General features: G+C 55.4%; 55 protein-coding genes and 1 pseudogene (1 of these 56 cut by a window edge). 39 read left to right on the forward strand and 17 right to left on the reverse strand.

The genetic code is table 11. From position 1 onward, the window contains the following. The 5 genes from EKH79_RS13895 to EKH79_RS13915 form a co-directional block, all read left to right on the forward strand. The coding region (locus EKH79_RS13895) for a GTP cyclohydrolase, FolE2/MptA family (RefSeq protein WP_199754333.1) at positions 1 to 365 on the forward strand (365 nt) is incomplete at its 5' end. Between the two features lie 385 nt (positions 366 to 750). Continuing rightward, positions 751 to 1,557, forward strand: a complete 807-nt coding sequence (locus EKH79_RS13900; protein ID WP_126674449.1) for a hypothetical protein — start codon at positions 751 to 753, stop codon at positions 1,555 to 1,557. 47 nt (positions 1,558 to 1,604) lie between these two features. Then, positions 1,605 to 1,874: a hypothetical protein gene (locus tag EKH79_RS13905; RefSeq protein ID WP_126674450.1), complete on the forward strand. Its 270-nt coding sequence runs from the start codon at positions 1,605 to 1,607 to the stop codon at positions 1,872 to 1,874. A gap of 59 nt (positions 1,875 to 1,933) precedes the next feature. Further along, the gene (locus EKH79_RS13910) at positions 1,934 to 2,146 is read left to right on the forward strand and encodes a hypothetical protein (RefSeq protein WP_126674451.1); all 213 of its coding nucleotides are present in this window, start codon (positions 1,934 to 1,936) and stop codon (positions 2,144 to 2,146) included. A gap of 151 nt (positions 2,147 to 2,297) precedes the next feature. Further along, positions 2,298 to 3,575: an NRAMP family divalent metal transporter gene (locus EKH79_RS13915; protein ID WP_126674452.1), complete on the forward strand. Its 1,278-nt coding sequence runs from the start codon at positions 2,298 to 2,300 to the stop codon at positions 3,573 to 3,575. 132 nt (positions 3,576 to 3,707) lie between these two features. Here EKH79_RS13915 and arsH read toward each other — a convergent pair whose 3' ends face one another. Beyond that, positions 3,708 to 4,520: an arsenical resistance protein ArsH gene (arsH, locus tag EKH79_RS13920; protein WP_126674453.1), complete on the reverse strand. Its 813-nt coding sequence runs from the start codon at positions 4,518 to 4,520 to the stop codon at positions 3,708 to 3,710. A gap of 97 nt (positions 4,521 to 4,617) precedes the next feature. On the opposite strand from arsH, the gene EKH79_RS13925 reads away from it, so the two are divergent. The 4 genes from EKH79_RS13925 to EKH79_RS13940 all read left to right on the forward strand — a co-directional run bounded on the left by EKH79_RS13925 (position 4,618) and on the right by EKH79_RS13940 (position 7,177). Next, positions 4,618 to 5,130 carry an arsenate reductase ArsC gene (locus EKH79_RS13925; RefSeq protein WP_126674454.1) on the forward strand — a complete coding sequence of 171 codons (513 nt, stop codon included), beginning with the start codon at positions 4,618 to 4,620 and terminating at the stop codon, positions 5,128 to 5,130. Beyond that, positions 5,127 to 6,209 carry an ACR3 family arsenite efflux transporter gene (gene arsB / locus EKH79_RS13930; protein ID WP_126674455.1) on the forward strand — a complete coding sequence of 361 codons (1,083 nt, stop codon included), beginning with the start codon at positions 5,127 to 5,129 and terminating at the stop codon, positions 6,207 to 6,209. The genes EKH79_RS13925 and arsB overlap by 4 nt, the downstream gene beginning before the upstream one ends. Before the next feature lie 12 nt (positions 6,210 to 6,221). Further along, a complete protein-coding gene (locus tag EKH79_RS13935) occupies positions 6,222 to 6,734 on the forward strand; it encodes an arsenate reductase ArsC (RefSeq protein ID WP_126674456.1) in 513 nt (170 codons plus the stop codon). Positions 6,735 to 6,808: 74 nt separating this feature from the next. Next, positions 6,809 to 7,177 (forward strand): ArsR/SmtB family transcription factor, encoded by a 369-nt coding sequence (locus tag EKH79_RS13940; RefSeq protein ID WP_126674457.1) that lies wholly within the window; start codon positions 6,809 to 6,811, stop codon positions 7,175 to 7,177. A gap of 87 nt (positions 7,178 to 7,264) precedes the next feature. Here the strand turns inward: EKH79_RS13940 and EKH79_RS13945 are convergent, their stop codons facing one another. From EKH79_RS13945 to EKH79_RS13960, 4 genes are all read right to left on the reverse strand, one after another. Continuing rightward, entirely contained in the window at positions 7,265 to 7,798 is a 534-nt protein-coding gene (locus tag EKH79_RS13945; RefSeq protein ID WP_126674458.1) for a dihydrofolate reductase family protein, read from the reverse strand. A 106-nt stretch (positions 7,799 to 7,904) separates the two neighbouring features. Beyond that, positions 7,905 to 8,234 (reverse strand): hypothetical protein, encoded by a 330-nt coding sequence (locus EKH79_RS13950; protein WP_126674459.1) that lies wholly within the window; start codon positions 8,232 to 8,234, stop codon positions 7,905 to 7,907. A 178-nt stretch (positions 8,235 to 8,412) separates the two neighbouring features. Continuing rightward, positions 8,413 to 9,132 (reverse strand): NADPH-dependent F420 reductase, encoded by a 720-nt coding sequence (locus tag EKH79_RS13955; RefSeq protein WP_325050614.1) that lies wholly within the window; start codon positions 9,130 to 9,132, stop codon positions 8,413 to 8,415. After that, positions 9,071 to 9,805 (reverse strand): SDR family NAD(P)-dependent oxidoreductase, encoded by a 735-nt coding sequence (locus EKH79_RS13960; RefSeq protein WP_126674461.1) that lies wholly within the window; start codon positions 9,803 to 9,805, stop codon positions 9,071 to 9,073. The genes EKH79_RS13955 and EKH79_RS13960 overlap by 62 nt, the downstream gene beginning before the upstream one ends. Positions 9,806 to 9,957: 152 nt before the next feature. On the opposite strand from EKH79_RS13960, the gene EKH79_RS13965 reads away from it, so the two are divergent. Continuing rightward, on the forward strand, positions 9,958 to 10,533 hold the full coding sequence (locus EKH79_RS13965) for a TetR/AcrR family transcriptional regulator (protein ID WP_126674462.1): 576 nt from the start codon (positions 9,958 to 9,960) through the stop codon (positions 10,531 to 10,533). Positions 10,534 to 10,550: 17 nt separating this feature from the next. Here EKH79_RS13965 and EKH79_RS13970 read toward each other — a convergent pair whose 3' ends face one another. Beyond that, positions 10,551 to 11,465, reverse strand: coding sequence for a LysR family transcriptional regulator (locus EKH79_RS13970; RefSeq protein ID WP_199754334.1), 915 nt, complete (start codon positions 11,463 to 11,465; stop codon positions 10,551 to 10,553). Positions 11,466 to 11,594: 129 nt separating this feature from the next. On the opposite strand from EKH79_RS13970, the gene EKH79_RS13975 reads away from it, so the two are divergent. The 6 genes from EKH79_RS13975 (at position 11,595) to EKH79_RS14000 (ending at position 16,091) form a co-directional block, all read left to right on the forward strand. Next, positions 11,595 to 12,467, forward strand: a complete 873-nt coding sequence (locus EKH79_RS13975) for an NmrA family NAD(P)-binding protein (RefSeq protein WP_126674463.1) — start codon at positions 11,595 to 11,597, stop codon at positions 12,465 to 12,467. 90 nt (positions 12,468 to 12,557) lie between these two features. Continuing rightward, entirely contained in the window at positions 12,558 to 12,947 is a 390-nt protein-coding gene (locus tag EKH79_RS13980) for a DoxX family protein (protein WP_126674464.1), read from the forward strand. A 206-nt stretch (positions 12,948 to 13,153) separates the two neighbouring features. After that, positions 13,154 to 14,398, forward strand: coding sequence for a hypothetical protein (locus EKH79_RS13985; RefSeq protein WP_126674465.1), 1,245 nt, complete (start codon positions 13,154 to 13,156; stop codon positions 14,396 to 14,398). A 26-nt stretch (positions 14,399 to 14,424) separates the two neighbouring features. Then, a complete protein-coding gene (locus tag EKH79_RS19205; protein WP_126674466.1) occupies positions 14,425 to 14,646 on the forward strand; it encodes a M61 family metallopeptidase in 222 nt (73 codons plus the stop codon). Positions 14,647 to 14,722: 76 nt separating this feature from the next. Further along, positions 14,723 to 15,277, forward strand: coding sequence for a M61 metallopeptidase family protein (locus tag EKH79_RS13995; protein WP_126674467.1), 555 nt, complete (start codon positions 14,723 to 14,725; stop codon positions 15,275 to 15,277). Positions 15,278 to 15,332: 55 nt separating this feature from the next. Further along, positions 15,333 to 16,091, forward strand: coding sequence for a nuclear transport factor 2 family protein (locus EKH79_RS14000; protein WP_158621252.1), 759 nt, complete (start codon positions 15,333 to 15,335; stop codon positions 16,089 to 16,091). 214 nt (positions 16,092 to 16,305) lie between these two features. On the opposite strand, the gene EKH79_RS14005 is transcribed toward EKH79_RS14000, so the two are convergent. Continuing rightward, positions 16,306 to 16,749, reverse strand: a complete 444-nt coding sequence (locus EKH79_RS14005; protein WP_199754335.1) for a winged helix-turn-helix transcriptional regulator — start codon at positions 16,747 to 16,749, stop codon at positions 16,306 to 16,308. Positions 16,750 to 16,911: 162 nt separating this feature from the next. Here EKH79_RS14005 and EKH79_RS14010 point away from each other — a divergent pair, with 162 nt between their 5' ends. Beyond that, the gene (locus EKH79_RS14010) at positions 16,912 to 18,231 is read left to right on the forward strand and encodes a hypothetical protein (protein WP_126674469.1); all 1,320 of its coding nucleotides are present in this window, start codon (positions 16,912 to 16,914) and stop codon (positions 18,229 to 18,231) included. Between the two features lie 399 nt (positions 18,232 to 18,630). Here EKH79_RS14010 and EKH79_RS14015 read toward each other — a convergent pair whose 3' ends face one another. Then, the gene (locus EKH79_RS14015; protein ID WP_126675022.1) at positions 18,631 to 19,572 is read right to left on the reverse strand and encodes an integron integrase; all 942 of its coding nucleotides are present in this window, start codon (positions 19,570 to 19,572) and stop codon (positions 18,631 to 18,633) included. A 242-nt stretch (positions 19,573 to 19,814) separates the two neighbouring features. Here EKH79_RS14015 and EKH79_RS19210 point away from each other — a divergent pair, with 242 nt between their 5' ends. The 13 genes from EKH79_RS19210 (at position 19,815) to EKH79_RS14075 (ending at position 36,435) form a co-directional block, all read left to right on the forward strand. Continuing rightward, the gene (locus tag EKH79_RS19210; protein WP_425478506.1) at positions 19,815 to 20,159 is read left to right on the forward strand and encodes a DUF6970 domain-containing protein; all 345 of its coding nucleotides are present in this window, start codon (positions 19,815 to 19,817) and stop codon (positions 20,157 to 20,159) included. Positions 20,160 to 20,249: 90 nt separating this feature from the next. After that, entirely contained in the window at positions 20,250 to 20,648 is a 399-nt protein-coding gene (locus EKH79_RS14020) for a hypothetical protein (protein WP_126674470.1), read from the forward strand. A gap of 70 nt (positions 20,649 to 20,718) precedes the next feature. Further along, positions 20,719 to 21,174, forward strand: coding sequence for a hypothetical protein (locus EKH79_RS14025; protein ID WP_126674471.1), 456 nt, complete (start codon positions 20,719 to 20,721; stop codon positions 21,172 to 21,174). Between the two features lie 795 nt (positions 21,175 to 21,969). After that, positions 21,970 to 22,212 carry a hypothetical protein gene (locus EKH79_RS14030; RefSeq protein WP_126674472.1) on the forward strand — a complete coding sequence of 81 codons (243 nt, stop codon included), beginning with the start codon at positions 21,970 to 21,972 and terminating at the stop codon, positions 22,210 to 22,212. A 355-nt stretch (positions 22,213 to 22,567) separates the two neighbouring features. Continuing rightward, positions 22,568 to 22,915, forward strand: a complete 348-nt coding sequence (locus tag EKH79_RS14035; protein WP_126674473.1) for a DUF6966 domain-containing protein — start codon at positions 22,568 to 22,570, stop codon at positions 22,913 to 22,915. Positions 22,916 to 23,394: 479 nt separating this feature from the next. Continuing rightward, entirely contained in the window at positions 23,395 to 26,364 is a 2,970-nt protein-coding gene (locus EKH79_RS14040; RefSeq protein ID WP_126674474.1) for a DEAD/DEAH box helicase, read from the forward strand. A 163-nt stretch (positions 26,365 to 26,527) separates the two neighbouring features. Beyond that, positions 26,528 to 28,033, forward strand: coding sequence for an AAA family ATPase (locus EKH79_RS14045; protein ID WP_158621253.1), 1,506 nt, complete (start codon positions 26,528 to 26,530; stop codon positions 28,031 to 28,033). Next, the gene (locus EKH79_RS14050; RefSeq protein ID WP_126674476.1) at positions 28,030 to 28,950 is read left to right on the forward strand and encodes an HNH endonuclease; all 921 of its coding nucleotides are present in this window, start codon (positions 28,030 to 28,032) and stop codon (positions 28,948 to 28,950) included. The genes EKH79_RS14045 and EKH79_RS14050 overlap by 4 nt, the downstream gene beginning before the upstream one ends. A 142-nt stretch (positions 28,951 to 29,092) precedes the next feature. After that, on the forward strand, positions 29,093 to 31,102 hold the full coding sequence (locus EKH79_RS14055; protein ID WP_158621254.1) for an MrcB family domain-containing protein: 2,010 nt from the start codon (positions 29,093 to 29,095) through the stop codon (positions 31,100 to 31,102). Beyond that, the gene (locus EKH79_RS14060) at positions 31,059 to 32,306 is read left to right on the forward strand and encodes a 5-methylcytosine restriction system specificity protein McrC (protein WP_126674478.1); all 1,248 of its coding nucleotides are present in this window, start codon (positions 31,059 to 31,061) and stop codon (positions 32,304 to 32,306) included. The genes EKH79_RS14055 and EKH79_RS14060 overlap by 44 nt, the downstream gene beginning before the upstream one ends. A 100-nt stretch (positions 32,307 to 32,406) precedes the next feature. Continuing rightward, positions 32,407 to 33,021, forward strand: a complete 615-nt coding sequence (locus tag EKH79_RS14065; RefSeq protein ID WP_126674479.1) for a hypothetical protein — start codon at positions 32,407 to 32,409, stop codon at positions 33,019 to 33,021. Between the two features lie 115 nt (positions 33,022 to 33,136). Further along, the gene (locus tag EKH79_RS14070; protein WP_126674480.1) at positions 33,137 to 33,856 is read left to right on the forward strand and encodes a hypothetical protein; all 720 of its coding nucleotides are present in this window, start codon (positions 33,137 to 33,139) and stop codon (positions 33,854 to 33,856) included. A gap of 290 nt (positions 33,857 to 34,146) precedes the next feature. Further along, a complete protein-coding gene (locus tag EKH79_RS14075) occupies positions 34,147 to 36,435 on the forward strand; it encodes a patatin-like phospholipase family protein (RefSeq protein ID WP_126674481.1) in 2,289 nt (762 codons plus the stop codon). Positions 36,436 to 36,442: 7 nt separating this feature from the next. Here EKH79_RS14075 and EKH79_RS14080 read toward each other — a convergent pair whose 3' ends face one another. Then, a complete protein-coding gene (locus EKH79_RS14080; protein ID WP_126674482.1) occupies positions 36,443 to 36,646 on the reverse strand; it encodes an antitoxin VbhA family protein in 204 nt (67 codons plus the stop codon). Positions 36,647 to 36,862: 216 nt separating this feature from the next. Between EKH79_RS14080 and EKH79_RS19215 the strand changes: the two genes are divergently transcribed. The 5 genes and pseudogenes from EKH79_RS19215 (at position 36,863) to EKH79_RS19085 (ending at position 44,005) form a co-directional block, all read left to right on the forward strand. Next, positions 36,863 to 38,185, forward strand: coding sequence for a TniQ family protein (locus EKH79_RS19215; RefSeq protein ID WP_158621255.1), 1,323 nt, complete (start codon positions 36,863 to 36,865; stop codon positions 38,183 to 38,185). A 950-nt stretch (positions 38,186 to 39,135) separates the two neighbouring features. Next, complete coding sequence (locus tag EKH79_RS14090) at positions 39,136 to 41,580, forward strand: PDDEXK family nuclease (protein WP_126674484.1); 2,445 nt, start codon at positions 39,136 to 39,138, stop codon at positions 41,578 to 41,580. Further along, a complete protein-coding gene (locus EKH79_RS14095; protein WP_158621256.1) occupies positions 41,577 to 42,599 on the forward strand; it encodes an ATP-binding protein in 1,023 nt (340 codons plus the stop codon). Before EKH79_RS14090 ends, EKH79_RS14095 begins: the two co-directional genes overlap by 4 nt. Then, a pseudogene (locus tag EKH79_RS19220) lies at positions 42,599 to 43,048 on the forward strand (TniQ family protein); the annotation flags it as partial. The gene EKH79_RS14095 and the pseudogene EKH79_RS19220, both read left to right, overlap by 1 nt. Before the next feature lie 117 nt (positions 43,049 to 43,165). Beyond that, positions 43,166 to 44,005 (forward strand): hypothetical protein, encoded by an 840-nt coding sequence (locus EKH79_RS19085; RefSeq protein ID WP_233590330.1) that lies wholly within the window; start codon positions 43,166 to 43,168, stop codon positions 44,003 to 44,005. A 104-nt stretch (positions 44,006 to 44,109) separates the two neighbouring features. Here the strand turns inward: EKH79_RS19085 and EKH79_RS14105 are convergent, their stop codons facing one another. The 3 genes from EKH79_RS14105 to EKH79_RS14115 form a co-directional block, all read right to left on the reverse strand. Further along, the gene (locus EKH79_RS14105; protein ID WP_158621257.1) at positions 44,110 to 44,997 is read right to left on the reverse strand and encodes a reverse transcriptase family protein; all 888 of its coding nucleotides are present in this window, start codon (positions 44,995 to 44,997) and stop codon (positions 44,110 to 44,112) included. 67 nt (positions 44,998 to 45,064) lie between these two features. Continuing rightward, positions 45,065 to 45,361, reverse strand: coding sequence for a helix-turn-helix transcriptional regulator (locus EKH79_RS14110; protein WP_126674488.1), 297 nt, complete (start codon positions 45,359 to 45,361; stop codon positions 45,065 to 45,067). Between the two features lie 52 nt (positions 45,362 to 45,413). Continuing rightward, positions 45,414 to 45,647, reverse strand: coding sequence for a hypothetical protein (locus EKH79_RS14115; RefSeq protein WP_126674489.1), 234 nt, complete (start codon positions 45,645 to 45,647; stop codon positions 45,414 to 45,416). Positions 45,648 to 46,242: 595 nt separating this feature from the next. Between EKH79_RS14115 and EKH79_RS14120 the strand changes: the two genes are divergently transcribed. The 3 genes from EKH79_RS14120 to EKH79_RS14130 are packed head-to-tail and all read left to right on the forward strand — an operon-like array spanning position 46,243 to position 49,135. After that, on the forward strand, positions 46,243 to 47,274 hold the full coding sequence (locus EKH79_RS14120) for a two-component system sensor histidine kinase NtrB (RefSeq protein ID WP_126674490.1): 1,032 nt from the start codon (positions 46,243 to 46,245) through the stop codon (positions 47,272 to 47,274). After that, positions 47,264 to 48,661, forward strand: coding sequence for a nitrogen regulation protein NR(I) (ntrC, locus tag EKH79_RS14125; RefSeq protein ID WP_425478507.1), 1,398 nt, complete (start codon positions 47,264 to 47,266; stop codon positions 48,659 to 48,661). The genes EKH79_RS14120 and ntrC overlap by 11 nt, the downstream gene beginning before the upstream one ends. Before the next feature lie 21 nt (positions 48,662 to 48,682). Then, entirely contained in the window at positions 48,683 to 49,135 is a 453-nt protein-coding gene (locus EKH79_RS14130) for a GNAT family N-acetyltransferase (RefSeq protein ID WP_126674492.1), read from the forward strand. A gap of 282 nt (positions 49,136 to 49,417) precedes the next feature. Here EKH79_RS14130 and EKH79_RS14135 read toward each other — a convergent pair whose 3' ends face one another. Together EKH79_RS14135 and EKH79_RS14140 are read right to left on the reverse strand one after the other, a co-directional pair. After that, complete coding sequence (locus EKH79_RS14135) at positions 49,418 to 51,904, reverse strand: sensor domain-containing protein (protein ID WP_126674493.1); 2,487 nt, start codon at positions 51,902 to 51,904, stop codon at positions 49,418 to 49,420. An 82-nt stretch (positions 51,905 to 51,986) separates the two neighbouring features. Further along, positions 51,987 to 53,120: a hypothetical protein gene (locus tag EKH79_RS14140; RefSeq protein WP_126674494.1), complete on the reverse strand. Its 1,134-nt coding sequence runs from the start codon at positions 53,118 to 53,120 to the stop codon at positions 51,987 to 51,989. Between the two features lie 116 nt (positions 53,121 to 53,236). Between EKH79_RS14140 and EKH79_RS14145 the strand changes: the two genes are divergently transcribed. Continuing rightward, positions 53,237 to 54,523, forward strand: a complete 1,287-nt coding sequence (locus EKH79_RS14145; RefSeq protein WP_126674495.1) for an acetyl-CoA C-acetyltransferase — start codon at positions 53,237 to 53,239, stop codon at positions 54,521 to 54,523. A gap of 4 nt (positions 54,524 to 54,527) precedes the next feature. Here EKH79_RS14145 and EKH79_RS14150 read toward each other — a convergent pair whose 3' ends face one another. The 3 genes in view from EKH79_RS14150 to EKH79_RS14160 are tightly spaced (at most 20 nt apart) and all read right to left on the reverse strand, a layout consistent with a single transcriptional unit that may run on beyond the window. Next, the gene (locus EKH79_RS14150) at positions 54,528 to 56,423 is read right to left on the reverse strand and encodes a phospholipase D family protein (protein WP_126674496.1); all 1,896 of its coding nucleotides are present in this window, start codon (positions 56,421 to 56,423) and stop codon (positions 54,528 to 54,530) included. A 20-nt stretch (positions 56,424 to 56,443) separates the two neighbouring features. Further along, the gene (locus tag EKH79_RS14155; RefSeq protein WP_158621258.1) at positions 56,444 to 57,007 is read right to left on the reverse strand and encodes a YceI family protein; all 564 of its coding nucleotides are present in this window, start codon (positions 57,005 to 57,007) and stop codon (positions 56,444 to 56,446) included. Beyond that, a protein-coding gene (locus tag EKH79_RS14160; RefSeq protein ID WP_126674498.1) for a SixA phosphatase family protein crosses the window boundary here: on the reverse strand, positions 57,004 to 57,292 show its 3' portion. Its footprint extends 185 nt past the window's final position; only the last 289 of its 474 coding nucleotides appear in the window; its start codon lies beyond the right edge, outside the window; it ends in the stop codon at positions 57,004 to 57,006. The genes EKH79_RS14155 and EKH79_RS14160 overlap by 4 nt, the downstream gene beginning before the upstream one ends.

Genomic DNA, 57,292 nt, shown 5'->3' on the forward strand with positions numbered 1-57,292 from the left:
CCGTGCTGGCGTGGTTGGGCAGCGAGAAAGGCATCGTGGCAACACCGCACGCTCAGCGCAGCGTGGCGCGCCTGCTGGTGCGTTTTGTCGACGGTGCGCCGTTGAACCTCATCCAGTTGCTCGACACGGTGGAGCAATCGCTGGGTACGCCGGTGCAGACGGCGGTCAAACGCGAAGACGAGCAGGCTTTCGCGCTCGCCAACGGCAGCAACCTGATGTTCTGCGAAGACGCGGCGCGCCGCATCCAGCGTGCGCTCGACGCCGACAAGAGCATCGCCGATTTCCACGTTCGCCTCGAACATCAGGAAAGTCTGCATGCGCACAACGCCGTGGCTCACATGCGCAAGAATGTCCCATTTATCTGACGTCTCAAGTCATGTGTCGCGCAGGTATCAGCGAATGCACGGAAGCACTTGGTGGCGGAAGATTGCAGAACGCGCGTTGTGCAATTCTCACATAGTCAGATGTACTCATCCGTTGTAATGGGTGTGTACGGGGTGCTGCTGGCTTGGCGGAGAAAACTGTATCGGCGATAAAGGCCGAACAGGACAATGACCATGGAAAATCACCAGGTTTTTCCATTAAAAAGCATTCGTGGCGCCTTTTTTCGATCTCCTACTCACACCGTTTTCATTCCTCGCTTCATTCGTGCCGCGCTAGCTCACTCTGGACTCACACCCGAATCACGCATCCGGTAGCAGATTCGCCGGCGTGTTCGTCTGAGTTACCCGTCTACGAGCGGAGGCACCCATGAAAGCTAGAGCGATGGCATCGTCAGCGTTGTGCCTGATCGGTACCGTGGTTTTCTCCGTAGCCTATGCACAGTCAAGTGCGCAAACGGCCAATATCAGCGCAACAGGCGCAGTGACCAATAACAGCGGCTGGATAAGTTCCGTCACTGTAAAAAACAGCGCAGGTTCAAGTGGCGGTGAAACTGCGTACGTCGTGAACTTTACCGGGTCCGCTCCGGGTGCAACGTCCTGCAACGTAACGCCAGCGATGTCGGGTCTGAACTCGCGGATGGTCAATCCAGTGAGCATGCCTAACATCCTCGTGGTTTCATTTACGCCGTCGTCACCGAATGAAGGTGCGGTCGGCGGTGCAGCGACGGACTTTACTCTGACATGCGCTGTCGCTTCGTCAGCACCGGCTCCAGCCACGACTCCGACCACCACAACCACGACGACGACGACCCAGACAACATCGACCACTTCGCCCGCATTGCTGCAGGGCACGCAGACAGCGTCAATCAGCAGTACGGCGGCGATCAGCAACAACAATGGCTGGATTAGCAGCGTTACCTACGTGGGATCCACCGGTTATCCGCCGAATGCTTACGTTGTGGAGTTTGCCGGCAAATCGCCCGGTGCATCCAACTGCCAGGTCAGTCCCGGTATGACGACAATCGACGGCTATACGTTCACGGCAGGCCTGTTCGATGGAAGCGACGGAACCTCTGTGATGGTTCGATATGCGCCCAACGCAAGCGTACCTGGCGGGGCGAATATGCCAGCGGCTCAAGCCTTCACGCTGACGTGTGCGTTTCCCTCATCCTGATTGAGCGAATGGAGCGCTGAATTCGATCACATTGACGGAACTTCTTCATGCTGCAATTAAATCCACCGTTGCCGATGAATACGCCCAAAGGCGAGGGGTTCGCACATATCCTGATCGACTATGGTCCGGAGTCGGATCTGTATTGGACGGTCATCATTACGGAATCGGGAGAAATCTGGACATTCTCCAACCGTGAAGTTCGCGCTGCCAAAAACATCACGCTGGGGCGTGTGTCGCCTAAGAAGCCACCTATGAGTGAGGCTGTCGTTCCGACTACTCGGCCTCCGGGCATTCCCAACCTCAAAGCCGCACGATAAATGCATGGCGGTCCAACGATACGCTCCGCTAAACACAGCAAACCGCGCAGGACATCGACATGACCGGGATACGTATTAGCTTCGCCGCCAGCTTGCGCCACGAGTTCTCCGAACTCGCAGGGATATACGAGGCAGAGTTCGGCGAGATGCAATTTCCACAGGTTCGCGAAGACGTAGAACAAGGAACAACCGGGAACCTCGTCATGGTTGTGCCGGAAGATCTTCCCGCTTTTCTATCGAGCAAAGGATTTCCGTTTCAGACGACTTATTGAGTGAGCGGAAAAGGTTTGAAAAACACCGACATTTGACCCACGTCGGCCGCAGATTGAATCGCACGGTCATCGAGACGAGTCCGATACCGGCACGTCCGCGCAATTTGGACGCCACCTCTGATGGTGATATATCGGACGTGAAGGGTACTCAGTGACCAAAAAGAACGCGGCGCAGCCCGGATGGTCGTTGTGGCAGAAGCTCAGTGCGGGCTTGGTCACGGGCGCTGCTGACGATGATCCGAGCGGGATCGCCACCTATTCGCAAGTGGGCGCTGCATACGGCTACGCCACCGCGTGGAGCTTGATCCTGGCGATGCCGTTGATGATTGCGATCCAGGCAATCAGTGCGCGCATTGGTTGCGCGTCGGGCAAAGGCCTCGGGGAGAATATGCGCCAGTATTACCCCCGATGGCTGGTGTACGCGCTGGTCTCATCGATTCTGGTTGCCAACGTCATCAATCTGGCCGCCGATATTGGCGCGATGGGCGCCGCAACGGAGCTGTTGGTTGGCGGCCCCGCGACGTTGTACGCAGCGTTGTTTGCACTCATCTCGCTGGGCCTGCAGGTCTATGTGCCCTTTTCGCGTTACTCACCCTATCTGAAGGTCATGACGCTGAGCTTGTTTGCTTATGTCGGCACTATTTTCGTCGTGCACGTGCCTTGGGCTGACGTTTTAAAAGGCGTCGTCTTTCCGAAGGCAACGTTCGATGCGAAATACGCTGTAGCGATCGTTGCCGTCCTGGGGACGACAATCAGTCCGTATCTTTTCGTTTGGCAAGCCGCGCAAGAGGTCGAAGAAATTCGTGCGCCTGGACCACGGCGGGCGCTGAAACGGGCTCCGTCCCAAGGGCCGGACGCGCTTGAGCGCATTGGCATCGATACGACTGTGGGAATGATTTTTTCCAACGTTGTTGCGGGTTTCATCATCCTCACTGCGGCGGTTACCTTACATGCACACGGAAAAACGGATATACAGTCCGCCTCCGATGCGGCTCAAGCATTAAAACCCATCGCCGGCCGATTTGTGTTTTGGCTATTCGCGGCCGGTATCGTCGGAACGGGTTTGCTGGCCGTTCCTGTTTTGGCGGGCGCCACTGCGTATGCTGCTGCGGGTGTACTCGGCGAAAAATACGGGCTGGAACACAAGCCGCGTCAGGCAAAGGTTTTCTATGCCGTTCTGATATTCGCGAGCATCGCTGGCATCGCTCTCAATCTCACTCCCATCAATCCGATCAAGGCGCTGTACTGGAGCGCCGTGATCAATGGTGTTGCAGCGGCACCCATGATGGTGATCGTGATGCTTATGAGCAGACGCCGGGAAGTGATGGGCGAATTTACCCTCGAACCTTGGCTCTGGGTATTGGGTTGGATCGCCACCGCAGTGATGGCGATCGCCGCGATGGTGATGTTTTTGACGTGGGGAAAATAGTAGCGCGGCATGTGTTTCGCGGTTGACACGAAGTCCGTTTGAACATTCAAGGCCAATGATGTTCATGTGCCTGTCACGTCGAATAAATTGACATGCGGAAGTACACGCCGGCTCCTGTTTTGGTATCCGTTGTTAACATCCACCCGCAGCACAACAGCTGCGCGCTTTGCCGGAAGAAACCGATACGGCTTGTTCTTGTGGTGTCGCGGACTGGGTTACTGCCAACGCTTCGGTGACCGCGGCGGCCTCAGATAACGCACGGGTTTCCGCAAGGCCCTTGCGTTCGCTGTAGCGATCGACCAGATAGTCGCTGCGATCGCGCACCATCAGGGTGAACTTCACCAGCTCTTCCATGACATCTACCACGCGGTCATAAAACGGCGAAGGTTTCATTCGGCCGTTCTCGTCGAACTCCTGCCAAGCCTTGGCCACCGACGACTGATTCGGGATAGTCACCATGCGCATCCAGCGGCCAAGTACACGCAGCGCATTAACCACGTTGAAGGATTGCGAACCACCACTGACCTGCATCACAGCGAGCGTGCGTCCTTGAGTCGGCCGAACGCTGCCTTCTTCGAGCGGCAGCCAATCGATCTGGTTTTTGAATACGCCAGTGACGGAGCCGTGACGCTCGGGGCTTACCCAGACCTGACCTTCCGACCATAGCGACAGCGCACGCAGCTCCTGCACTTTGGGATGACTGGCTGGCACGCTATCCAGCATAGGCAATTCGTGTGGATCGAACACACGAGTCTCCGCACCGAAATGTTGAAGAATGCGCTCGGCCTCGAGGGCCAGTTTTCGGCTGAACGACTGAGGCCGCAATGATCCGTAAAGGATCAAGATGCGTAGTGGATGACTCGAACCCGTCGGCAACGAGAGCTTCTCCGCACTGGGACTATCGAGCAGTTCAGCGGTCACGTGTGGCAGATCGGGGAGAGACATAGAGCAGCCTGAGTCCAGTTGCATCGCTTCGATGATTCTATCATTATGGAAATATCGAATAGCAACCCCGACAGCCCATCCTCGGACCCATGGCCTCATGCATCCTTGTCGCGTTCTCTTCATCTGTACGGGCAACTCCGCCCGCAGCATCCTCTCGGAAGCCACCCTCAATCATCTCGGTAAAGGGCGGTTTGAGGCCTTCAGCGCGGGTAGTCAGCCCACGGGGCGCGTCAATCCCTATGCCCTGGAAGAACTCGCCAGCGCGGGTATCTCCACGGAAAACCTATCGAGCAAATCCTGGGATCGATTCGTCGATGATGGGGCGCCGCCTCTCGATATCGTGATCACGGTATGCGACAGCGCCGCGAAAGAGCCATGTCCTGTCCTCTTCGGGGATTTCGTGCGCTCGCACTGGGGCCTCTCCGATCCCGCATCGGTCCATGGCAATGCCGTCGTCATCAGCCAAGCGTTTCAGCACGCGCATACGATCATTACCTATCGCTTGATGGCGTTGCTGAACTTGCCAGTCGAATCCATGACGCGCGACGAACTGCAGCATGCGCTGGATCACATCGGCACGATTGGTGACGATGAGGACGACCTCACATGAGTACGGTGGCCACCGAGACGGCTCCGTCCCCACCGTCAAAACCAGCAAAAATCCGTTTCTTTGAGCACTATCTCACCCTATGGGTGCTGTTGTGCATCGTGGCCGGGACGTTGCTTGGTCACCTATTGCCCGGCACTTTCGAAACCATCGGTCACATGCAGGTCGCCCAGGTCAATCTGCCCGTTGCCGTGCTGATCTGGCTCATGATCATTCCCATGCTGTTGAAGATCGACTTTGCTGCGATGGGAAACGTGCGCCGCCAATGGAAGGGCATCGGCGTAACGCTATTTATCAATTGGGCGGTGAAGCCATTTTCGATGGCTCTATTGGGCTGGATTTTCATTCGACATGTTTTTGCCGATTACCTGCCAACCGTTCAACTTGATTCGTATGTCGCCGGGCTGATTCTGTTGGCCGCTGCACCATGCACGGCGATGGTTTTCGTCTGGAGCAATCTATGCAACGGCGAGCCCAACTTCACCCTGAGCCAAGTGGCGGTCAATGACGCGATCATGGTTGTCGCCTTTGCGCCTCTAGTTGGCTTGCTGCTAGGCATCTCCGCCATCGTCGTGCCGTGGAATACGCTGATTTTATCTGTCGTGCTCTATATCGTCGTGCCCGTGCTGATCAGCGTGGGGTTGCGTCAAATGGTCATGTCGCGTGGCGGTCAACAGGCGCTTCAATACCTTTTGAGTCGCCTTGGTCCCATCTCTCTGACAGCATTGCTGTTGACACTAGTGGTGCTCTTTGGTTTTCAAGGTCAGCAGATCCTTGCTCAACCACTCGTGATCGCGATATTGGCCGTACCGATCCTGATCCAGGTGTATTTCAATGCTGGTCTGGCGTATGTGCTCAATTGGATGTTGCGGGTGCCGCACTGCGTAGCGGCCCCTTCGGCGCTGATTGGTGCAAGCAACTTCTTTGAATTGGCCGTCGCTACCGCCGTCGGGTTATTCGGCGTGCATTCCGGTGCCGCATTGGCAACCGTCGTAGGCGTCCTGATTGAAGTGCCCGTGATGCTTTCGGTGGTCCGCATCGTCACAGCCACTAAGGGCTGGTACGAAACACGAGCGGCCTGAGTGGAGTGTGCGATGAAAGGTCAGTACAACGTGTTGTTCGTCTGTACGGGAAATTCAGCACGCAGCATTCTCGCTGAGGCGATCACGAATCACTTTGGCCGAGATCGTTTTCGAGGCTATAGCGCAGGGAGCGCAGCGAAGGGTTTCATTTATCCGCAGACGCTGCAGGTGCTGAAAGCTGTTGACCTTCCCGTCGAAGGGTTGCGCAGCAAGAGTTGGGGGGAGTTCATCACACCTGATGCTCCCGTCATGGACTTTGTGATTACTGTCTGCGATCAGGCGGCCGGTGAGGCATGCCCGGCGTGGCCGGGCGCGCCGGTGACCGCGCACTGGAGTATTCCCGACCCGGCGAAGGCCGAAGGCGACGAAGCGAAGGTCTATAAGGCGTTTCTGTTGGCTCGCAATCTTTTGCAACAGCGCATCAGCTTGCTGCTTAACCTGAATGTCACTGCCCTGGACCGGCTTGCGCTGTCGAGTCAGCTGGCAGCGATCGGCAAAACACCGGGTGGCAATCCGTCAGATTGATCCACCTTCAAAACAAGCTACTACACTGCACTCACGCTTCCCCAAATTTTCATCCAAACAGTCCAATCGGCATCATGCAGACCAAACAAGCCATTACGATCCTTTCAGCGCTCGCGCAAGAGTCGCGATTGGCGGTGTACCGGTTGTTGATCGAACATGCGCCTGAGGGTTTGGCGGCTAGCGTAATCGCGGAAAAGTTAGGGCTTGCCAATGCGACGCTCTCGTTTCACCTTAAAGAGCTATCTCATGCAGGCCTCGTGACCAGTCAGCAGGATGGTCGCTTTATCTACTACACACCCGTGATTGAAGCGATGAACGAGCTCGTGGGTTATTTGACCGATCATTGCTGTAGTCAAAGCCAAACGCGCTGTGTTGTTGGGTCGACTTCGTGCAAGCCGGCCAAGGTCGCCGCCAAACCACGGCGAAAAGCGTCAACCACTTAATCGATTTATGAAGGTGCAGCTATAGCGCACCCCAACCCTTGTTTTGGACTTTATGTGGCAACGTCCTCCGCCGCGCGTGTTGCGCCATCATGCAGGCGCGTACGTCAACCTGATCATGTCCTCGCCAATTAAATCGCTGGCCACAAGACGAAGCGGCGGCCGAGGGCCCGCGAAGTATGGTGTGCCGCGGCCAAGCACGATAGGGCGGAGGTAGAGTCGATACTCATCGATGAGGCCAAGTTCGGCCAGGCTTTGCGCCAGGTCCGGGCCGGCGACATCGATCTCCCCGGAGTGCTCGGCCTTCAGTCTCCGTATCGCCGCCTCGATGTCATTGGCGATAAGGGTGGCGTTCGGACCGACTGACTTCAGCGAGCGCGACACGACCCACTTCGGTTGGCTGCGCCACGCCGCCGCAAAGTCGTGATCAATCGTGTCCCAATTAGGCTGGTCCTCATCCCAATAACGCATGATTTCGTACGTGCGGCGCCCGTACACCAGGCCCGTCAGCTCTCGCACGTGCTCTATGAAGTGGCGAAAGCTCGACGGAGCAGGAGGCCCCAATTCCTGGTGGTCGACATAGCCATCCAGGGACTGCATCAATCCGAACACAAGCTTTGCCATGGGAAATCTCCGTTCGGGAGGCTTCAGGATGTTAGTGGTGTGAATGCAGTAGCCGCGGTCTGTTCATTACGGCGACGAGTGGCGAATGCGGAACTCGACAGGTTGCTCAGAAAATTTTTTGTTTTTTTGTATCAAGCCATGTGCTCAGTAGTGAGACGCGACTGTCTGCGCGAGTGAAAATGCGCACGAATCCGTAAGACCGGCCGTTGCCATCCATGCATATCGCGACTGTGCAAACGCCAGCGAGATCTTCCTGCTCGCCTTCTGTCAGCACGCAAGCGACTTCGAAAGCGCGTCGCCACGCTTCATCCGCATGCGGTAGCGCGCCTTCCTGCAACCAGAACGCGATGATTTGCTGCCTCAGTGCATCGCCGACACATCCGAATAACCAACGAACTTGGAAGCGATCGATGTTTTCCGTCGCGTCGACGTGCATGCAACACCTCGTCCCCAGAAGGTTTTGCCCTGTCCCATTATGGGCGAAAAGAGCAAGACATCAGGTGAGCGTGGACGACGGGTGCCGAGGCTCACAACAACTCCTTCCGACGCGTGTTCGCGCAGGCCATGTGCGCCGTAAAGCCCGCGTTCGACATCGCATGGCCGTACATCGATCACTACCCTTTCTTGAACAGGTCCTGGAAGACCAGCGGTCCCCAGATCCCATTCCGCGCCTGCACGAGTTGGCCGCCTTCCGCGATCTTGCCGAGATTGACCGGCGCATAGCCGAGCTGCTCGACCAAGGCGGCGACCGTTGCGGTCGCGCCTTCATCGTCGCTCGACAGGAATACAACGCGCCGTCCACCGTTGATGGCCGGGTCTTCCGCGAGAACGCGGGCGGGCAGGTGGTTGAACGCTTTGACCAATCGGGCGCCGGGTAGCGATCGGGCTATGACCGAAGAGGACGGCACGCCGCCCAAATCGTCGAGCGTGTTCGTCACGTCGATCACGATCTTGCCCTCCCAGCTTGCCCGCGCCTTCGCGACCTCTCGGTGCTGGTCGTACAGCACAGCCAGCATCACGATGTCGGCCTCCAGCGCATCCTTCAAGGTCTTGGGAACGATCGTCGGGCCGATCGCATTTGCCTGCGGCGCGAGTTCTTCAGGCGGGTGCCTGCTTGCTACAGCCACTTCGATGCCCTTGCGGGCGAACATGCGGGCCAGTGCCTGGCCGACCGCGCCGAAACCTACGATTGCGTAACTCATGTTGTCGTTCCAATGAGTGTTGAAGTGGGTTGCCGGAGTGGCGGCAACCACACGTTTTTTTGGAGAGACTTCAGATGGCCGAGAAGCCGCCGTCGACAGATAAATCCACGCCATTGACGAAGCTCGAATCATCCGAAGCAAGAAACAGCGCGGCCGTCGCGATTTCCTCAGGACGCCCCATCTTTCCCCGCGGGATCAAGGATTCGAACATCTGCTTCGCCTCCTCGGTGAGAACCTGGTCCTGCATCGGCGTGGCGATCGGCCCCGGGCTCAGCACGTTCACTCGAATATTTCTGCCCTTCAGTTCGTTGAGCCACGTGCGTGCGAAGGAGCGCAACGCCGCCTTGCTCGCCGCATACACGCCGTAACCGGGAAAACCTTTCACCGAAGCAACGGAGCCGGTCATGAAGATCGATCCGCCGTCGTTGAACAGCGGCAACGCCTTCTGAACCGTAAACAATGTGCCGCGCGTATTCAGATCGAACGTCGCATCGAAATGCTGCTCGGTAATCTCGCCCAGTGGGACGGCTTCGCCGCTGCCGGCGCTCGCGTACAGGACGTCGATCTTGCCCTTTTCCCGCTTGACCGTATCGAACAGGCGGTCGAGGTCGTCGAGATTGGCCGCGTCGCCACGCACGCCGGTCACGTTCCGGCCGATCAGCTTGACGGCCTCATCGAGCGCCTCCTGCCTCCGGCCCGTGATGAAAACGTAGGCGCCTTCTTCGACGAACCGCTTGGCGCTCGCCAGCGCCATGCCGCTCGTTCCGCCCGTAATAACTGCAACCTTACCTTCAAGCTTTCCCATGACTTTTCACCTTTTGTCGCGTCGGACAGCGGCTCTGTTCCCATGGGGGCAAGGGCGCTGTATATTTGGATCACCGATCCATATTCTGATTCGTTGCATCTGGATCACTGATCCAAATATATGGATCAGTGATCCATTTGTCAAGGCAACCCATGCGCGCCGACGCCAGAAAAAATTACAGCCATCTACTTGCCGTCGCGCGTGACGTCGTCAGCGAGGATGGTGTCGATGCGTCCATGCGAGACATCGCCCGCCGCGCCGAGGTCGGGTTGGCCACGTTGCTTCGTCATTTCCCGACGCGAGAAGCGTTGTTCGAAGCGTTGTTGTGTACGAATCTGGACGCATTGGCGCAGAAAGCAGACGTACTCGAAACGTCGAAGCCACCTGGCGAAGCACTCGTGTCCTGGTTTCGCGAAGGGGTGGCATTCGTCCATAGCTATCGCGGCGTTGCCGACTTGATGGCGAGCGCCCACGCGGACCCGGACTCCGCGCTTTACGTTTCATGCGCAACGGTGCACGCAGTGGGCGCGCGACTACTGGCCCGCGCTCAGGCTGAGGGAACGGCGCGCGCTGATATGAATGGGGACGACCTGTTCGCACTGATGTCGGCCCTCGGCTGGCTCGACGGCCAACCCGCGTTCGCGCCGCGGTCCGATCATCTCTTCAACGTTATCGCGAGCGCCATCCTGACCAATCCATCGAACAGCGATGACAAGAAGGCAGCGTGACGACTGATGAGTTCGCACTAGCCAGATTCGGACACGGGGGTCGGCAAGTAATCGCCTGATTTGAACACTCTGCGCATTCGCTGCGTGGCGAAATCGACAAAGGCGCGAAGTTTCGGCAGTGACTGACTTCGGCTTGGATAGTAAAGAGAAAGACCGGGAACCTCTTCGCAATAAGGTTCGAGTACGGTCTGCAGATCTCCGCTTTCAAGATGCGACATCACGAGCGAATGCGGCAATTGGAAAAGCCCGACCCCTCTCAGTGCCGAGTGAATGCAGGCCTCGATGTCGTTGATCACGAGAGGCCCGTCGACGCCCACCGTGATGCGCTGACCGTCGACGACAAATTGCCAATGATCGAGGGCTCGCACGGACTGACGTAGCAGGATGCAACGGAAGTCCTGCAGATCGTGCGGAGACACGGGTCGGCCATGCTTCCGAAACAACGCCGGCGCGCCAACGACGACAAAGCGCTCGGGTGGCGTCAACCACACCGCGACCATGTCGATCTGGACGAAATTTCCCAGGCGTATCCCCGCATCGAAACCTTCTTCGACGATGTCGATCGGACGATCCTCGCCCATCAGTTCGAGTTCCACGTTTGGGTGAGCGTCGAGAAAGTCGGGCAGCAAACGATTCACCAGCAGCGGCAAAATCGGCCTGGGCACATTGATGCGCAGTCGGCCGGTAATCTCGTCGCCCAAACCACTTGCAGCATCCAGTCCCGCCGTGAGCATGTCGACGGCCGGACGCGCATGAGCAAGCAGGCGTTCGCCCGCTTCGGTCAGCCTGACGCTTCGTGTCGTACGGGAGAAAAGGGGCGCGCCAACCCGCTCCTCCAGGCTGCGTATCGCCTGGCTGACCGCGGACGGCGTGATTCCGAGCTGCCGTGCCGCGGCACGGAAGCCGCGGTACTCCGCCACGGTTAAAAACATGACCAGCCCATCCAGATGCGTTCGAGCAATTGTTAAGTTCATCTACACGGCCCGTTCCGAATGCGCCTCGTATTCGAATAATAACTCACGAGGTACCGTGAGCCATCGAACTCATGAAGGAGAAGGCACGTGTTTTTAGTGATGGGAATTACGGGAAAAGTCGGTGGCGCCACGGCAACGCATTTGCTGGCGCAAGGCAAGAAGGTGCGTGCGATGGTTCGGGACCGCGCGAAGGCGGCAAGCTGGACTGACCAAGGCGTGGAACTGGTTGACGGTGACTGGAACGACGCGGCCTCCATCGAGCAGGCGCTCAGGGACGTCGATGGCGCGTTTGTCATGTTGCCGCCGATCTGGACCCCCTCGCCGGATTTCAGGGAAGCCAAGGGCGTCATCGCGAACTATGTCCAGGCGCTCACCAAAGCGCCGGTGCCACGGGTCGTCGCGCTTTCGTCGATGGGCGCGAACAGGCCCAGCGGGATGGGGCTGATTACGGCTCTGTCGCTTATGGAGCGGGGTTTTCGCGACCTGACATTGCCGACCGCATATGTGCGAGCCGGCGGGTTTTTCGAAAACTTCCTTTACGGCTTGCACGTCGCTCAGGGCGGCACGCTGCCCGTCTTCTACAACCCGACAAATCGGAAATCGACCATGGTCGCGACCGATGACATCGGCGCCGAGATCGCAGCGCTGCTGAGCGGACCGGCTTGGTCGGGGCATCGGATCATCGAACTCGGTTCAATGGTGAGCGCCGATGAAGTCGCGGCGCAATTAGGCGAAGTGATGAAGCTCGACGTTAAAGCCGTTGCCGTCCCGCGGGCCGGTTGGCCGGATGTATTCGAGCAATTCGGCATTCCGAAGGGTCAGTCGGATCCCGCCGAGACCATGTATGAGGCCGTCAACGCTGGAGGAATGGATCTCGGGGTTCAAGGTACGGAACACGTCGCGGGCGCGACGTCCGCGCGCGATGTTTTTGCGGCGGCCCAGAACACTGCTGCCGCGTAGGTCTGCAGATTCGCCGTCAATGCGATTTTCGAAATCGGCTCCGAAAGTCGCATTCCGCTGACATCAAACTCATCATCTATGGTCAGACAAATGTCCAAAATCTCCTGGCGCCAAGTCTTGCCTTTAGCTCTTGCTGCTTTCTTCGTCGTGGGTTCACTCAGCAACATCTTTGCTCCGGGATCCATCTACGAGGAATACCTGAAATGGGGGTATCCGCGCTGGTTCCATTTTGTAACCGGATCGCTGGAACTCACCGCGGCCATGCTGCTTTTCCGGATACCGACTCGCCTGTTGGGTTCGGCGCTGGGTTGCGCTGTCATGCTTGCCGCTCTCGCGACTGTCATCATCCACGGCGAGTACGTACACGCTGTGCCGCCACTTCTCGCGGCGGCATTGTCACTTGCGGTCGGCTGGATAAGCTGGCGCAAGCGGATGGCGTCAACAGCTATTGATCAGTACAAGCGGCACACGGGCATATAGATCACCGTGGCCTTAAGCGGGACTGCCCGAGACATCACGCCTTCTATCCAAAGCTTATCGGGACGGCGGCCGCTCAACACGGCGTTCGGCCTCGTAGGGCGCCGCTTTGAAACATCGTTGATCCACTTCGGATCATTTCAGTAGAGCGAACGAGGCAGGGCGAATACGGTGTTCCCTTATGCCGCGCCAGGCGAAAGGAAGAACACATGTCTGCATTATCCAAGTACGCAAGCCGGGCAACGGGATTCTATTGGCAACGAAACTCGCTATTTTTTGCCGCCATCGTCGGGCTCTCGCAGCCGATCCTTGCATTTGAACAAACCGACATCCCCATGACGCCGGCAAAATGGCTAGCGAAGGGGGATGTGTCGTTTCAACATGATCAGGCCAAGCAGCCCATCCTTGTCGTCAACAAGGGCTATGCAGAGCTGAAGAATACTGACTTCAGCAATGGCACGATCGAGTTCGACACAAAATTTGTGGGAGAACGAATTACCGGCATCACCTTTCGTCAACACGATGACGCAGCAGATGCATTGTATTTTCGGCCAAGCGCGGACTGTGCTGTCTCGGAGGAATGCATCCAGTACATGCCCACGGCGCATCATTTGTTCGAATGGGACTTGTATGGGCAGTATCAAACGCGCGCGCCCATCAACACCGATGGTTGGAATCACATAAAGCTGGTGCTCTCCGGCGCACGCATGAATGTTTTCGTCAACGGTGCGCACGTGCCAACGCTGGCCGTCGGAACATTGGTTGGCGGCTTCCCTGATGGCTCGATCAGATTGCACGGACCTGCATCCTATGCACACCTGAGCATCGCTCCCAATGTCGTTGATGGTCTGCCTGCGATGGCGTCCAGCGACGCAGCAAAGGACGATCCCCGATATGTGCGCCATTGGCTTGCTTCGAAGCCGTTCGTCATGCCCAGCCGCATGGATGCCACGCTTCAGGAAAATACCGGCATCGATCCCATTTATTCGTCTCTGCCAAAACAGACGGCGTCGTGGAAACCCGTCGCGCTCGACCCGGGTGGCTTGGTCAATTTAACGCGATGGTACGGCGATGCGCAGATCGGGCAGGCCATCACCGGCATTTGGTTGAAGACCACGATCAACGCCGACCGCGACCAGATAAAGCACGTAGAGATTGGATGGACGAGAGAAGTCTGGGTTTTCGTGAACGGCAAGCTGGCGTTCCAGAGCAAGAATCTCTATGGCATCAAGGGCGCGAGCAAAGAGCCGGGCGGACGCCTGTCCCTTACCAATGGATCGTTCGACTTGCCACTGCAAAAGGGTGCAAATCAAGTTGTCGTGGCTATCGACGATAACTTCGCCGGTGGCCAGCAGCATTGGGGATGGGGTGTGGAAATGCGGTTGGCAGATACCGATGGCATTCGTCAAAGTGGCGGTGCTGTCGCGAAAGCAAACGCTCCGAATGCATTTTGAAATTGTAAGAAGCTAATGTTTTCACGATGCCTGTGCGATGGGTCTGCGATGCCGGAGTCGTCGCGGTTCGATCAGGCATCTGGACGCAGCAACAATTTCTCGACCAGTGGAGTGAGAAGGCTGCTCATTTCGATCGCCGCCCTGGAAAAACTTGGCGCGATCTTCAAGATACGGCAACGATGGCGCCGATCCTCTGGGCATCCGACAGCTCCGCTTACGAAAGCTGGCGGCTACGATTTTTACGGTGAAGGTGCGCTGATCTGGCTGGAAGTCGACACCACGATTCGCAGCGGAACGGGAGGTAAGAAATCTCTCGATGACTTCTTGGCTCTTTTCTACGGGAACGGCACTGACACTGGCCCCGATACGCTTCCTTTCACCTTCGAGAACCTCGTCAACGCGCTGAACACGGTTTATCCGCACGACTGGGCATCCTTTTTCAAAGAACGTCTCCACGAACTCACTCCGGCGGCTCCCTTGGGAGGCTTTACGCAAGGTGGGTATCGTTTGGTCTACCGAGACACACCGAATGCGTGGACGGCGCCTGCGGGCAAAAAAGATTTCGAATATTCGATCGCTATGAAAGTGCGGCCGGACGGCGTCATCACCGAAGTGCTTATCGGCGGTATCGCAGATAAGGCGGGCTTTGCGTCAGGCATGAAACTTCTTCCCGTCAACGGAAAACCCTTTTCGATCGATCAGCTACAACGAGCCATCCGCAGTGCCAAAGGAGCGACGGCCCCCATCGAGTGCGCCGTTGAGAATAACGGTGTCGCCACGACACTCACCCTTGCACATCACGGTGGAGAACAGTATTCGGCCTTGGAACGGGATGCCGGGACAACGGATCGTCTCCTTGAAATAGCCACGCCTCGCTAGTGGCTCGGCGCTCGTGAGTGATCCGTTTACAAGCATGACTACGAGGAATGCATCAATGAAAAAGTCCAAGGCCGCGATCGGGCAACGCTGCGTTATGGCTGTCGGTTGTCTATTTTGCACGGCGCAGATTAAAACATCGTCCGCCCAGGCCGTTGATGCGCCCACCTATGTAAGAAAGGTGCTCTATTCCAACGATGAGTTGCTGCTTACCGCTATTCATCGCGGCGATCGAAATACCTGGGCTCGACTTACCACATCTGATTTCATGTACGTCGAGGAAGGCGAAGTCTCACGTCGCGATCAGTTTTTGAACCAACTTGCAGATGACGGATTAATGCCACTCATCATTCGAAACTATGAAGTGAAAGTCATTGGCGACACGGCACAGGTTTTTCATCAAGACGACGTTCCGCAGCGCCCTGGTGGCGTGGACGAAAGAAATTCCCATCTTCTTATGACCGAGACCTGGCAGCGTGTTCATGGTGAATGGCGACTGCGAATAGTGCATACCGATCGCATCAGGATTAACCCTCCTCCCGTCGTACTGACATCTCAGCAAATCGATGACCTGGTCGGCACCTATCGCAATGCCGATGCTACTTACATTATTAAGCGAGATGGCAATCGTATTGTCGGAGGAAGAGCGGGAGAGCCTCTTACTGAACTGATGGCTGAAACGCGCGATGTGCTTTTTCAATCGGATAACGTGTATCTGCGTCGTGTCTTTCAGCGCGACGCGAATGGCCGCGTCACGGGCTTCATCGATAGACGCGAAACGGATGGCCGCTCCTGGGCTCGTGTGAAATCCGACTAGCTCGAGTCTGTGTTGCTGACGATGTCGTTCCGGCGCACTTGAATTAAACCTCGAGTGCGAGACTGCAGCCTCAGGCTTTGCTTTTTCTGAGCCGTGATGAGATGTCGTGGTGTGGTAACGGTTACGCGGCGTCATCCGAGGTGCATAGAGCGACGAACAATTTGCTAGTACACAAATGCTTGTCGGGAGCTGGTACTAGCTCAGCATCTCAACCTTATGCCGGAAGATGTGTTTTCCGAAGTTCATCCATAAATGCTGCACGCATGTCAGGCCCGCCTTCTTTCAAGGTGCGAGCCAGACCGCATAACTCAGACTCGGGCAAATACTCGTCCCCCCATGCGGCCATTTCCAACAGAAGAGGAACCAGCGCGATGCCTTTCTCCGTAAGGCTATAAATCGCTTTCTGTTTATGGGTCGGGTCATCGGACTTGGTAATGATCCCTTGTTCGACAAGCTTTCGAAGTCGGTCGGCAAGGATATTCGATGCGATTCCCTCCAAAGATTTGGTCAGGAGTTCGCGGAAATGCCTTCGATCAACGAAAACGATGTCGCGGATGACGAGCAAAGTCCATTGATCGCCAAGCACTTCGAGCGTTTGGTTGATGACGCATTCGGATCGATGACTCGTGCGCACGCTGCTTCCCACTTGAATGGCCATTCCAGCCCCATTCTACGACTTTAAAACCAGTTGCATAATCTAACCAGTTGTATCAATGTACCAGTTGTTATGCGCGAGATCCGTCCAACGGGCGCTCGCGTGTAACGGCTGCGTTGTCAGGAACCTGGGGGCTGGGACTGAAACTTCGTGGGAGGCAAAAATATGAACATGTTCAAGCAGCTGCGCAATCTCTGGATACCGTGCGCTTCGATGTTTGCTCTGACTTGCTTTGGCAATGCCTTCGCTCAGGTGAGCTACCAAGTGACCGATCTGGGCGTTCCGAAGAACGACAATTATTCGATGATCATGTCCGTCAACGACGAGGGCTGGTCGGAGATCATGGCTGGCAACTTTCTACCCGGGCAGGGGGATTCGCTATCCGGGGTACCTTTAAACGGACGCGCACTGATAAACGTCGACGGATACTACGTCGATCTCGGCACGCTCGGCGGACCGAACAGTTGGATGAACTTTGGCGAGATCAACGACTTCGCGCAGGTAGTGGGTGATTCCGAAACGGCTGTCCCGGACCCGAACGGCGAAGACATTTGCGGATTCGGCACTCACCTTACGTGTCTTCCGTTTCTGTGGCAGCCCTTCCATATGAGCGCCCTCCCAACCCTAGGCGGAAATAACGGGGAGGCGAGCGCGATCAATAACCTTGGACAAATCGTTGGCATGGCAGAAAACGGTGCCGTGGACCCCTCATGTCAGGCGGGCACCGTCAATAATCGGGTTCAATTGCCGGTGTTGTGGGAAAACGGCAACGCCCACGCTCTCCCTACGGTAGATCATGATCCAGACGGGTTCGCATTTTGGATCAACAATCGTGGTCAGGCCGTCGGCTACTCGGGAAACTGCAGCGGACCCATTCACGGCATAGTGTGGGAAAACCGCACGGCGTCTGCGCTTGCGGACCTCGGAACCGGCGGCTTCGCCGAGAACATCAACGACGAAGGCCAAATTGTTGGAACAGTCGGTAGTGCTGACGGAACGACCCAAACTGGCGCGATTTGGCAGATTGTCAAAGGCACAGGCACCACCCAACTCACCACCGTGCTCGGACTGCTGCCGGGGGATGCCGCGGGCCTAGCTTTCGGCAACAACAACCAGGGCCAGGTAGTCGGGGGCGAGTGGAACGCCAACTTCTACTGGTCGCATGCCTTCATCTGGCAGAACGGCGTGATGACCGATCTCAACACGTTGTTCCCTGCCAGTTCCAGCCTGTTCGCGACCTTCGCCGCCAAGATCAACAACCGCGGACAAATCGGAGGCATGGCCATCGTATGCAGCGGGCCGCACCAGGGCGAGATGCACGCCTTTCTAGCAACCCCTGTGAAGCAAATCGCGGGCGAATCGATTGCACAGGCCGCGCCAAATTGCCTGGAATCCAATTTCCCCGCAGCCGATGCCGTCAATCGACTTTTGAAGAAATCCGGACCCGGCGGCCAATTCGTGCGAGCGTTTTCGAAGCGTCATTGAGCCGCGCTCAAACAAACGTAGACGCATGCAGTCAGCGCGAGAGGTGGCGCTGACTGCATGCGTGAGCTGGAGCTCATAGTTTCGGCAAGCTTTGTATGAAGTCGTCAGTCATGCGATTGGTCGTCACTGGGTCATCAAGAAACAGTGCGTGCCCGTGCGACATTCTTCAATTCGGGCATGCGATACAGGCTATGGAGTTCCGCCCAAAATGGACAGATCTCCAAAGTCTGTACGTTTTAGCGCCTCATAGTTTGTGCATTTAACCCCCTGCCGACACAGACTATGGCGTCTATTAAGACGCATAGTCTGTACGTGTTCTTTTGGCTCAATGAGTTACGCATTGAGCAAATTTGCAAAAGTGACTCGATATAACCCCATAGTGTGTGCAATGGAACGACACTAAAGCCGGTCTAGTGGGCTGGTCGTATCACGGACGGACTGCTCAACATGGGTATAGATCATCGTGGTCTTCAGGCTCCGATGACCTAGTAGCAGCTGGATGGTCCGTATATCCGTTCCATCGGCCAGCAGGTGGGTCGCAAACGAATGCCGAAGGGTGTGTACGCTCGCGTGCTTGCGGACCTCAGCAAGGCCCAGTGCGGTTCGGAAGGCACGCTGAACCATGGTCTCGGACGCATGCCAACGAAGTTGCCTTGCCGTTTCGGGGCAGGTACGGATTACCTTCGAGGGAAAGACGAACTGCCATGCTGGGCTACGAGAAGCTCGTGGGTATTTGCGATGGAGCGCGCCCGGCAGAGGCGCGTAACCGCGCCCCTGTAAGCAGTCTTGCTTGTGGAGCGCCAGGATCCGGAGCACGTGCCTCTGCAGGGGCTCCCGAAGCTTGCAGGGCAGTAACGTTGTGCGATCCTTGCCGCCTTTGCCCGCGCGAACGGTGATCGTACGTGCTCCAAAATCTATGTCCTTAATACGCAGTGTCATGGCCTCCGTAACCCGCAAGCCTGTTCCGTAAAGTAGCTCTGCAATAAGACGCGGGGTTCCAACCATGTGCAGAAGGATGGAACGCACCTCATCCATGCTCAAGACGACCGGTAACCGCTGCATCCGTTGGATGCGGCGCAAGCCGACTAATGACCCAATCGGTATGTCGAGTACGTCCCGATACAGAAAAAGCAAAGCATTGAACGCTTGGGATTGAGTGGACGCAGCTACTTGTTGCCGAGCCGCGAGATCATTGACGAAAGCGACGATGCCCGTCGGACCAACGTCAGAAGGATGTCTCTTCGCGTGAAAATAAATGTATCGGCGTATCCAGAACCGGTAAGCCTCTTCAGTACGGCGACTCAGATGTCGCCGCCGACAGACAATGGATACCTGGTCCATCAGGCGAGGGGCGTTGGCGGATTCGGACACTAGTCCCCATGACGGTCGCTCCAGTGGGGTCAAAGACCTAGACACTAGCTGGAAAGCAGTCGTGGCCACGCCGTCTTTGCGGCGGATTGTTAGCCGGACGTCAAGTCGATAGAGTTGTGCGGAATCAGTCGTTTATCGGCCGCGTTCAGAAAGGCGGCAAGGATGTATAACCGGACGTCGTCGTCCGCCTATTAGGTAGTTAGGTGCCACTCATGACGCGTCGGTTACCAATAGTTCTGCTTGGGCTCACTATCGCGGCAGGCGCGTCTGCGCAGACTGATGCGCCACCTTTCGTCATAAAGCTCATCGCGCAATACAAATCTGCCTCCCCCGGAAGCTCGCCCGACTCCGTTTGGAAATATCGCTACAGAGATGCAATGGTGTTTTACGTTCCGCGACTTGCGTGCTGCGACATCATGAGTAAGCTCTACGACGTCAATGGCAATATTATTTGTCACCCTGACGGTGGTATCGCCGGTAGCGGTGACGGCAAGTGCCCCGGCTTTGTCAAAGAGCGCGATGGCGGGGTCCTGCTGTGGAGGCGCCGTGGCGCCTAACTACTCATTCAAGGCGGACGCCTCCGGCGCCGCTTAACTCAGGCGTTAGATTGTGCTCACATTCGCTCGAAAATTGATTGGAGCCGCACAATGATTGGTCCTGCTGGTGTTGCCATAAAGCAAGTCGAGCAACAGCTTGCTGCGTTGGGGCTTGTACTAATCGAAAATCGAGACTACGGTGCCACTTTTTCAAGCGCCACTCATACGCTGCGGGTTACAAGCGAACCTCACTATGCTGGTTTATCTATATCGCTCCGGAATGCATACGGCGAAACATTTGAGCTTGGCTTGCTAGCTCACATGCTCGCACCGGAGTATCAAGCCCAAGCGCATGCGTCCCATACAACAAATGGTCAAGAAATGTACGACCTGACCAGCATGGTGCGTTTTCTCCATGACAACAAAGCATTAGTTTTTGAGCAACCTGCTTCCTATTTCGCTGCATACCAAGAAGCGTCCAAATTGCGTTTGGCAAAGATTGGCTTGTAAGGGGTAATCTAACTAATCGTCCAAGCGGACGCGCGTACCGCGCGCCACTTAACTCAGGCGTTAGACCGCTATGACTTCCTCTGTATACGAGTGCATTCCAAAGCAAGAGCTCGCCCGTTCTCAGCTTGAGGTTGCTCTGCGTTTTTACATGCAGGGTCAAGAGTACCCGGCCGTCATCACGTTAGCTGGCGCTGCTGAAGAGTTGCTTGGCAAGATCGCTGAGGAAAAAGGTCTAGAGCCCTCACTCAAGCGGACGCTCCGTGAGCTCCTTGACACCTTCAAGGTGGTCTGGGGTCACGACGCTAAAGAAAGTGACTTTGCACAGCTCCGCAATCGCGCCAAGAATGAACTGAAGCACATATGCTCGGGCCAAGATCTACACATTGATTTCGAGCATGAGGCAGCCGCTATGCTCACCCGCGCTCTTGAAAACTTTTTACTTTGTACCGGCACACCGCATCCTGGACAGTACGCATTCACAAGCAGAAAGATCGCGAATTGGCGCGCTAAACAGGCGGTAGTCTAACAATTCGTCCAAGGCGGACGGCTTCGCCGCCGCTTAACTCAGGCGTTAGGCGTCATGAACAGCTACTCACACATTGATGCTTGGCGTGATTATCGGAGGCGAGTACGGCTGTTCTATGTCGTGTGGCTCGGGGGCTTTGTGATCGCTGCTTCACTGGCTTACGCGATATCTCTTACATCCGCTCCGAGTTGGCTTTTTCTAGCTATTGGGCTCTGCTGGATTTTCGGGTTTATTTGCGCATCTGGGCATTTGCAGTTTTTCCGCTGCCCACGCTGTCACAATCAATTCTTCAAGACTTTTTGGTACTACTGGCCGTTCGCGCGCAGTTGCGTTCATTGCGGCTTGCCAAAGTGGCAGGAGTGATTGAGGTCGTGCTACTTATGCCTAACAACTCATTCAAGGCGGACGCCTCTGGCGCCGCTTAACTCACGCGTTAGGCGTCATAACAAGGGAACCGTGTATGGCCGTCTGTCTATCGGGGATCGGCATAATTTTTGTGCTCATTGGTGCGTGGCTCGTGGCCTATGAGGTAGTTGCAAAGTTTCATGGCGAGACACACGGAGTTAGCGTTCCGTACGGTGGTGGCGGAAAAGTCCATAAGCTTGGCACTTTCATAGCTTGGGAAAGAAAGCGAAACGCTGCGATGTGGCTCGGCTTAGGCTTCATCACGCTTGGTTCTCTTCTGCAACTTGCAGGGCTACTTGTCCAAAGTTGTCGGTAGCCTAACAATTCATTCCAGCGGACGGCGTTCCGCCGCCGCTAAATTCAGGCGTTAGGCAACAGGGGATGTTGGGCATGATCAATTACGAAAGGCTCGCAATATTGCTGGTGCGAGTCATCGCTACCTTCTGGCTTGTTCTTATTACATTTTCTTGGTCTGCGTACGGCATAGAACTGGCTGTCGGCGTTAGTGTTCAGCACTACCCAATGCACACAATTATTGGCAATGTCGGCTACATCGTCATTTGCCTGCTTGTTCTCATCTTTTCGCGGCCTCTTGGGCGCTTGCTCGCCAGCGGTCTCGGCGAGCAGGCCTAACTACTCATCCAAGCGGACGCGCGTACCGCGCGCCGCTTAACTCAGGCGTTAGGCCTCAATGAAGATACTCATCCACATCATCGTATCTCTCGTTCTGAGTATCTTTTTGTTTCTTGTGTCCGCGTGGCTTTTAGATGTCTCGGGCTTTATGCCTGCCTGGGGCTTTTGGCACGGTGGCTGGCTAATTGCGGCTCCCGTGTGTTTTGCATTGTCATTCGGTACCCTGTTTGCCATTCCTTGGTTTAGGCGCGCGTGGCCGGAGTAGCGTTCCAAAACGCTACCGCAATACGAGGCCTAACAATTCGTCCAAGCGGACGCGCGTACCGCGCGCCTCCTAACTCAGGCGTTAGGGTGTATGAACCATCGTCGCGAACAATTGGAAGAACTGAATGTTCGTCTTGGCGAGCTACTGCTAGTGCTCACTCAAGACCCGCTATGCCAATGGCACAAGCACTTCGCAAAATGCCAACAGCGGGCAGCGTTTCTGCTCAGCCAAGGTTTTACTCAAAGCGATCTAAACGAGCTTTCTGGTTCAGTCAAACACGTCTATGGCGGTGCTGGCAGCTTTAATGACTACGCTCCAGTCCGAGCAAATGCCGATGGTTCTTTCGGCATCATCGCAGGCATGGATCACCTCAGTGAGCTTTCCAGCAAAGTCTACGACTCTGCTCTTGCAATTAGGGTTATCAGCCATGCACCCTAACTACTCGTCCAAGCGGACGCGCTATCCGCGCGCCGCTTAACTCAGGCGTTAGAACTCAATGCACTACACGGACGGCAATGAGGCAATCGGGGGTGTACCAATGAGTTACTCCCTGCCTGGCATCGACGCCAATGCCCACAGTGACTCCATAGTCTGTACATGGTTGTTTCCGCGACGACCGTAGGCGTCTCTGCGGAGAGAGCCTCAGCAATTAGGCCTTGACGTAACGTTCACGCTTCAGAGGGCGGAATCAGGGTGGTTTAAGGGGATATCTAGACATCTAAGGGAAAGACATTGGATCGCAGAGGGAACGCGAGGTCATGGCCTGCGGGCCGGCTCGCAATAAGGGTCGTTTACCCTCTATGAGTGTGGTGACGGTCAAAGCCCCACCCCTTTAGCCCCCAGGTCGGCGCAATATCCCGCTATCGGCATAAAGGTTGCTTAAAAATTCCTCAGTCCATTTAGGTGCGGAGGGCAGGATGCCGAACTTTTTCACCCAGCAAAGGGGCAGGCTCAATCTGGCCGCCCAGGAATCAACGCCAAATCAGGGGTTTCGGGCGGGCCAACTTGGGGCTTTGCATGCGGTACTAGCGCATCTCTCCGTGTCGAACGAACCGGCCATCGTCTGTTTACCCACGGGCTATGGCAAAACTTCGGTGATGATGGCATTGCCGTTATTGATGGCGCCGAATCGTGTCCTGGTAGTCGAACCTTCAGACGCACTGAGAAGGCAAGTCTCATCCCACTTCCAGGAGCTATCGACGTTACGGCGTATCGGAGCGATTCCACAAGCAATCCCGAATCCAACGGTCCTTAGGCATGAAGGCCGTCCAGTGACAGCGGCGGACTGGGATGCGTTAGCCGAAAATGATGTTGTGGTTTCGACACCAGGAAGTTCGTCGCCATCGGTCGCTCCTGGTTCCCCAAGTAGCTTGTTCGACCTGATCATCTTTGACGAGGCACACCACGCCCCTGCAGAAACTTGGGCAGCGTTCCTCGAGCATTACAAGAAAGCTCGGTTCATCTTTCTCACAGCGACGCCATTTCGGCGAGATGGCCGCGTCATTCCAGGCAAGTTGATCTATCGCTACCCGGTTATGCGGGCGGTAGACGAGGGAGCGTTCCAGCCCGTGGCTTTTCACGCGGCGCCTGTCCAAAACACCCTGGATAACGACCATGTGGACCGAGTAATCGCAGAGACGGCGGTAGCGCAGCTTCGCGCCGACACTCAAGCAGGCTATGACCATCGGCTCTTCGTACGAGCGTCGAGCATCAACGCGGCGCGATTGCTAGTGCCGGTTTATCGTAGCCTTGGCGTAGAGGTCGAAGCCGTTGACAGCAAACTTAGTAAGAGAAGACAGGAAGATTGCGAGCGCCGCCTTATCAGTGGTGAATTGCAAGGAATTGTCTGTGTCGACATGTTCGGGGAAGGTTACGACTTTCCAAAGCTAAAAGTAGCTGCCCTGCATGCGCCGCATCGCTCGTTAGTGCCAACCATTCAATTTATCGGGCGTTTCGCCAGAGTTGACGCAACGACTGGTCAAGCCACTCTCATTGCACCGATGTCGAGAGTTCAAGACGCTAACAGTTCACTGCTTCGGGAAGGTGTGAACATAGCGCGCATGATTGATGAGGCCGCTCTGGAGGAGTTGGCCGGCGATGCAGACGAGCAAGCGGTTCTAGAGCGCCTCCCTGTGAAGCAGGTAGCTGAATCGGATTATGAAGCTGTCTCACCGCTTGCACTACAGTTATACGCGCACGTACGAGTTTTCCATTGTTCAGAGGTACCGGACTTCGCACTGATTGGCGAAACAGTCGGACGGCAGCTGCGAATCGTAAAGCAATGGTCTTCTGAAGATGGAGCCGTCAGTCTCGTGCTGACCACCGACGAGAACCCGCCCAACTGGGCGACCTCCAACGTTCTTGTCAATCTTCGCCACGATGCCTTCTTGCTTGTCTATTTTCCTAGTTCGCGGCACTGCTACATTGGCTCGACGCGCAGGACGGAGAAGATCTATCTCGGGCTAATGGATAAGGTGTGCGAAAAGAAATACAGAGCATTGAGCTATGAGGAAACGAGCCGTGCCCGCGCAGGGCTCCAATCGGTTCGCTTCTACAACGTTGGCTTGAAGAATACGACCCTTAATTCGCAAGCTGAGACATATCGCACCCTGACTGGCCCGGCAGCAGAACGGGCCGTCACAGCTGGAGACGGGCGTGCATACTCTCAAGGTCATTTCTTCGGCAGTGGCATGATCGGCAATGATAAGGAAACCATTGGAGCAAGCAGCAGCTCTCGGATATGGAGCAATCAACGGTTGACAGTCGCCGAGTTCCTCGACTGGGTAGAACGAATCAATACGCGGCTTGTTGGTACCACTCCATTCGCGGAGACACAGCTCGACATCGTTCGAGCAGCAACGACGCTGCGGCAGGTGCCGGATCTTGTCATTGCTGCCACCTGGTCAAGGGTGGCGTTCAAGTTGAACCCCAAAGTGCGATACCGCAAGGCGCCAGGAGCACAATTTTTCTATCGACGATTGACGGATATGGAGCTAACCGACTTCAAAACCAGTCCTAACAAGCTGGAGCTTCTCTTCAAGATAGTTTCGGACAATGCAGATTTGGAGATGCGCTTTGCCATCGGGCAAGGGCGCATGACTACATTGTTGAATGGAGGGTTCGATGTCGAGCTGGAGTCGGCAACCGATTCGTGGATGCTATTTTCTGATTGGCTGTGTGAGCACCCGCCGCTGTTCTACTCGGCCGACAAATCATCATTTGAAGGTATGAATTTGATGTCGGCGCCGCGGCTGCAAGCTGTCGCCTTAGGTCCCGATGACATGAAGGCGCTTATATGGACCGGATGCGACGTCACAGTAGAGTTTGTGCCGAACAATGGATCTCAAGCGGCTCTCCGGCAACGACAGAAGCTCGCCGGTCAGCTAACAGTTCAAGAATACTTAGAACAACACCTACTAACCCTTCCGAATCTAGTTGCCCTTTTCTACGACCACCGTACTGGGGAGGCGGCAGACTACATCGCCGTGATTTCTACGCCGACCGGAGAGGTAGAGGTCGCGCTTTACCACTGCAAAGCTGCAGGAGGGCAGCCGAGCGGGGGGCGTGTGGGCGATGTGTACGAGGTCGCAGGCCAACTGGTGAAATCAGTCTCCTATTGCGACGTAGCAACACTGCTTGATCACATAGAGGATCGCATGGATCACCGACATGCATCGCCTTCTAGATTCGTGCGTGGCGATCTACCGATGCTGCGCACGCTGCTAACGAGCACGAGCACGACCAAACTGGGATTTGCTGTCATTGGCGTCCAGCCCGGCATCCGGCAATCGTTGGTTGGGCCTCACCTTGCCGATCTCATGGCATTTGGCATCAACTACGCCCGGCAAGGTGGTGCGACAAGAGCCTATTGGTTGATAAGCCCGTAGTGGAATCCCTTCGCCATGGCGATTTTTCAGCAATAGTTTTATCCGCGCACGTATGAAGCTTCCGCTGAAAATCACAGGCGAATGTGACATTCGGCTATGGCGATACGGGGATTTCCCATCGAGTTCCTTTATTCAACACGCAGTTTTCCACGAGACAAGTCGCATGATTCAATTTATACGCCTCAACGATCAGGAGATATCGCTTGTTCCGCAGGAGGTTATTGCTGACCCAACACTTAACCTATTTGCCGCAGATTCGATGACGTTAATTGTCGGGCCGAATGGGGCAGGCAAGACACACCTAATGACAAGGATTGGTGAAGCCATAAAAGATCGTGACCCAAAGGTCATCGCGAGCGATGGACCACTAAGCAAAGTCTCAGCGATCTACCTGACCCTCTCACATTTCGGAAAGCATGCTCTGAATGGGCACGGTCTGAGTCTGCAAACGCTTAATCGTCGCCGAGAAAACCCCAAAGTCACACTCAAACAAATGAGGCATGTTGATGAATACTTTGGAGGGAGAGCTCCAGTTGTCCTAAGGCTAACGGTGCAACCAAAGATCGGTTTCGACCGGCTTGTTGGTGCGATGAGGCGATCGCCCGAAATAATTGAAGCGAATGCTAGTTTGAAGTCCGTCATGAGGCGAGTCGAAACGGCCCGAAAAGAGCTCGAATCTGCGCAAAGCAGTACGCCTGTTTTGTCGATAAATCGTAATTTCTCCGAACTTATGAATAAGCTCATAAAGATGGAGGAGGTTCTCACGGAGCGAATTCTGGACCGGCTGCGAAGCCGACTGGACGCGGGTTACACTCAAAATTTCTTTTTACCAAACAACAATAATTTGCTGCGAGCAATTCATTCGCTCGATGGTGAGCTTGTATCGAATGGATATGCACTGACTTTGCTTCAGTGTTTGTACGGCACCAAGCAGTCGCATGAAACGTCGGATAAGATATTTATGCAGCTAAGCTACGCTCTGGGGCGCCTAGCAGAGCTGGGCGTGGCCGTGGACGATATAGAGCTTCATTCGGACCGTTACCAACTCACTGGATCTATAAATCAGCAACTCGCCGAAGAGACGATCGATGGTCTGGCTTCATTGGAGCTTGGCGGCGTGAGTTCTGGCCTCGCCGCGTTGGCGCTTCAGTACTCGCTTCTCGAAAGGGCCGTCCAAAGACTGAATCGTGCCGGGCGCCCAAGTAATCGATCGCTACTAATCATGATCGATGAGGGTGACGTCTTCCTACATCCGGCGTGGCAACAGAGATATGTCGACTTCGTTGATCATTTCGTCGCCACAATCAAGCCGTATTTTGCTTCGGTCCAGGTCATACTCACCACGCACTCTCCTATTCTAGTATCCGATTTTCCACGTGATTGTATTTACCGGCTGGGGCGTGAGCGACTTGATGAGGTGCTCGACGAAGATGAGGTGTCCACGCCACACGAGCCATTGGTATCGTTTGGCGCTCCTTTGGAGGCAGTGGTTCGTCATACGAGCGATGCTGGTGCGCTAGGAACATTCGCTCAGCGTCAGCTTCGAAAATGGGCTGAACTAGCGGCCTCAGGGCAACCGATCTCTCAATATCATTTGGGCCTGATCGACGACCCAGTGATCCGTCGCATGATCAAAGTATCGCGAGGGCGTGGGAGCGTGAGTCAATGATTATTTCGATGAAGGATGTTTGGGACGCTGCCAAAAAAAAGCATCGAGCGTATGTCCTCGAAAAAATCGCAATGGCCGAACAACTGGTCGGTAAGAGCGCTTTAACTAGCCAGACGCTAAAAGATCTACTTAAGCAACATGCCAAAGACCTTGCAACGGGCTCGCCCGCCACTCTTAGAGGCTTGATTAATAAAGTTGAAGCTGCGGCACTGAGCGGGGATGGCCTAAAAACCTTCCATAAGGAAGCGTCGCGCGTATTCAACTATGATGCCTTTACGAACAAGGACGCAATAGGTTGGAATGCCTACGATCTTTGCAAGCTGGCAAATCAAACGCTTTGCCCGTATTGCCATCAATCCTTTGCATTCACAATCCAGAGAGGCCACAGAGGAAGGGGCTTCCGTCCAACGATCGATCACTTCTATCCGAAAGCAGAGTATCCATATCTGTCGCTTTCATTGTTCAACTTGGTTCCTTCTTGCTATACGTGTAACGCATCGTTGAAAGGCTCGATAAACTTCCATACGAATCCACATCTTCATCCGTTCGAGGATGAGGAGGTTATAGATTTCGTTTTTGATCTGGATGCCTACCTTGCTTGGAGATCGGCGCCAACGGCTGACTTGGAGATCAAAGTTAGGCACATTGGAGGCGCCTCTACAGCGGGTAAGGCCGACAACTCGATTCGAACTTTCATGCTTGACGAGCGTTATGTCCCGCACATGGGCCATTTTTCCCGATTCGCGGAATGCGTATACCACTGGTCCCCAGACTTGCTCGCCATTTGGAAAGAGACACTAAAGATCGACGTAAGTGAAGCCGTTCTTCTGAATTTTGATCGTGAGGGCTACCGCGACGAAATGTTGGGAGCCGTAAAACGGGCGATCTATGATTCGCTGCGCAATGGATCGGCATGAGCCTACCTCGAGCGAAAGGGGCGATTCGAAGATTGGCCCGATGCGGACGGCTCGCTCTGTTATCCAACCGCCACCTGGCTGGGACATTAGGCCTCTCGAATCTGTCAATCTGATCTGTCAAAAAGAAAAGGGGATGTCAGCAATGCCGGCGGCACTTGATGGACAATCGGTAGGCTATTACTTCGCCAAGATTCTTGAGCGCTACAGCTACGCCCGCCACAATCTTGAGTTTGGCGGTAAGCACGAAATCTACAACTACTTCGATGGATTGAAGAAGGGACTAGAAGCCAGTGCAGCCGTGAAGACCAGGCCGGCTGTTCGAGTAGTCGCTAGCTACGGTAAGGGAAACTGGGCCACCATACCGTGGGTATCGTTTCTAGACTCGCGAGAAACTACCAGTACGCAACGCGGTACATATGTGGTCTACCTGTTTCGAGAAGATGGCGAAGGCTTCTATATCAAGCTTGCCCAAGGTGTCACTGATACAGAGCATGAATTCGGTGCTAAAGCATTCGACGTTCTTGCGAAGCGAGCCGAGGAGCTTCGCTCGGCAATCCCTGAGCTAGCAGAAAAAGGATTCGATCTATCGGGAAGGTCCGACCTAGGGGCCAGCCATAGGAAGGCACGGATGTATGAGGCCTCGACGATTGCTGCCAAGTACTATCCTGCCAATGCAATTCCGCAGGATGCCACTTTATTCGCGGACTTGGAGCACATGCTGGCTGCATATGAACACCTTGTGACTTCGGGGTTGACTCTGCAGCCAGAACCAGATGAGCCCCTGGCACTTGTAGGTACTTGGCGGACTATTAAAACGGACATTGACCCCGCTGCCGAGCAAATCAAAGAGAAAGGGGCGTGGGCAAGCGCATGGAGTTTCCGGCTGAAGGAAGAAGCTCAGAAACACTTGAAGATACCTTTCACTCTGTACATAAACGGAGGCGGAGGCCAAATCGTCGCGCGTGCGCGCGTGTCGGCATTTGCTTGCGCAGAAGATGCGAATGGAATGAAGACACCATGGCCGGATATCACTGAGCCCGCATTGCATGACATCACGCGATTCGGCCCTGGGGTGCACGAGGGCATTAAAACGTGGCTGAAAATTTCCTCGATCGAGTTGATTAGCCCTTTTCGGGCTAATGAGCTTCCGATTGCAACCGATCTTTCAACGCCAGCGAATCTACTGAATCAGAATGCCTTTGGATATGTCTACGAAAAACTCGATGTTGTGCCTCAGGCATATGAGATCTCACCGACCGTAAAGCACGAAGTGATGGAACCTGAGGCAGAAGAGGAGCCGCTCGAGTTTCAATGGTTAGTGGAAGAAACGTTACTACCTGCAAGTTTGCTTGAGAAAATGGTGGCAACGCTCAGCGGACCATCTCCACAAATCCTTCTGGCAGGTCCACCGGGAACGAGCAAAACGTGGGTCGCCCAGAGGTTGGCCCTCTATATGGCAGGTGGCCGCAAGAGTGCTATCCGCACCGTGCAGTTTCACCCGAGCTATACCTATGAATCTTTCATCGAGGGGTTGCGACCGAAAGCAACATCAACGGGTGTCCAATTTGAGCTGACGCCAGGCATTGTGCTCGAGGTTGTTAATTCGATGGCTGCAGCGGGCCACTTGAATGATCCAAAGTGTCCATACGTCATCATTCTCGACGAAGCAAACCGAGCCAATCTACCCAAAGTTCTTGGCGAACTACTTTTCCTATTTGAATACCGAAACGAGGCAATTCGTCTCCAGTACACCAAGGAGTTCAAGTTGCCTTCCAATCTTCTGTTCATTGGTACGATGAATACCGCTGACAGAAGTATCCGTTCCATAGACGCTGCACTGCGTCGCCGCTTTGACGTGTTTGAACTTACACCTAACAGTGAAGCCTTGACGAATTACTACTCAAAGACTGGACAGGACAGCAGGGCAGTCGCAGATGGCCTAATTTCGCTCAATGCTGCCTTGGCAGGTGACATTGACCGTCACCATACAATTGGCCATTCCTTCTTCATGAAGAGAGATATGTCCCAGGACATTTTGAGGGACATCTGGGAGCGGCAACTCTTTCCACTAATTGAGGAGTATTTCTTCGATCAGCCGGATTTGGCAGGTGACTACACAATCGAGAGATTCTGGCCTCGGAATGTTAGTTGAGTTAACTGCAACCGAATCGTCTCCAATTGAGCTGCAGCTAAACATAGAGCAGCTTTCTTTGCTTCGTGCGCTTGGTAGAGAGCTGGCAGCAAATTCGATGTGGTGGAGAGAGGAACGGCCAGCTCCCGAAAAATCCGTGGTAGAGATTCGTCTTCTTGGAGACGATAAGTACGCCATAAAATTTCGTGATGTTATTGGAGTCGTAAGGCTTGGTGACCTGCAGGTTCGAGTAAGGCCAAAGATCCCGGAATCACATTTCTCCCATATCATTCGACGCAGTGATATCGCTCCTCGTACCGCATCATCTGTGGCTAACGTGGATGCGGGCGCCGACTACTCACAGCTGCTTGCTCTATGGTGTGTCACTGAGTCGGAGGCTTTGCTCCGGCGCGGACTCCGTTGGGACTACAGTGAGTACGTCGAAGAGTTGCATGAGGTCAGGGGGCGACTGGATACTCTGTCTACTGCGATGGCTAATCATCTTGGCCGACCCGTTGCAGCTTGTGCGTTTGAGGAGCTTGGTGAGGACACTTCGCTGAATCGAGTACTCAAAGCAGCATGTCAATCAATTGCAACGCGGTCCAAGTTTGAGCCACCCATTCGACGAGCAGCGAATCGTGTTGTCAATCGTATGGAATCTGTGAGCCAACTGAAGGCCGCGGATCGACATGTACGCCTCTCAAGACTAACTTCCAGCTACCGTCGAGCTCTCCCGCTAGCAAAGCTAGTTTTAGAAAGTAGCGGTATCTCCGCAAATGTAGGACATTATGCGGGCAGCGCCTTTCTTATTCGTACGCCAGAACTCATAGAAAATGGATTGCGAAACATCATCTCTGATGGCCTTCATGGAGCCAACGTGAGAAAGCAGCGATTACTCTTAGGTGAGACGGGTATTAGCATCAACCCCGACCTTGTGTTTGGAGGCGGAATGGCGATCGGTGATATCAAATACCGGCATCTCGGCCCGGACTGGGATAGGAACAGCCTGTATCAGGCAGTTGCTTTCGCTACGGGGTTTCATGCAAATCACTGCGGCATCTTTGGCTTCTCTGCTGGAATTGACGCGAAGGTTCCCAAGAAAGTTCCAGTAGGACACGTCTTGGCACGTTCATTTGCGTGGCGTGCAGCGCAGGACCTTCCTCCGCATGAGAGCGAAAAGCTGCTGCTTCGAGAAGTAAACCACTGGCTTTCGGAAGTCAGGTAAGACTAAAAGGCCATGCTTTTAGTGCGCGATTCGCTAAGTGAGCCTACCTGTTCGTCCAGGCGCTGGCCCATGGCGCCGCTTAACTCGGCTGTTAACTGTTATGAATGGTGATGTCGTACAACGAGGGGAGGATTCCTCGGATGGAATCTGGCCCCCATATCAGGCCTTCTACATCCAAAGTATGCTTTTCAGTACGCGGTCTGCATTTCAGTCTGCCAAAGCCCTTCATTCTTTGGTCAATCAGATATCGCAAAAGGCCGGCCAGGGCGAGGCCTTGAGTTTTGACTGTTCCGCTGCCCTAGATCATGTTCAAAACATCGTTCTTCGCGCGGCCGCTATATCAAGATTCCTCTGGCCGGTGCGAAAGGGGCATGACAGAAGGGCGACTCATTTGAAAGTAGCCCTGGAGATTTCAGAGGACTCACCTCTTCACAATCGAGATTTGCGCAACAGCGTTGAGCATCTAGATGAAAGGCTCGATTCTTACCTGAAGAATGGCATTGTTGGCCGAATATTTCCGGAATGGTTCGGGCCAACTCGTGATTCAAAAGGTGTTCCAACACACTACTTTCGCGCATTCTTTATAGACACAGGCACATTCAAAATCCTGGATACTTCGTTTGTGTTGCAACCTGTGGTTGATGAGCTCATGCGAATTCACTATGCACTTGAAGAATTTGACGAAAAAGGCGGAGTTTTCCCGCAATCTACCTAACACTTCATTTGAGTGGATGCGCGCTGAGCGGTACTCGACGTGAGAGCTACGCGCCAAGCAAACATTCCAGGGAAATGTGTCATGAGTGATCGGGTGGCTTTATTTAGGACGATCGATGGAATTTGAACTCGCCCGGAATACGGTCCGCTACGCGGAGCAATTGGTAATCAAGACTCGGAGGCCAAGAGAGGGTAATGACAGCGTTGCCGTTTATCTCGATACCCTTCTGGTCGGGCCTTGGTTGGTTATGGCTGGTATCGATATGTTGGGACGACGCTTTCGCCTAGTGCTGTTCGTTGCGACGGTACTCCTCCTCTTCTTCTGGATCGTAGCGCGAGGCATTTCATGGCAACCCGTTGCGCCTGCTTTGGGAATGGCCGTGGGTATTGTCTATTTTGGGTTGCCAAGCAGAACAGTGACAGCTGGGGTAACAGAGGAGAACATCCGCTCATTGTGTAGCTACATTTTAGACGCTGCGCCAAATGTTACCCGGTTGGAACGACTTCAGGCAGGAACATCTCTATTGCGTTCTCAAATCACCGACCGACTAGGGCGCATCAATGTCGTGATCGGGATTTGCTGGGCGGCGCTCTTTGGCTATGCCAGCGCCCACGTGTTGGCTCCTGGTTTGGCGCCATCCATCTTGGGAAACGGCATTCTCTTCACGGGTATAGCTGGGATTTTTTTTGCCGGCTTACTCGGAATCGCTATTTCGCACACAACAGCGGTCCGAGCGGTCTACCTTACGCTGGACTTCGCTCTGCTGGAAGCCAAGGCAGCTATCTTCAATAGCCAACAATTCATCGAAACGAGCGCAGGTACGCGCAACGCTTAAATGGGGTTTAGGGCTGCTCATGAACATTTATATACCGCTGCTTCAGCTTTGGTTGGTGCGCTGATTGGCGCGGTCGCCTCTGTCATTACGGTCACCTCACATACCGGAGAGCGGCGGGAGCGGCGGGAATGGCGACAATGGCTTCGGTAAACCGTTACGCAGCCCAGATGCCCTGAAGATTGCTTTGATCACTCACCTATAGTTAGTGCTAAAGAATCTCGACGAGTTGCCGATATGCAACTCGACGATTGAGCAGATATCGCACTGGCAATGGTGATGGAGCGTCATTGATGAGAGCTTTCTTGTTGAATCTGGTATACGCACTTTTGTTGATCATGCCAACGATTGTTCTGGCTTGCTTACCGGGCGAATTGCTGGATACAGGGCAAGGTGGGGAGATCCTGAGCAACGTCCGTTCCGTGCGATCGGTGGCGTTTCTTGCTTTCATCGCATTTCCTTATCTCTTCGCCATGTTCTCAGCAGCGGCGCGCCTTTCTTTCTCAGCTTGGAATAAGTTGCCATTCCAGGAAGGCTGCTTGAACCTCGCAAATTTTCGGCCGCGCGGAAGGCTTATGGTGACTTGCCTCGCCGGATTCACGGCGACGTTAGTTGCTCTGTCGCCCCTGTATACGTTCAAGAGAGATGACACCTTATCGTCAATTGTTTACAACGGGTTTGTCGTCAGATGGTTTTACGAGCTAGGCGTGCTGTTTCTTGTTTTGATAGGTGTTGGTTTGTTCGCGCAATGGCGAACAAATACAGGATCGAAGAACTTGCTTCGCAAGTACATCGTTAGTGCGAAGAGCGCTTACATTGTGCCGGTGCTTATTGCTTACACAGAATTTTGTTATCTTGATCCCATAAACAAATATCATCGCAACAGCGCCGACTTGGAAGCAGTGGCGTTTATCTTCGTGTCGCTTGTGGTGACGTGCGTTCTTCCCTCCGCATCGAACAAATCGAGCGCTACAGGTCGGCAAGCCGAAGCTGAAGCGATGAAGAGATGGTCGAGCGAATGGCCGGCAATTGTATTAGCTCTAGTTATCCTTATTTCGTTTGCTGCATTCCCTTCGTGGGTTGGATTATTACTGGGTTCGCTTCTTGTTTTTATCGCTGGTATAGGAGCATGGGTTGTTGTTACTTCCGCAATCTGGTCGACATTACTTTCGGTGCCACATCGCATACCTCAAATTGCTGCTGCTGCCGCGCTGACTGGGTCGTTAGCATTTTGTACCGGTCGTGCTTTGGTGGCAGGTCGAGTAAACACGGTAAGTGGCACGCTAGCGAGCACGCCCAGTGATACTAGAGATGTGAGCATCGGGGACGATTACGACGCTTGGAATAAGGGAAGCTCAAGTTCGCCAGAACCCACGATTATTGTACTAGGCGAGGGTGGTGGGATTCGCGCCTCTTACTGGACGGTGTCAGGCTTGGAAGTTCTCAGCTTGCCATCTGTAGATCTAATCTCCAGAACCTACGCCATTGTGGGTGTTTCGGGAGGCGCATTAGGTGCCGCTGCTTTCATGGCAAATTACGTTGCCGCCAACGATGCGAGGAAAGCAAATCCCGGCATCTTTCAATCGCCGTTTGTACCGCCGGCGCTTGCTGGAAATATGTCCAAGGAAGAGCTCTCGACGGACTTTCTGGGGCCATGGTTGGCTCGCATGATGTCTACCGAAGGATTTCAGAAACTAGTTCCTTTGCGGCTTGCTCCCTCCAAGGACGAAACTCTACAGAGCGCTTGGTACTCGTCGTTGGCATGCCACACCGGCACGGGGTGGTACACACCACCGACCGCTGAGAAAACATGTGAGCTCGTTGGACCAATATTGAATGGGCCTCTCGCAGATTTTCCAAAGAGCTTGGATGGCCGTCAATTACCACGATTAATTTTCGTTGCAACGCACGTTGAGACCGGTAAGCGCGTTCTTTTTTCGTCCGTGACCTTTCGGCCGGAGGATTTCCCAGACGCGATGCTTATGGAGACACTAGCTCCCCAAAGCGTGGATTTGCTGTCAGCGGCTCATGCAAGTGCTAGGTTTCCGCTTGTAAGTTCACCGGGCTTGATCACCAATTCGAACGGAAGCACCGCTGGCCATGTCGTTGACGGTGGATATGACGATGTCTCTGGGGCACAAACAGCGTTGGAGCTGGTGCGGTTGATATCAGCTCACAAGAAAGAGGACTTTCATCCGATCATCGTTGATCTCAACAACGATCCCGATGATGGAGCGGACGCCAATGACAAACACCGTATGGGTGAGTTGGAAACTATAGGTTCGACTCTTGAAAGTTCGAGAAGGGACCAGAGCACTTTCATAAAGCGGCAACTGCTTGCGCAAGTTTGTCTACTTGACGGCGGCTATGTGTCGCTGAAGGTGTATAAGCACCGAGATGGCCCGATTGGCCTCGGATGGACACTATCGCAAGACGCCGCGACCTCGTTGCAAACCGCTATGAACAAAGAAAGCAAATTCTTCTTCTCAGCTACACCTGACATGCCAACGCCACAGCTAGCAATGTCACAATTGGTTAAGAAAGCAACGGACAACTGCAAGTCTAAAGCGATAGCCTTTTAATTCGGCCTCATTCCCAATTCGGGTTTGTTACGTGTGGCGAGGTCATGTACTCATCGAGATCTATTTCGCCATTCACATAGCGCATAGCTCGCTCTTTTTCTTCCGGCGGAATCTTAAAGCCCTCAAGTCCAACTGATGCCCAGGCGTGCTTGACCGCGTCGAGGCGACGGCTTCGTTCCCCGGAAGAAATAAGTTTCCGCCTCGTTCCCATAAGCTTTTTCCTTGCAGAGCGGTTCCCCGTTGATCTGAGGAGTGTTCCATTTTACTCGCATATCTGAGGCGGGCGACGTATGAGGAACAGGTAAGTTTAAGCCTATGGCCTGAGGGTGGTGCATGCGTAGCATTCGGCTAGCATCCGCATCATTTGCTGAGTAAAAAAGCGATTAACTGCGCAGCTAGCGTGGTTTAGATGACGCAGGTTCGTATCATGAATCGTGAGCCGGAAGTCGAGTCGCGTTGGACCGTTTTACCGCCGCTTCCCCTGCGTGGCCTGGGAACTTCTGCGGTTGAATCTCTTAGTCACTATTTACGCCGACTCGCGTGGGTATCAGGGTCTACGGTAAGCCGCTTAATGGCCTACTCGAACTCTGAGTTAGTCAAAGATCAATCGAATATCGCGCAAGAACGATATGACCTGACGCTGGGTCGACCCGAGCATCGGATTTTTAGTTTTGAACGGCTCGTCGGCTTATCGCACCTACGATATGGCACCTTTTGGGTGTTAAAGAATGTTGCAGGCCCGCATTTCCTCGGAGGAGCTTTAACACACCGGCGCTGGTGCTCTACATGCTATGCCGAGTGGGATGTTGAGACATCGTATGAGCCCCTAATGTGGAGTGTGCGTCTCGCTTCGGCGTGCCCGAGACATGGACGCCGATTATCCGAGCAATGTTCGGTATGCGAGGCATCGCAATTCACTATGACGAGTTTGGATCGACGGTACCATTGCCAAGAATGCGGGAGCCCTTTGGCCGACTCAATCAATACAGCCACACTGTCTGATACCGAGCGATGGACGGATCTTCAAATAGGCAAGCTTATTGAAATGTGCTCAACGATGGGGGAAGAGCCCTTATTGGAGGAGCCTTATCAGACCTTTCTTGATGGCATCAATACCAGACTAACGTACAGCGACGATACGCCCGCTTGCCTCACGTCAGCCCGGCGAATACAAAATCAGGCTTGTACACCGCGTAAGCCGTCATTGCGAACGTTGTTACAGATATGCGCACTACAAAGCGTATCGATATGTGACCTTTTACAAGCGCCGCGAGCAGCGGCTACGGATTTATTGTTCGACACATGGCACGACGGAGAAGCGCGGAATCTTCGACATGTAATGCCGAACACTCGCATTGCAAAAGCTCACGCACTTGTTAAGCGGCTCTTCCATCGGTGCGCGAGCAGTTATCTTCCACCCATCGATGTTGTCGTACACGAGTTCGGAACGAATCGCACACTGATGCGCGACGTAGACGCGGATTTATATGAACGATATGAGCGACAGTTTCGAGCCCAAGCGAGCTATGTGCTTCGGCTGCGACTTAGCGATGCTTTTATCTATGCGATAAGAAGTCTCGCCGACATGCCGACGTCCAGGCTGCGTCGCCGACTGTTGTGGAATGACCCAGCGGCCATCGCGAAATCGACTCATATGAGTCAACAAGAGGCTGAATACGTTTTCTTCTCCGCGCTGATCTATACGCGTTTACGTCGCCGCTTACTCCACCGGCGCAGCGATTCCGCTTAAAAACAAATTTTTTAACACGGATGTGCATCGCTGTCGGGCGAATAGTGACAGCAATCCTCAACAAAAACAGACGTTTCTCGAATGCGCTTCTCGCTGCGAAAGCGTATTGGACTGATACATTTATATCAAAATAAACCATATATATCAATGTGTTACGTTTGACCTTCGCGTAAAGGGGTGGCAGGATCGCCCTAGACACGGCAAAGGACACCCAAATGCCTGTAGACCGCCCCGGTCTTGAGTATCGATCACACATAGTCGGGTATGGCGACCAAGCGCGACGAAGCACGACTAAGCAGGACTATGCGCGACGTGGAGCAACATATGAGATCGACGATCGATGCGACCTTGGGAAATCTGGACGCTTATTTACCTCGCACGCCATTGCTAAGCGCATCCGAGACGGCTCGTTTACTGGGATATCCATCCACCGCAGCGCTGGCGAAAGCGCGGCAAACCGGTCGCCTTCCCATTCCCATGTTTCAAGTTCCAGGGCGGCGAGGGTGGTTCGCGACGACGCATACCGTCAAAGCGTGGCTGGAATCGCTAATCCCACAAACCATCGAGAAGCCCGCACGGCCTGGAAAAACTCACGAGTCGGGAAAGGCAAAATCCACGAGGGCCAAGGCTTAAAGGGCCTGCGGCCCAGCGCGCATCATTTAGGGGGCTCGCCCAGCTTAACGACGATAAGGAGCACGCCATGATCTAGGCCATTCAAAACAATACGTAATTTGTCCGGCCTGGAAAGGAAAAACCCCCATCGCTCGAACGAAAGGGGTTTTTTAGAATTGGCGACGTTTGCAGTGTCGCTGCCAGTTACTTTCCCTCGCGCCGACCCAGTTGTCAAGTCTGCTTTAGACCTGGCACGGGCGCGTTTTCCATCTCGCCGCAAAAACCTATCGTGAGATGAAAGTCGAACGCGTCCGCCGCCACTCAGCGGAGGATGTGCGATGTCTTTAGATCAACAAGTGGATGGTCCATCACGGGACGAGCGTGACCTTGTTTACGCGAACGCTGGCATGAGTGAAAAAGCAATACGTCATGCTGAAAACATGGTGTGCGGAAGTGCGGGTCGCAAGGTTGGCAAGGGTGCACTCACCAATGTGGTCACGCGCCTGGATTCTCTTAAGAATCGAGGGCCACGCATGATGGAGAGTCACACGTGTGAATTGGTGAAAGCATATGAGTTAGAACACGACCCAGATGTGATTGGGTACTACACCCAAGTCCCCTGTCAGCGTATAGAGCGGTTGATCGGAAATTATCGGCGTCATGTGACGTCAGCACACCTCGACTTCATGGTATTTCATAAAGACAGAGTCGAACTGGTGGAGTGCAAGCCCGATTCGTGGCTCACACGTAAAATTACCGAAGAGCAAGCTGACTGGCAAAAGGTGGACGGCGTTTGGCAGCACGGCCCCTATCAAAATTTCGCTACGGCGCATGAATTGAGTTTTTCTGTTTGGACACCACCCGATCCACCGGGTGTGTACTTGCAAAATCTCGAAGCCATGTATGGCGTCAAATGCTGCTCCGCACACAGTGGTGAAACGTACGACGTTAATGCTGTCATGAGGGCCATACAAAAGCGCCCCTACTCAATCAATGAATTGATGGACGAATTTGAAGGCTTTACGGCGAGGACGGCGCTGTGGATTCTGAGTATGGGTCTAGTGCATGGGCCGATAAAAAGCACGCCGATACTGATGACCGATCGATTCATCCTTTATAGCGATCTTGCGCAAGCCGCGATTGTTGACATGCGGACGCTTGATCAGGTCGGTAAATTTTTCTCTAAGCCAGAGATCATCGATCCCATTCTTAGAGCGACATCGACGGACGTTCAATACGCACATAAGCGTTATGCGCTCATCGAGCAATCGCTGCAGCAAGATGTGCCTTTGTCGGTACGGAGGAAGAAACTGGCAAAAGACATTGAGCGCGCGGTCGAAGAAGGTATGTCTCCGTTGTCAGCGTGTTTGACGAACTATGGAAAGTGCGGAAACCGCATCTCGCGCATAGGGGACGAGCGAGAAGAGCTGATCGAGGATCTCGTAATTCGCCTGTGGAACACGGGTGTGATTAAAGCGCTCAAGAAACTCTACGGGGCATTCAAAGACGAGTGCGGTAGGCGAGGGATTGAAGCGTGCGGCCGAACAGCATTCGACAAGCGGGTACATCGGCATAGTCCCTTGGCTCACGCGCTCGCGACAGGTGGTTTTAGGGGTTACCAAGCAGCTCGTCCAGCTACCGACCCAAGTAAACGCTCACTTATACCGATTGCGTACGGGCACACGCTTCATATTGATTCGTCGGATCTAGACAATCGCAGCGCGCCAGACATCGCCAAGCTTATGCCTGCAGGCAAGGGGAAGTTTTATGTCGGCGTCGATGGGTGTTCGACCGAAGTCATGGCACACGCTTTCATCTTTGGCCCTGCGCGTACGGATGGCTTGGCTATTCTGTTGAGAGATTACGTGCGCCGACATGGGCGACTTCCACACCTCATTCATGTAGATCGAGGCCCCGAAAACCGCTCGCTTTGGATTGAAGTGTTTGCTGACGGTTACATGTCTCTGCGCTGGTCACCTTCGGCGGGAAGTGCATGGAACGGCATTGCTGAGAACGTGATCAAACAGGTAAATCACCAGGTTGCACACGCGATGATTGGAAGCACCGAGCCCGACCAAAAAGGCCGGCATGTGGATGGTCGCTTTAAGAGCTATAAAAACGCAAAAACATCGTTTGAGACACTGCGAGAGCAGTTTCTCGTGTTTCTCTATGAAGATTTTCCGAATTCGCCTAGGGGCGATGGCATGACGCCGCTTGAAGCCAAGGCCGAAGCTATCGCGGCACTAGGCGTTTTTGGAGTGCCTTGCGATTTAAACGACGATTTCCTTATACGCACAGCCGTTCCGGTTGAATTGAAGAAGAGGCTAAGTACGAAGCGTGGACTTCGCACCGAAGACGGATGGTTCACAAGCGATGCGCTTATTCGAGGCCTTCGTTCCCATGACATCGTCGAGCTGAGAAGCGACTGCGAAGATCCCACGATCCTTTACGCCAAATTAGGGGGCGAGTGGATCAAGGCGTTCCACAGTAAGGCGCAAAGCCTAGCTCTCATGACACCATCAGAAAAACTATTCGAATCAATGTACGCACCCATACGTCGCGCAGAAGCGCGGCGGCGCTTAGATGAGATCGGCCGCAAACGCAACACCCGTATCGAATTAGCGAATTACGCAACGACTTTGGCGCAACCCGCTGCGTCCAACAACCTTCCCATTAAGGCGCAAGAACCTGACATCGTGGACGAATCCGCGACATCAGAACCATCCACGGACGTTGTATGGGCTCAATTGGAGGCTTGTGTCGAACGAGGAGGTCGCTCATGAACATCATTGAGCATCATGAATTCCTTACGACGAAAACCCAGCTCCTTATGGAGATGGGTCATTTTAGGCCGGGACATATGATTTTTCTCATGGGCCCGTCAGGAGTAGGAAAGACGACGTTACGCCATGCTGCGATGCAAGCGACCTTCGGAAATCCGCTGCTTTGGGGGCGGGGAAAGACTCCAGCCATCGAATGCTTTGTCGTGTTACCACAGATCGGCTTTTTCAGCTCGGCATTCCTGGCGGATGAGATGATAGATCAACTCAACGCCCCATCGCTGAATTGGCTATTTGAGAATAGTGACATTCCGCTAAATGTAGAAGGAGAAATAACCGCTAATGTTGACGAAGCCGCCAAGATTTGGCCGCTCCTCAAGCGAAGCGGCATGTCAGAGAGAGACCTATGGAAGACGTTCAAACGCACTGTGAAAGAAAGAGGGTGCAAATATGTGTCACTTGACCAGGTGACCGGACTATTAGTCAATCGGAAAAACAAGAAGCCGTCCGATCACATCGAACATCTGATGTCACTGGGTGAAGCATGCGGCATCATGTTTATTATGACAGGGGTTGCTCGAGCATCCGAACTTTGGTCTATTCATTCGGAACTTCGGCGACGAGTGATTCCGGTCTGGATGTCACCGTATAGCGAGCATAACAAGGGGGATCTCGTACATTACCTTCAACTCTTGAAGACGCTAAGCGGAAAATATCCGCTTTCGAAAAATGATCTGCTTTACACCATGGCCACCGACATCTACGCCATGACGGGCGGAACGATTGGTGAGATCGTAAAACTGATGCAGCGAGCGGCCGTTTTGGCGGCAATGAACGGCGACACTAAGTTAAAAAAAGAACATATCCAGAGGGCGAGTTACAACGAAAAAGATCTCCGAAATTTATGGGGTGATATCAAGGAGTTTGAAATCGTCAAAGCAACCGCGGACAGTTCATTGCGATCAGAGGAAGTCGCTGCACGCTGGAGTCTAAATAAGAAAGCCACTGCAAAAGTTGCGTGATGACTGAAAAGGGAGCTTCCATTTCGGCTCCATTTTGGAGCGTGTTGCCGCCCATCCCGCTTCGTGGGGTGGGCACCCCTTTGGTGGAGTCCGTCGAACACTATGTGACCCGATTAGCGTGGATGACGGGAACGGCGGTCCACCGGATTCTTGCACTTGGTCGACCATTTAAAGAGCCTGGCAGGCATCGTTCGGCAATGACGGCCGCATTCTGTGGGCCCAGTATTTCTTACAAGCCGCGCATTGCGAATCTAGAGGCCCTCACTGGCATCGATACGATTCGATATGGTTCGTTTTATTTATTAGATAATCTTTTGGCGCCAGGCGCGATTGGAAGGAATTCAACCTACCATCGGTGGTGTCCTCAGTGCTTTGAGGGGTGGGACGAAGAGACGTCATGGGAGCCTTTCCAGTGGTCTATCGGTCTTCGGGTCACATGTCCTATTCATGGTTGTGACCTCGAGGATCGATGCAGGCACTGCGGGGCCGCTCAAAAGCTCTCGGTTACATACATGTCACGTCGAACCTGCGGCGCATGTAGGGGACGTCTAGGCGGTGAAGGGAAAGTGACGCCCAAGAGTCAGTACGTGCATTGGGCCGAGAGCCAAATTTCAAAACTTGTGGGGCTTTGCGCCACGCCGGGGCGCGAGCCCATTTCCGGGGACGCATTCGAATTGTTTGCTAAAGAGGTTTTGCGGTTGGCTCCTTCGAAGTCTCTTTTAACCAACGCGGGTATGAGTGCACTCGCCCGTTTAGTTCGAGTCGATCGCAAGCCGTGTAACAGGGTTAAAAACGTGCGTGTCAATTTAATTACACTAATAAATGCGTGCGCATTTCAAGGAATTAGCATCGATGAAATGCTTCTCAATCCAATGGAGGCAGCATCCCTTCCCCTAGTGGAACGATGGGGCGACTACAAATCGCTAGAACTTTCCCCTGTCAAGTCAGGCGACAATTCGGCTGCTCTCGCTCATTGCCTAGAAGATCTCCTCAGCCACCCGCAGCTGAGCTACTTGCCTAGCCCGAATTACGCGTTAGATGAATTGAGTGCCAATCGGAGCGCTGCATCTCTTAGGAGGCGCGAAATATGGAGGCGCTATACACAGCGTTATCAAGCGCAAGGCACATCTGGAGTACTGCGGAAGAATGACAAGGTATTTCTAGCTTCACTCGAATGCTTGAAAACGATCAAGGCCAATCCATTTGCAACGCCGGATTTTAGACGGGCGCAACGGTTGATCGCCGCGACGATGTGTATCGCCCGGGAGGAGGCGCTTTGCATGGCCAAATGTGCGAGCCATTGGAGACGAACGGTCGAGCTATCGAAAGCAAAGGCCCTAAGACTTACTGGTCACGAGCTTAAAGCTTATAAAAAGCTCGGCGGGATAGTGGAGATGGGCTGGTAGGGTCAGTGGTGGCGGATTGCGTATCAGTGTTGCTTTTATGCAGGGCGAGAAAGATCGAAATCGATCGGAGCAATCTCTAAGGATTTAATCCGCGAAGTTTCGATTTAATTCGCCGAAGGCACGGCAGAGATCGAGGCTAGTTTGCGACGCAATGCTGCAATCCGCAGCTTTAATGCGTGGCCATCAGTGGGGTGCAGTTGAGTTAAGCGTCCGACGCGACCTGCAACGCTGTCGATCTTCGCTTTGATCTCCTTCGGATCACATCCTCGCATCTCTTCACGCTCGAGCTGATACACGGCAGAACGAATGCCTTGACGCTCCTGGACTAGTAATGCAGGCCGTCTGTTTACCATTAGCTTCGTAGCGATCATTGGAGCGTGTGCCCTGCGAATCTCCTGCTTTGTTCTCTTCGGCCTGAATCCCTGGGCAGCCATGAAGCTATATACATTGCTGATACATCTCGTGAGCTGAGGCTTATCGAGACTTTCTCGCGAAGAAAGCGTTACGTCATCAACATATCGAGAGTAGGTGATGCCCGCTGCTCGAAAATTTGCAACAAGCTTCCATTCCTGTTCCCAAAAGGCCAAATTTGCCAAGTAAGAGCTGGGAATGGCACCTTGCGGTAGCATGCCGTCTTTCGTGCAGAGGAGGGTGAGCAGCTGCGCGACATTCCCTTCAAATCGGAAAAATCCTGCCCAAATCGAGTAAACAATGTTGGCGGTTACGCTTGGGAAAAAGTTTTTGATGTCCTCCGTTACGACAATCTTCGCGCCCGTATGCAGCGCAGCGTTCCATCGAGCATCTTTACCCTTGAGGCTGCCCGTTAAGTAGTCCGGAAACCTTACATTATCGAAAATCCGCTTTTGAAGTCGTCGATGTATCGCCTTTAGTGGGGGCTGCGCATCAAACGGCTGGCGAATTGTTCCATCTGGCTTAACGATAGCTTTAGCTAAGCGATATGAGTCGTCTGCTCTAGAGGCAAGCCGATTCAAGGTTTCTAGCGATACGCCTAAAGCCCGGCTAAGGCTGTCGAGGGAGCGAATTGGGCTACATCTGTAGCTAGGCTTGCTTGCGTCCGGGGTCATTTAGCAGATCCAATGCAGTCATGGCCAAGCGGCCGGCGAGATCCTGATCGATATGTGAGAGCTCACCGCGCTCAGCACCGAGAAAGAACAGGATTTCAACGGGGACCCGTAAACCTTCGGCAATTTTTTGGACCGTAGATAAAGTTGGATCTCTCTTCGAGTTTTCTAGCATCGAAAGGTAGGACACAGAGCAGCCAGCTAGCTTGGCCAAGTCGGCCTGGCTGAGCTGGCGCCTGGTACGGCACATTTGGATAGCGCCGCCAAGATTCATAAGATCTCTCCAAACATGAAAGGCTTGTTGCGTCTTATCGTCTCCATCCCAGTCAGCTCATTAGATCGGTAATGTTCGTGACAATCCGAATTACCTTGCCAACTAGCTCCAGCACACGATCTCCCCAGTTGAACGCGGTGAGATAGTTCGAACTAGTTTCCTCTTGCTCTAGTGCTGTAACTACTGTCTGAATTTCATCGATGACGCTAGTGTCGAGTTGGCCTCGATAAGCATCACGCAGCTCTTTAAGCAGACGGATGCTGCTTTCTTTGGTGTGGCTATCCATTTGGATAACTCCTTCAACGGGCATCATTACCCGCCGTCAGTAGCAACGAGCCGGAAGGAGCCAACCCGACACAACAAGCCAATCACCATTTCTGACGCTTCAGAACCTCGCCGTCACCAATTACGGTACGACCAGATTCATAGGACGTAGGAGCTGAGCACCTATGCCTGCGACGTAGCCTCACCAATGGATCGTGAAGCGTCCCATTCAATGGGACCGATTAGCTAGCTCTTTGCTATCGAAAAAGAAGTAGAACCATTCCCAAAGTCAGCACGACCGAGCGGTAACACTCGGCCTTGAGCTAAAGATAATCGTGTCGACCGCGCTTGTCAATAAATTTCACTGTCAGTGAATACGAGCCGGCATTCGGACTGGCGGGCCGAACTAGAGGCCTTTACGAGCAATTGTTTCCTTTTGGAGCGTCGCCACGCAGTGACCGTTGCGCTCCCAAACTCCAATGTTTGTAATCAGGCCGTTCTCCAATGTTTGTAATCCGCATACAAACATTGGAGTTCTGTCCAAAAAATTTCGCGTCAATTCACCAGGCTGAGCACTGCCATTTGCACCAAACCAGCGCATTGCCCATTATGGTGCAATGAGAGAGAGCTCCCGCGAATGGGCTGAGCAGATGTCGACCGGGCTGGCACTGGTCGATGGTCAGCTGCGCGTTCAGTGGATCAATCCGGCGCTGGCGGAATTGCTGGGGCTGGGTTTGCGCCATGCGCAGGGGCAGCATCTCACCGGACTTTTGCCGGACGCCGACGTGGTGGAACAGGCTGCGCGATGTCTGGTGGAGCAGCGTTCGGTGCAGTGTCGGGGTGTGGCGCTATCGGGTATGCAGAGCGACGGATTGCGCGCGGACGTGTCGCTGCAGCCATTGAATGCCGAAAGCGTGCTGGTGGAAGTGCACGCATTGGCGGAGTCGGCACCGACGGTTTCGCCGCTGTCGGCCACGCTGCGCGGGTTTGCGCATGAAGTGAAAAATCCGCTGGCCGGTTTGCGTGGCGCGGCGCAATTGCTGCAGCGTCGTCTGGACGACGCAGACATGCAGGCGCTGGCGGCCTTGGTGATTGCGGAAGCGGATCGCTTGACAGCCTTGGCCAATCGTTTGCTGCATCACGATGGCGCGCCGCAACTGGGTGCGGTGAATCTGCATCAGCTGCTTGAACGTCTGAGCGATTTGATTCAGGCCGAACCGTCGCCGCCGCATCTTCGCCATGACTACGATCCAAGTTTGCCGGATGTACATGGCGATGCGGATCGCCTGCTGCAGGTGATGCTCAACCTCGCGCGCAACGCCATTGAAGCAGGCGCCAGGACACTGACGTTGCGCAGTCGCGTCGAGCACGGTGTGCGGGTGGGCGATCGCATGTTGCGCAGCGCGCTTCGGCTCGACGTTCTCGACGATGGTCCCGGTGTGCCGCCGGTGTTGCGCGATACGTTGTTCGAACCGCTGGTTTCCGGCCGCGCGGACGGTACCGGTTTGGGTCTGGCTATCTCGCGTGAAATTGCACACGAGCACGGTGGCGAATTGCGTTACGTCAGCCGTCCGGGCGAAACCGTGTTCTCGCTATATCTCCCGTTGCCGCCGCGCGTCAGCGCCGCGTCTGGAAAAAATGATGGCTAATCGCTCCGATACGTCGGATATCTGGATCGTCGATGACGATCGCGGCGTGCGCTTCGTGCTCGCCGAAGCCTTGCGCGATGCCGGTTTGTCGGTGCGTGAATTCGAAGACACAGCAAGCGTGCGCGGAGCCTTGCGCGATGCAACGCCAGCGCTATTGATCACGGATGTGCGCATGCCCGGCGAGGGCGGATTGGCGCTGGTGGACGAATTGCATACACGACAGATCGGTCCGGTGATCGTCATGAGTGCGTACACGGATGTCGCGACGACTGCTGCCGCATATCGTGCCGGCGCAGTCGATTATCTGGCGAAACCATTCGATCTCGATCAGGCCATCGCCGCAGTGCAGCGCGCACTGGCCGACAAGCCGCATGCCCATGCGCCGGTGCCGGCGCCATCCGCGCCATCGCATGCGTTGCTCGGCGAAAGTGCGCCGATGCGCGAGGTGTTTCGATTGATCGGGCGCGTTGCCGCCAGCGACTTGAACGTGTTGATCACGGGCGAAACCGGCACCGGCAAGGAATTGGTGGCGCGTGCGTTGCACGAAGAAAGCGCGCGCCGAGGCAAGCCGTTCGTGGCGTTGAACACCGCGGCTATTCCGAGCGAGTTGCTGGAAAGCGAATTGTTCGGCCATGAAGCAGGCGCATTTACCGGTGCGACGCGCCGTGTGGCGGGGCGCTTTGAGCAGGCCGAGGGTGGCACGCTTTTCCTCGACGAAATCGGCGACATGCCGTTGATTCTGCAAACGCGATTGTTGCGTGTGCTTGCAGGCGGCGAGTTCTACCGGGTGGGTGGCCGCGAATTGATTCGCTGCAATGTACGCATCGTCGCGGCGACGCATCAGGATCTGGATGCGCGCGTTGCGGCGGGACTGTTTCGCGCCGATCTGAAGCATCGTCTGGATGTCGTTCGCATCGAATTGCCGGCGCTGCGTCAGCGGCGTAGCGACATTGCCTTGCTCGCGCAGCATTTTCTGGCCAGTGCAGCACAAGAACTCAAGTTGCCGCCGAAACGTTTTTCAAAATCCGCGTTAAAAGCATTGGCGCAGCGCGATTTTCCCGGCAACGTGCGTGAGCTGGAAAATCTGTGCCGGCGTCTTGCGGTGATTGCATCAGGCACCGAAATCTTGCCTGCCGATCTTGGCAAATCCGTTGAAGGTCCGAGTGGCGATTGGACGGATGCGTTGCGGGATTGGGCCGATCGTGCCTTGATGCAGGGCGAGGCGGATATCCACACGCGTGCGCGCGAAGCGCTGGACCGCGTGCTGCTTGAAGCCGCCTTGGCCGCGCACAACGATCATCGTCAGCATGCGGCGGCGGCGCTTGGTGTCGGCCGCAATACGCTAACGCGTAAATTGGGTGCGTCGCGTACGCGGCGCAAATCATAATTAGTTTTTGGAGTGCGCAACGTGACTACAGTGACGATCCGTCACGCAGAACGCCGTGATATTGCCCATATTGCCGAGTGGAATGCGGCGATGGCGTGGGAAACCGAACAGAAGCGTCTTGATATTCATCTGCTGACACGCGGCGTGACGGCTGTTTTCGATGAGTCGCGCCGCGGCTTCTATTTGATTGCGGAGCACGATGGGCAACCTGCGGGTTGTTTGTTGGTGACCTATGAGTGGAGCGACTGGCGCAACGGCGACTTCTGGTGGATTCAGAGCGTATACGTGGCGCCGGAGGCGCGGCGTAGCGGTGTGTTTCGCGCGCTGCACACCGCGGTTGCGCAGCGCGCGGCGAATGCCGGTGCGGTCGGCTTGCGACTCTACGTGGAGACGGAGAACAAGCGTGCGCAAGATACGTATCACAAGCTCGGCATGGATCAATGCCATTACTTGATGTATGAGCAGATGATTTGATGCGTGTCGAAGATGCGGGCTTTTTTGCTCGTCATCCCAGCGAAGGCTGGGATCCAGTGACGTTGACGTACTGAGGACACTGGATGATTCGCTCCGCTTACCCCTTCGGGGCCGTCCTTCGGACGTTCTGCGCGCTTCGCGCTTGTCCAGCCTTCGCTGGAATGACGTTGAGGGCGAGTGACGTTGAGGTTATTAGTAACGCTCTAGTTAGCTTGGGCGTTCTTCCAAATGTGGTGAACGTTTGAGTGGAAGGTTGGGGGCCAGATCACTGCTGTGGTCCCGTCACGCAACCTGTTCCACAAGTCGCTGATGTAATGCATCGGCACTCATGGGCGCACCAAAAAGGAAGCCCTGCATCTGTGAACACCCGGCTTCGCGCAGGAACGTGCTCTGCAGTTCCGTTTCAACGCCTTCGGCAATCACATCCTTGTTGAGGCTGCGTGCCATCGCAATGATCGCGCTGGTGATGGCGGCCGTTTCCGGATCTTGTGTGATATCGCGTACGAAGGCGCGGTCGATCTTTAGCGCATCGACTGGGAAGTGTTTCAGATAGGAAAGACTGCTGTAGCCGGTGCCGAAATCATCCAGCGACAAACGCACGCCACGCTGGCGTATGCGGCGAAGCAGACGAATGGTGCCGTCACCACCGCTCATCACCGTGCGTTCGGTGAGTTCCAATTCAAGCAGTGCAGGATCCAGTCCGGTCTCGCAAAGAATGCTGTCGAGGCGCTCGTAGAAGCCTGCATATTGAATCTGCAGCGGCGATACGTTGACGGAGATGGGAATGGGTCGCCCCTCCCGCTGCCAGTGCCGCGCCTGCACGCAGGCTTCGCGCAGTGCCCATGTACCGATGGAAACGATAAGGCCGGTGTCTTCGGCTACTGGGATGAACTGATCGGGCAGGAATGCGTCTTTGCCTTCCACTTGTAGGCGCAGCAATGCCTCGGCACCCACGATATGACCCAGTGCCGCGTCGACTTTGGGTTGGTATTGCAACGATAGTTCGCCGTGTGCGAGCGCATGGCGCAGAACATTTTCAATGCGCTGGCTTGCCACCGAGCGTTGGCTCATTTCCGGCGAATAGAAACAATAGCCGTGGCGTCCCTGCGTTTTGACTTCGTACATGGCGGAGTCGGCGTTGCGCACAAGCGCATCCGGCTCGATCGCATCGCGAGGGAAAAGGCTGATGCCTATGCTCGCCCGTATGTCGAGCGGCGGAAGATGCGAAACCTTGGTTTGTGCGCACGCGTCGAGAAGCTTTTGCGCAAAACTGGCCGCTTCGTCGGCATCGTCCACGCGCGGCAGCAGTACAACGAATTCGTCGCCCGTGTAACGGAAAGCCAAGTCTTCACTTTCGCGCAGTGTGCCGCGTATCTGCTGCGCGACCGCCTGCAGTACTTGATCGCCGACACCATGGCCGAGCGTGTCGTTGATGCGGCGGAAGTGATCGAGGTCGATATAAAGCAGCGCGCATTGACGATGACGCTGCATCGCCATGCTTGTCGCCTGTTCGATACGCGCGTAGAGCAGGCTGCGATTGGGCAAGCCGGTGAGCGTGTCGTGTTGGGCCAGCTGGATCAGCTTCAAGGCTAGCGTGCGGTTTTCGCTGATGTCGTGACAGACCAGCACGCCGCCGGTGATGTTGCCGGAATGATCGTGAATCAATGCGGCCGAGTTCTCGATCGGCGTTTCGAAACCATTGCGATGCAGAAGTATCGCCTTGCCGCTGAAGTCGACGACCGCATTGCGCCGCATGGCTTGACGCAAGGGATTGTCCAAGGGTTGCCGCGTATTGATATCGCGCAGGCGGAAAACATCGTCGAGCGGACTGCCTTTGGCTTCGGTGCTGGTCCAGCCCGTCATGGCTTCGGCGATCGGATTGAGCGACGTGACATTCAGTGCGATGTCGGTAGTGATTACCGCATCGCCGATGGAGTTGAGCGTGACTTCAGCGAGTTGCCGTTCGCGGAACAACGCATCTTCGTATTGCTTGCGTTTGGAGATGTCCTGGACCTGGCTCACTAGGTAATTGAGCTGGCCCGATTCGCTGCGCACCTGCGACACGCTGAGCAACACGTTGACGATATGTCCGTCGCGATGAATGTAGCGCTTCTCCGTCTGAAACGCTTCGCGCCGGCCATTGGTGATTTGCGCGGCGAGTGCTTCGCTGAGCGGCAGGTCGTCGGGATGCGTGATGTCGCGCCAAGCCATCGCGCGCATTTCGGTTTCGGTATAGCCGAGCATGTCGCACAACGATGCATTGACGCGCTGATAGCGGCCGTCGGGAAGAACCAGTGCCATGCCGACCGCGGCATGCTGGAAAGCGAGCGAGAAGCGTTGCTCGCTTTCGCGCAGCTGCTCTTCCAGTGCGTGGCGTTCGGTGACATCGGTAAAGACGGTGAAGACGCCGCAGACGTTGCCCTGTGCATCGAAATCCGGCGTAAAGCTGCCATGCACGTAGCGGCGCCCGGGGCCGCTGAAAAGTTCGCCTTCGTAGCTGGACGCCTGACCACTCAGGGCCTGTATCAGCGCTGCGCGGGCACGCAGATAGCTTTCCGGATCCAGCGCTTCGCTGACCAGACGGCCCATGATTTTTTCAGGATCGATATCGAACCAGAGCCGGTGTGCTTCGTTGGCGAAGATGAAGCGCTCGTCCGTATCGATATAGGTGATGAGCGCCGGAACGCTCTGTACGACATGCACAAGCAGATCCGTCCCCGCCGGGGGGGCGGAGGTGATGCCTTCGACGGGCTGCGTCACCTTTGACATGTCGGATCCCCGGAGCCACCGATCAGGGTGTTTATCTGGGCGCTCGTTGCCACATCATGCGCCGGACCGGAGGCCGTTGCACCTAGTGAAGCGAGGGGGACGGTGCGCTGAGTCGGCCGTTTTCGTCGAGTTCGATGTGGCCCAGGGCGTGAAGATCGCTCGCTGAATCGAAATGATCGGCCAGGGTCGCCAGCAAAGGGCCCAATGCACTGGGTTGTAGGGGATACGCGTGCGCCAGCACCCGCGCACGGCCGGCGGGGCCTGGCTGCGCCACGGTGATGGCCACGACGCCCAGACCGGGTGCCTCATGCGCGAAAAGTGATGGTGCGCCGTAGGACATGTCGGGTGACGCGACGATGTCGATCAATGCGCCGTTGTCATATTCGACAGCGGCGCCATCCAGTTGCATCGGTATGCCATGTGCATGCAATAACGCACCGTACTGCCGCAATTCGAACATCACACCGGCAAACGCGTGACGGCGATCGGCGGCATCGCCGCCTTGATGCGCCAGCCATTGCGCGGGCGACTGCGCCCACACTTTGCCATCCGCATAACGCAATGACAGTCCGCGCGCGCTCAACGTCGTTTCTTCGCGATAGGGCGTCAGCAAGGCCGCTTCCAGCAATTGCCACAGCGGTGCCAGGTTGACGTGTTCGTATTGCACGCAAGTAAGTGCAAGCAGGTCGTTGCGGCTCAAAAAGCGCGCATGTTCCAGCCGGATGCCGAAACTCCGCATCAACCAGTCGGAGGTACGCGTCCCCGCTTCACCGCGGCCGACGAGTTCGACTTCCAATCGATCGGAAAGCTCACTGGCCAATGCGTCCGGCGCCAGCAGGCTGAGCGGCAAAAGGCGCATGGGACCGCCGGCGTAGCGCGGATCGGGTTCGAGCGGCTGTGCAGGCATGTGGCCGTCGTGGCTGCCGAACGCCACGACGTTCTCCAACTGACCGCGCGGAACGCGCCGCGCCAATTCGTCCAGCGTTGCCCAGACGGGAAAACCGGGGCGCAGCAATTCCACCGCATCGAACAGCGAGCCGGCCAAGGCCAGCCGCGCCTGCGCCACCTGCGGAACCAGTGCGTGCAGATCGTCGGCCACCAGTGCGGCCAGTTCGGCGGCCTCATCACGGCCCAGCGTCAGTTGCCGGGGTTGTTCGTCCGGGGACAATTCCAGCGCCAGAACGATGGGGAGCGCTTGCAAAAGACCAGCTTCCACGCAGGGATATCCGTGTGCCAAAGGGTTACAAGTCTAACATTCGCGCTTTCGGGCTTTCGCCCAGGCACAGAGCGGGTTAGCCTTGCCGGATCAGGTGTATCTGGATAAGTCAGGCTATGGAAAACACGCAGCAGCGCGTCGGCATTATCGGCGGTGTGCGCATCCCGTTCTGTCGCAACAACACTGCGTATGCGGATGTGGGCAACTTCGGGATGTCGGTGAAGGTGCTGGGTGCGCTGGTCGAGCGCTTCGGCCTGCACGGCGTGGAGCTGGGCGAAGTGGCGATGGGGGCGGTGATCAAGCACTCCTCCGACTGGAATTTGGCCCGCGAAGCCCTGCTGAGCTCCGGTCTGGCGCCGACCACCCCCGGCATCACCACCGCGCGTGCCTGCGGTACGTCGCTGGACAACACCATCATCATCGCCAACAAGATCGCCGCGGGTCAGATCCAGGCTGGCATTGCCGGCGGTTCGGACACCACCAGCGATGTGCCGATCGTTTTCACGCCGCGTCTACGCAAGCGCCTGCTGGCGATGAATCGCGCGAAGACGCCGATGGACAAATTGAAAACCGCGCTGCGCGGATTTTCGCTGAGCGAATTGAAACCGTCGTTTCCCGGCGTGGCCGAGCCGCGTACGGGCATGTCGATGGGCGACCACTGCGAAAAGATGGCGCGCGAGTGGCATATCGGCCGGGTGGATCAGGATCGCGTCGCACTGGAAAGTCACCGCAAGCTGGCGGCTGCTTACGAGGCGGGTTTCTTTGAAGATCTGGTCGTGCCATTCCGTGCGTTGAAGCGCGACGGTTTTCTGCGCCCCGATACCACGATGGAAAAACTCGCGACGCTTAAGCCGGCGTTCGACAAGACATCCGGGTTTGGCACACTCACTGCCGGCAACTCCACCGGCTTGTCCGACGGCGCTGCGGCGGTGTTGTTGGGCAGCGATGCGTGGGCGGCCCAGCGCGGCCTGAAAATTCAGGCGTATCTGCGCGACGCCGAAGTGGCCGCGGTCGATTTCGTGCACGGCGAAGGGTTGCTGATGGCACCCACCATTGCGGTGCCGCGCATGCTCGCGCGGCATGGACTTACGCTGCAGGACTTCGACTTCTACGAAATCCATGAAGCGTTTGCGGCGCAGGTGCTCTGCACGCTGCGTGCGTGGGAATCGGCCGATTACTGCAAGAATCGATTGGGGCTGGATGCGCCCTTCGGTTCGATCGATCCGGCCAAGCTCAACGTGCACGGCTCCAGTCTTGCCGTGGGACATCCCTTTGCCGCCACCGGCGCACGCATTGTCGCCACGCTGGCCAAATTGCTGGAGCAGAAGGGTTCCGGTCGCGGGCTGATTTCCATCTGCACCGCAGGCGGCATGGGTGTCACGGCGATTCTGGAACGCCCCTAAGCCCTTAGAGAACGCCTTGCACGCCCGCACCGAACGCGGTGATGAAACGCGTGTAGATCAACTTGGGTGAAATATCGACGTCCGGAAAATCGCCGGCTGGCGCGTAGCAGTTCTCGAAATTCGGATCGGTGGGCAATAGCGGTGCGCAGCCCGGTTTGATGTCGTAACTGGTTGCGTAGCGGAACGGCCAGATGTCGAAAAACGGAAGCTTGGCCGAGACGTTGCTGATCGCCAGACTGATGTTGCCAAGCACCGGAATCACGGGCTTGCGCTCGGCAATCACCCAAGCATTTTCCGGCAAGGTGGATTGCATGATCGACTCGCGCAGCTGACTTGCAAAACGCTGGTCGTAGATGATGACGCCCGCTTCGGTGTTGTAGTGATCGGAGCGTGGATCGAAGTTGTGTGTGCCGACCATTGCCAGATCGTTATCCACCACGATGGACTTGGCGTGCAGACCAAAGCGGCGGCCGGCGCTTATCAGTGGCGCGGGACGATTGCGTCGGCCGTTACTGCCGAAAAGACCGGGCCGTCGTTCCGTGCCTGGCGCGCGCTTGTGTTTCAAGCCGGGCGTTGCGGGTTCCGAGGTCGCGTCGTCATCGTCTTCTTCATCGTAGACGTTTGCCTGCTCGTAGGCAGCGTTCGCGATCTCTGCGTGCGGCTTCATTTCATAGATGTCGAAGCCGTATTTCGTAAGATAGGTGCGGCGACGCTTGTACGACACCGCATAAACCGCAAAGGCATCGGTCGACGCCAGCGAGTTGGTGGAGACGATGATCTTCGGCGGTGGTGCTTCGTTGTGCAGCTTCTTGAAAAGGCGCCGCGCACGGCTACTCATCACCAGATAAGGCGTTTGCAGCACGACTTCTTGCTTTGCGTCGGTGACAAGGCGCATCAGGCGCATGGTGAATTCGCGCGCGTCGCGTTTGTCGGGATTTTCCGTCTTGCCAGGACGATCACTGAAGTATTCCACCTTGCTGATGACCAGACTCGGTTCGATCAAGTGCTCGGTGAGCCACTCGGAATCCTCCGCTTCGGCCTGTGCGCTGGCGACGCGCGATGGATTGGCGTAGTGCGGTGCCGGCCATGGCGGCGGATTCGGGTCGCGAAGAATCAGGCGATTCACGTCGCGAAGATGCGTTAGTGGCACGGAACGTTTGTGGTTCCAGAAAAGTTCGAAGCTGCTCGCCATCGCCTGCGCAGCGGGGCCGCCGACCATCACGTCGCGATCGACATAGTCGTAATCGTTATCCCAGTTGAAATAACGATCCTGATAATTGCGGCCGCCCGTGATGCCGATGGCATCATCCACCAACAGCAGTTTGTTGTGCATGCGCTGGTTGAACTTTATGAAACAGCAAACCAGTCCGGCGGCAAATTCCAATGGCGGCGTACGCGAATTCTGGAAGGTGGGGTTGTAGATGCGCACCTGAAGATTCGGGCTGGCGCGCGAAAGTTTTTCGAGCACCACGGGGTCTTCGAACGAAAAAAGTTGATCCGCGACAATACGCACGTTGATGCCGCGACGGGCAGCGGCGATCAATTCGTTGAGAACCAGCTCGCCGGTGTCGTCTTCGTCCCAGATATACGTTTGCACGTCGATCGATTGGCGTGCCGCGCGAATCAGATTGATGCGTGCGACCAATGCGGCCTCGCTGTCGTCGAGCAGCGTGACGATATGTTCGGGTTTGTCCGGCGTGGAATGGGCGAGTGCCTGATCGGCCGCATCGAGCAAGGGCGAGGGCGTTGCGCAGTGATCGGGGCTGTGACAGGTGAGTTGCTGATCCACGCTGGCGGCGACGATCGTATCGGCTTTCTGGATGCGCGCGCGCGTCAGCGTGCAGCCTTGCAGCAGCACGGCCAGCAGCACAATGACGAATAGACCGCAGCGCAGACGCATGCGCCGATGATAACCGTGGCTCAGCGACTTTCGCGTTGCAGCGTGATACTCAGATTCAGGTCGACGCTGTCCGATAGCGCCAGGTGATCTGCAGTCATGCCGAATACGCTTCGCCGCAGATTACCGTGCAGCATGATCTTGCAGGGGGTCGGCGATATTTCTTCACAGTGCACCGGTTCCACCGCAAATTGAATCGGCGCGGTAATGCCGCGCATGGTGAGGTAGCCGGTGAGCGTGCCACCCCGGTCTAAGTCGGCCTGTGAAATCGGGTTGGAAATGAAGTGAATCAGCGGATGATGGCCGGCGTCGAAAAAGGCCGGCGCCATGACCCACTGGCGCATGCGCGAGGTAGGCATCGCGACGCTGTCTACCGAAATCGATGCATCGACGACCCAGCTATCGGGACTGGGTCCGGGCACGACATCACCCGCGACTTGCGTGAAATGACCGTCGACGTGCTCCAGCCACAGCACGCGCACTTCGAAGGTTGCCTGCGAGGCAAGCGGATCGATGCGGTAATCCGTTTCGCTGGCCGCTGCCGAGGCCGCAAGAAAAAGCAGCGGCAGCAGCCAGAGCCGCCTCACGGCGACCAGAACGCATCCAGTCGTGCGCTGCCCGGTTCCAGCGGGCCATCCAGATGGAGCACGGCCAATCCGGCCGGCGGCATGCCACGAAATTCGTCGGAGCGACCTTCCACGAGTAATGCCACCAGCCGTTCGATGCCCGGATTGTGGCCTACCAACATGACGGTATTAACGTCGTCGTGTTGATCGAGCAGGGCCAGCAGTTCGCCTGGCGTGGCGTTGTAAATCTCGGTCGCTTCCTGCATCGCCGGCGCACGTTCGAGTGCCGCCAGCGCAAGTGTTGCC

Source organism: Dyella dinghuensis, assembly GCF_003977615.1.
GTDB lineage: Bacteria > Pseudomonadota > Gammaproteobacteria > Xanthomonadales > Rhodanobacteraceae > Dyella_B > Dyella_B dinghuensis.

Excerpts from the sequence above, each read along its gene's own strand:
- EKH79_RS14120 (WP_126674490.1), top strand. The coding sequence starts at position 46,243 with ATGAGAGAGAGCTCCCGCGAATGGGCTGAGCAGATGTCGACCGGGCTG.
- EKH79_RS14050 (WP_126674476.1), top strand. The coding sequence starts at position 28,030 with ATGATTATTTCGATGAAGGATGTTTGGGACGCTGCCAAAAAAAAGCAT.
- EKH79_RS14150 (WP_126674496.1), bottom strand. The coding sequence starts at position 56,423 with ATGCGTCTGCGCTGCGGTCTATTCGTCATTGTGCTGCTGGCCGTGCTG.
- EKH79_RS14075 (WP_126674481.1), top strand. The coding sequence starts at position 34,147 with ATGAGAGCTTTCTTGTTGAATCTGGTATACGCACTTTTGTTGATCATG.
- EKH79_RS13955 (WP_325050614.1), bottom strand. The coding sequence starts at position 9,132 with ATGATTCGAGCTTCGTCAATGGCGTGGATTTATCTGTCGACGGCGGCT.
- EKH79_RS14135 (WP_126674493.1), bottom strand. The coding sequence starts at position 51,904 with ATGTCAAAGGTGACGCAGCCCGTCGAAGGCATCACCTCCGCCCCCCCG.
- EKH79_RS14030 (WP_126674472.1), top strand. The coding sequence starts at position 21,970 with ATGATCAATTACGAAAGGCTCGCAATATTGCTGGTGCGAGTCATCGCT.
- arsH (WP_126674453.1), bottom strand. The coding sequence starts at position 4,520 with ATGTCTCTCCCCGATCTGCCACACGTGACCGCTGAACTGCTCGATAGT.
- EKH79_RS14110 (WP_126674488.1), bottom strand. The coding sequence starts at position 45,361 with ATGAATCTTGGCGGCGCTATCCAAATGTGCCGTACCAGGCGCCAGCTC.
- EKH79_RS13905 (WP_126674450.1), top strand. The coding sequence starts at position 1,605 with ATGCTGCAATTAAATCCACCGTTGCCGATGAATACGCCCAAAGGCGAG.
- EKH79_RS14065 (WP_126674479.1), top strand. The coding sequence starts at position 32,407 with ATGAATGGTGATGTCGTACAACGAGGGGAGGATTCCTCGGATGGAATC.
- arsB (WP_126674455.1), top strand. The coding sequence starts at position 5,127 with ATGAGTACGGTGGCCACCGAGACGGCTCCGTCCCCACCGTCAAAACCA.
- EKH79_RS14055 (WP_158621254.1), top strand. The coding sequence starts at position 29,093 with ATGCCGGCGGCACTTGATGGACAATCGGTAGGCTATTACTTCGCCAAG.
- EKH79_RS19210 (WP_425478506.1), top strand. The coding sequence starts at position 19,815 with ATGACGCGTCGGTTACCAATAGTTCTGCTTGGGCTCACTATCGCGGCA.
- EKH79_RS13910 (WP_126674451.1), top strand. The coding sequence starts at position 1,934 with ATGACCGGGATACGTATTAGCTTCGCCGCCAGCTTGCGCCACGAGTTC.
- EKH79_RS14045 (WP_158621253.1), top strand. The coding sequence starts at position 26,528 with ATGATTCAATTTATACGCCTCAACGATCAGGAGATATCGCTTGTTCCG.
- EKH79_RS14025 (WP_126674471.1), top strand. The coding sequence starts at position 20,719 with ATGACTTCCTCTGTATACGAGTGCATTCCAAAGCAAGAGCTCGCCCGT.
- EKH79_RS13940 (WP_126674457.1), top strand. The coding sequence starts at position 6,809 with ATGCAGACCAAACAAGCCATTACGATCCTTTCAGCGCTCGCGCAAGAG.
- EKH79_RS13970 (WP_199754334.1), bottom strand. The coding sequence starts at position 11,465 with ATGTTTTTAACCGTGGCGGAGTACCGCGGCTTCCGTGCCGCGGCACGG.
- EKH79_RS13950 (WP_126674459.1), bottom strand. The coding sequence starts at position 8,234 with ATGCACGTCGACGCGACGGAAAACATCGATCGCTTCCAAGTTCGTTGG.
- EKH79_RS14145 (WP_126674495.1), top strand. The coding sequence starts at position 53,237 with ATGGAAAACACGCAGCAGCGCGTCGGCATTATCGGCGGTGTGCGCATC.
- EKH79_RS14090 (WP_126674484.1), top strand. The coding sequence starts at position 39,136 with ATGTCTTTAGATCAACAAGTGGATGGTCCATCACGGGACGAGCGTGAC.
- EKH79_RS14080 (WP_126674482.1), bottom strand. The coding sequence starts at position 36,646 with ATGGGAACGAGGCGGAAACTTATTTCTTCCGGGGAACGAAGCCGTCGC.
- EKH79_RS14095 (WP_158621256.1), top strand. The coding sequence starts at position 41,577 with ATGAACATCATTGAGCATCATGAATTCCTTACGACGAAAACCCAGCTC.
- EKH79_RS19205 (WP_126674466.1), top strand. The coding sequence starts at position 14,425 with ATGCCTGTGCGATGGGTCTGCGATGCCGGAGTCGTCGCGGTTCGATCA.
- EKH79_RS14015 (WP_126675022.1), bottom strand. The coding sequence starts at position 19,572 with ATGGACCAGGTATCCATTGTCTGTCGGCGGCGACATCTGAGTCGCCGT.
- EKH79_RS19215 (WP_158621255.1), top strand. The coding sequence starts at position 36,863 with ATGAATCGTGAGCCGGAAGTCGAGTCGCGTTGGACCGTTTTACCGCCG.
- EKH79_RS13900 (WP_126674449.1), top strand. The coding sequence starts at position 751 with ATGAAAGCTAGAGCGATGGCATCGTCAGCGTTGTGCCTGATCGGTACC.
- EKH79_RS14000 (WP_158621252.1), top strand. The coding sequence starts at position 15,333 with ATGAAAAAGTCCAAGGCCGCGATCGGGCAACGCTGCGTTATGGCTGTC.
- EKH79_RS13965 (WP_126674462.1), top strand. The coding sequence starts at position 9,958 with ATGCGCGCCGACGCCAGAAAAAATTACAGCCATCTACTTGCCGTCGCG.
- EKH79_RS13985 (WP_126674465.1), top strand. The coding sequence starts at position 13,154 with ATGTCTGCATTATCCAAGTACGCAAGCCGGGCAACGGGATTCTATTGG.
- EKH79_RS14040 (WP_126674474.1), top strand. The coding sequence starts at position 23,395 with ATGCCGAACTTTTTCACCCAGCAAAGGGGCAGGCTCAATCTGGCCGCC.
- ntrC (WP_425478507.1), top strand. The coding sequence starts at position 47,264 with ATGATGGCTAATCGCTCCGATACGTCGGATATCTGGATCGTCGATGAC.
- EKH79_RS14020 (WP_126674470.1), top strand. The coding sequence starts at position 20,250 with ATGATTGGTCCTGCTGGTGTTGCCATAAAGCAAGTCGAGCAACAGCTT.
- EKH79_RS14070 (WP_126674480.1), top strand. The coding sequence starts at position 33,137 with ATGGAATTTGAACTCGCCCGGAATACGGTCCGCTACGCGGAGCAATTG.
- EKH79_RS14115 (WP_126674489.1), bottom strand. The coding sequence starts at position 45,647 with ATGGATAGCCACACCAAAGAAAGCAGCATCCGTCTGCTTAAAGAGCTG.
- EKH79_RS13935 (WP_126674456.1), top strand. The coding sequence starts at position 6,222 with ATGAAAGGTCAGTACAACGTGTTGTTCGTCTGTACGGGAAATTCAGCA.
- EKH79_RS13945 (WP_126674458.1), bottom strand. The coding sequence starts at position 7,798 with ATGGCAAAGCTTGTGTTCGGATTGATGCAGTCCCTGGATGGCTATGTC.
- EKH79_RS13960 (WP_126674461.1), bottom strand. The coding sequence starts at position 9,805 with ATGGGAAAGCTTGAAGGTAAGGTTGCAGTTATTACGGGCGGAACGAGC.
- EKH79_RS14010 (WP_126674469.1), top strand. The coding sequence starts at position 16,912 with ATGAACATGTTCAAGCAGCTGCGCAATCTCTGGATACCGTGCGCTTCG.
- EKH79_RS13925 (WP_126674454.1), top strand. The coding sequence starts at position 4,618 with ATGCATCCTTGTCGCGTTCTCTTCATCTGTACGGGCAACTCCGCCCGC.
- EKH79_RS14035 (WP_126674473.1), top strand. The coding sequence starts at position 22,568 with ATGAACCATCGTCGCGAACAATTGGAAGAACTGAATGTTCGTCTTGGC.
- EKH79_RS14005 (WP_199754335.1), bottom strand. The coding sequence starts at position 16,749 with ATGGCCATTCAAGTGGGAAGCAGCGTGCGCACGAGTCATCGATCCGAA.
- EKH79_RS13980 (WP_126674464.1), top strand. The coding sequence starts at position 12,558 with ATGTCCAAAATCTCCTGGCGCCAAGTCTTGCCTTTAGCTCTTGCTGCT.